Below are 57,671 nucleotides of genomic sequence, written 5' to 3'. Positions count from 1 at the left end.
GTCAACCATAAATTGTCAAAGTTTTTAAAAAAACTCAGAATTTTATTTTGAAGTAATCCTGCCCCATCCTGCATTCCCATTAATCGTAAATCCTGCCATAATCGTAGCTCCCATAAAAATCCCTGATTGTCTCAAAATACCGGTCCACATTATCACGGGTCAGCCTGTGCTCCCCTGCTGCCATCCACTCCAGTATCCGGTCCCCCACCTGCTCGGAGTAATGGATGACATCCATATAATTATCCAGGTCGCAGATGATGTCAAACTGGTCATCAAACCCAAACAGCCGGATATTGTCACAGGTAAGGAGCATATCCGCCATCAGGCGGAGCGCCGTAAGCTGGCGTTCAAAATCCCCCTTTGCCACAAGCTCGCTGTCCCAGTACGCAATGCTGTAGGGAGGGATAAAGCAATAGAATGTAATATCCGGGTTAGCCCTTGCAACGGCCAGTATATTCTGTTCCACATTGCCTTCAACCATCTGCCTGTCTTCCATGGTAAACGGTACCGGCTCCATGTTCCCTTCCAGGCGCACGAAGGTCTTAAGCACAGCCTCCCTGCCCCACTCCTTATCAGGCGCCCAGTGCATATATCCGTCAAAGGTGGTCATATCTGCCCCTGCCTTTGTCCGGTTCAATATGCTGCGTATATTGCCGAAAATCACTTCTTTATTCCATATGTAATCCACATCGTTCCACGGATTCCTGTCAAACAGGTAATCCGGCGCCGGCGCCGTGGGATTCCACTCATCCTTGTCATACATGAGGAAGCTTTTATCCAGGCTCCTGAACACCATCTTAATCTGCGGATGATAGGAAATGGCCCGCCACACCGCTTCATCCACTTCCTTATAATATCCCCCGCCGTACGGGATCTTGATTGCATCCACCCCGAACAGCTGATTAAACAGGGATACCTTGAAGTTCTCCGTCATGGATGTGCCTGTGAGCACCGCATCGTATGTAAAATGCCGGCTGATGCCATCGTTCTGGTAACGCTCGCTGTCCAATGTATATGCCAGCCCTTTCACTGGCCCATGATAATGGAAAAAGGGGTCCACCACTGCCACAAGCCCTCCCAGGGCAGCCAGCCCCAAAACGGTAAGCCCCAGCGTAAGGCCCAGCCATCTTCCCCAGTATTTCTTCTGTCCATCCCTGCTATCTGTCTGTATATCCAATGCTGTATCTCCTGTCAATACCGATAAAATTAAACATCCTTAAAATTGGAAATAAATAAAAGTGGTAATCCCGGCCAGCGATATGATTGACCACACAAGCATAACCGCTGTCCCGGCGGCCCTTTGCACCGTGGGCTTAAGCCCTGCCTCCGCCATGTTCCTGGTGTTCATCACCAGATGGATTGCAATGCCGTAAATCAGGAATATGGTCATGATCCTGTGATTTAAGAAAACCTGGGGCAGCTCCACCATCTTAAAACTTTCTATGAACCCCGGATTTATCTGCATGTTCCCAAAGCACACCAGTCTCTTAAAAAACTGTTTTGCCTGGGAAATGCTGTCAGCCCTGAATATGACCCAGCCCAGGTTCACGAACAGGAAGGTGGCCATCCACTGGAACGCAATGTGAAGCCTGTTCCACTGCCTGTCAAACATACGGTTAAGGCATTGTGCCGCCCCGTGGATCATACCCCACAGGATAAATGTCCAGTTGGCCCCATGCCACAGGCCGCTGGCCAGGAATACAGCCATCACATTCACATAAGTGCGCACCTTTCCCTTCCTGCTTCCGCCCAGGGGAAAATATATGTAATTGCGCAGGAACCGTGTCAAAGTCATATGCCACCGTTTCCAAAAATCCACCGGGGAAAGCGCCTTGTAGGGAGAATTGAAATTCTGGGGCAGTTCCAGATTGAACATCTGTGAAATCCCTACCGCCATGTCGCAGTACCCGCTGAAGTCAAAATACAGCTGGAAGGTATAGGCCAGCATCACAAGGAATGCATCGGCAGCGCTCAACAGTCCCACCTGTGAAAATCCCCAGGCCACCGGGCCTGCAAAAAACTCCGCAAGTATTACCTTCTTAAAAAGACCTGCGGCAAACACCATGAGTCCCTTGGACATATTCTCCGAATCCATCCTCCGGCGCGCCTCTTCCGTTAGCTGCGGAATGAACTCCCTGTGCAAAAGAATCGGGCCCATGGCAATCTTGGGGAAATACACCGTGAAAATGGCGTAATCAAGGAAACCGTACCCTCCTGTTTCACCTCTATAGGAATCCACCAGCCATGCAACCTGCTGGAACGTAAAAAAGCTGATGCCCACAGGCAGGAGGATCCTTGTCAGCAATAAATCCTGTTTCAGGAACAGGTTCAGGTTCTCCAAGAAAAAGTTGAAGTATTTATAATAGAAAAGAAGTCCCAGGTTGGCTCCGATGCCCAGTATGAGGATGGCCTTCCTTTTGCCTCCATCCCGGCCCGGGGAGGGGGCGGAACCGGCCTCCTTTACATTTTCCAGAAGCATCCGTGAAATTCCCCAGTTGAACCCGGTGCTGGCTAAGAGCAGAAGCAGGTACCATGGATTGCCATAAGCAAAAAACAGAAGGGACATGGCGGCCAGGAACAGCCTGGCCCCTGTCTTCCTTCCCAAGTGCTGCAATCCGAAATACCCTCCAATACAGGACGGGAGAAATAACATTATGAACAGATATGAATTAAACTGCATGATCCTTGTATCCTTTTTCATTTGTGATTTTTATGATCAGAGCGTCAGATTCCTGAGCCTGAGCGCGTTGCCCACCACACATACGGAACTTAGGGACATGGCCAACCCTCCCAGCATGGGACTTAAAAGCGGGCCGCCTAACAGATACAGGGCGCCTGCCGCCACAGGGATTCCCAGCGTGTTGTAGAAGAATGCCCAGAACAGATTCTGTTTAATATTGCGTATGGTTGCTTTGCTGAGTCTGATGGCACGGTACACATCCATCAGATCGGATTTCATCAGCACCACATCCCCGGATTCCAGGGCAATGTCACTGCCGCTGCCAATGGCGCAGCCCACATCCGCCTGGACAAGGGCTGGCGCATCGTTGATTCCATCACCTACCATCATAACTGTTTTTCCCTGTTTCTGCAACCGGTTTACCACATCTGCCTTATCTTCCGGCAATACCTCCGCCACCACCTTGTCCACATGGGCCAGGCGTCCAATATACTGGGCCGTCTTCTCATTATCTCCTGTTACCATATAGACCTGCACACCCAGTTTTTTAATCTTCCCCACCGCCTCCACGCTGGTCTCTTTGATGGTGTCCGCAACGCAGATCAGTCCGGCCAGACGGCCGTCCACCACAACATACATGGGGGTCTTGCCAATGCCTGCATATTCCGACGCCTGCTTTTTTGTTTCATCCGATACAGGGACATTCAGATGCTTCAGAAGGCGGCGGTTGCCAACAGCCACCTTCCAGCCGTTTAAGGAGGTCAGGATACCTGCGCCGGTCACGCTCTCAAACGACTCCGGCATGACCAGTTCCATCTGCTTCTCCCTGGCCGCCTGGACAATGGCCTGGCCCAGGGGATGTTCTGACATCTGTTCACAGGATGCTGCCAGGAATAGAAGGTGTTCTTTTTTCTCCGCATCGGAAGGCGCTGCTGCCTTTGTACTGTCTTTGAGGGTTCCGTCCTCCGTCTCATTGGGCGGTGTGACACCTGGCAGGGCCGCACTCTCCAGTTTCCACACCTGCTCCACCACCGAATCGCTGATTACGCTTACATCCGTCACCTTGGGCCGGCCCTCCGTGATGGTTCCTGTCTTATCCAGGATTACGGCGTCCACCTTATGACAGACCTCCAGGGCCTCCCCGCTTTTTATGAGGATGCCGTGTCCGGCCCCCACCCCGGTCCCCACCATGATGGCCGTCGGCGTGGCAAGCCCCAGCGCACAGGGACAGGCAATCACAAGGACAGCCACGAATATGGTAAGCACAAAGGACAGGTCCCTGCCTCCCACTATCCACCACATAAGGGCGGCTGCCAGGGCGATAACCATCACAGCCGGCACAAAATACCCGGCCACCGTGTCAGCCAGTTTGGATATGGGGGCTTTCCTGCCCTGGGCATCCTCTATCATCCGGATGATTTTAGACAGTGTGGTATCGCTGCCCACATGGGTGACCTCCACTTCCATTGCTCCGTTGTAATTCATGCTGCCCCCAATCACACGGTCCCCTGTCTGTTTCTCTACCGGAATACTCTCGCCCGTCAGCATGGATTCATCCACGGTACTGCTTCCCTGTACCAGGACCCCGTCCAGAGGAATCCTGCTGCCAGGCTTGATTAGTATATGCTGCCCCGCCTCCACCTGCCCGGTTTCCACCTCACGCTCCACACCATTTTCGTAAAGAAGGGCTGTGTCAGGCGCCAGTTCCATCAGCTTGCGGATGGCCTCCGAGGTCTTTCCCTTACTCCGGCTCTCCATGTACTTGCCAAGCATCACCAGGGTTACGACCACGGCGGCCGACTCATAGTACAGCTGGTGCGCCTTCATATGGTCGGCCGGGATTCCCAGGGTCATCACAAGGCTGTAGGCAAATGCGCTTCCCGTGCCGATGGCCACCAGGGAATCCATGTTGGGGCTTCCCTTTATGAGGGAACGGATGCCCACCACATAGAACCGGTAACCGCAGACCAGGATTGGCACGGTAAGGATCAGCTGCGCCAGGGCAAAGTTCAGCGGATTCCTGTCCATTTCCAAGAATGCAGGCAGGGGAAGGGAAAACGGAAGCATATGTCCCATGGAAATGTAGAGCAGCGGGATGGAAAAGCAGACAGCCGTAATCACACGGTTCCTGGCAGACTGCAGATGTTCCTCCTGCTGCTGCCATTCCTCTTCCTCCATTTTCCTGTCCGGCTCCTCCGCCACAAGGCTGGCGCCGTATCCGGCTTTGGATATGGCCTCACGTATCATGCCGGAAGTCACCTGATCCTCATCATAGGTTATCACCATCCGGCTGGTGGTCAGGTTCACATGGCTGTCCTCCACCCCTCCCAGTTTTTTCGTCACACGCTCCACCGCGCTGCTGCAGGCCGCGCAGGACATGCCATCTATGCGGTACTGTTCTGTCCTCATATCTTCTGCTCCTCTCATACCAGGATGTGTTTGGATTTTCCAACACGCTCCCGTATCAGTATGCCCTGCATGAAGCCGGTTTATCAATTTATAAATAAAAGGAACCTGCTGTTAAAAGCCATGTGTCATCTGGCTTTCCAGCAGGTTTCCCTTATTACCCTGTTGTTTTTATGGCATCAGCAGGATATTCTGCGTATGATAATCGTATCCTTCAATCAGATACTTAAAATTCTCATCCAGCCTTGCCATATAGCTGTCAAAATAAATGTCCCATTCATTGTATGAGGTATGGTCATTTAACAGGACCCGGATCCTCATATGGGAAGCCCCCAGCCAGGCATAGGAACCATAGGCTGACGGGGCATGGCTCCTGGGCTTTGCTGTCTGCATATAGCTTCCGTAGCGCATCAGATACTGGTCCAGGTCGGTTGCCCCGGCCCTGTATTCCTGTTTTCCCAGACAGCAGGAAAAGGTGCGGTCCCCTTCCCCGATTTCAAAACTGCAGTCATCTGAAAGAAAGGTAAGACGTATGTACTTATCCGCATCCCGGAAACGTATCTTCCTGCCATTGATGGAATCCTGGTAAGCAGGAATGGCGTTGCCCGTAACCGGCTGTGCGTCCAGGATATGGCTCAGCTCCAGGATTCTTTGCACATTTTCAGGACACTCTTTTAGCGGTTCATTCCCGATACACGGATATACGGTTTCAAAAAATGTATCCAGAAGAGGCTGCGAGCCTGCCGTGGATGAATTCATCACAAACGTGGTGTCACAATCCGGCAGCACCACGCACATCTGCCCAAATAATCCGGACGCACGGTATCCGTTGTGCGTACACCGCCACATCTGAAAACCATATCCCTGGGTGCTTTCTGTTTTATAGGCCGGATAACCGGGCGCGGTGTCTATCTGCTTAGAGGCTGCAAGCGCACACCATTCCTCTGACAGGATCCGGTGTCCATTCAGTACACCCCTGTTCAGGAACAGCTGCCCCAGCTTAATCAAGTCCGTTCCCTTCATGTAAAGGCCAACCCCGCCGATGGAATATCCGGAAGGGTCTTCCAGCCAGTCATAATCCTGAATCCCGCACAAATCAAAAAAGTTTTCTTTCAGGAATCCACATTGGCTTTTGCCTGTTATCTTTGTCACGATTGCCGACAGCATATGGGAGGCCATGGAATTATAGTAAAAACGGCTTCCGGGCAGATCCGTTACGCGTCGGTCAAATATACTTTCACACCAGTCCCTGCTGTCATCCCCTGCCGCAAACATATCAGGCCCATCCTGTCCCATGGCCATGGTCAGCAGATGCCGGATGGTAAGGGTTCCCAATCCATTTTCTGCATAAGAAGGATTGGAAAAATAGGGATGCACCGGTTCATCCAGGCGTAACAGCCCTCTGTCATGAAGGATGCCCACAGCCACGCATGTGAATGTCTTGGTAACCGAATTCTCCACATGCCTGCATGTATTCTTATATGGAAATGCATTAACCTGGGCAATCAGCTTCCCATGCCGTGCCATTGTGAACGTATGTAAATGGATATCACGTTCTTTTAATCTGCGAATAAAGGCTAGTATCCCCCGCGAATCCACCCCTTCCTTTTCACAGGTAGATTGCTCTAATTCATATGTTGGCACCGTACCCCCTCCTATTTCCTGACAACAGAGAAAATGGGTTCTCCTGCTGTCACTTCTTTTCCCAGCTGTTTGTTGACAACTGAAAACTTATCGGAGTCCAAAACCAGTATCGGGGATGTCAGGTCAACGCCCTGTTTTTTGAAATAGTCCATATCAGCATGGCATAACAGGTCCCCAACCTGGACCTGCTGTCCCACGGCTGCCTTCATATCAAATCCTTCTCCTCCATATTTTACGGTATCAATGCCATAGTGGATCATAAGCTCAAGCCCTTCATCCGTCTTCAGGCATATGGCGTGCCGTGTCCCTGCAATCAGTTCCACCCGTCCCGGCACAGGCGCGAACACATCTCCCGATGCCGGTATGATGGCGCATCCATCCCCCATCATAAGCTGTGCAAAGACAGGATCCCTGACCTCGGTCATATCCATGGTCCTTCCGTCAAAAGGAGCGCAGACACTGATTTTCTTTTTAAATATCCCCAACACCTTATCACCTTCCTACTTCATCCTCATTATTTCAGTTCCGGCCAGTATTCCTTGTTGGCTTCAATATAATCGTCCAGAAGCGCCTTGGCAACCGTGGCGCTGGGCACGCATCTGGACAGCGTGTATGCCTGCCACATCTTATGGTAAGAGCCTTCCTCCCATGCATCCACCACCAGCTTTTCCACTGCCACCTGCTGTTCCATCAATCCCTTTTGGAACGTGGGTATCCTTCCGATGGATAACGGCTCATAGCCATCCTTTCCCACCAGGCATGGTATCTCCACCATGGCATCATCATCAAAGTTAACAATAGCACCATTATTGGGAACAATCAACAGCATTCTTTCATGGGTGTTAAGGGCCAGGGCAATGCACAGGTCAACGATAAATGTCGCATGATTCGTCACCTCCAGATAGCTGCCCTTTGCAGTGCCCTTTTCGGCAATTTCCTTACAGGCCGTGAAAACCTCTGTCTCCCTTCCTTCCATGACCTCATTGGCCCGTGTATGGCCGGGGTCTGAGTGCGCAACCACGTAATCCGGGAAAAGGTAATACTTGAAATAACTGTTGGGAATCATGGTGGGGTCCAGGCTCAGGACATCCTTTGCCTTGTAATAGGTATCCTTCCAGCTGTATTCCTGCTGGTTGGATGTCATGGCCGGTGACACAAATCCCTTTTCCAGCATGTAATCCCTGACCTTTGGCAGCAAATCATTGCCGGCCTTGTCCCTGATATCACACCACCATCCAAAGTGGTTCAGCCCAAAATAGCGCACATCCATTTCCTTGCGGTCATTAAGCCCTGCAATGCTGGCTATGCTGTCCTCCAGGCCAATGGGCATGTCACAGATGTTGATGACCTTTGAATCAGGACGGAACCGCCTGGTGGCCTCTGCCACAATGGCCGCTGGATTGGAATAGTTGAGCATCCAGGCATCCGGGGAATATTTTTCCATATAATCAATGTTTTCCAGCACACCTGCAATGGATCGCATCCCATATGTAATCCCGCCAGGACCGCATGTCTCCTGTCCCACGCATCCATGCTTTAATGCAATCTTCTCATCTTTTTCACGCATGGGCAGTTTCCCTACCCGGATATGTGCCAGGCAGAAATCGATGTCCGTGTAAGCCTCTTCCGGGTCCACGGTTGCCAGGAACTCAATCTCAGGGTCCTTTTCCATGACCAGGATCCTGCATGCCTCTGCCAGCTGGCTCTGTCTTTCCTCATCATTATCATACAGTTTAATCTTCCTTAACGGGAACCTGTCAAGATGTGCAAGCAATGTGCATACAATCTCAGGTGTGTAAGTGCTTCCGCCGCCCGCAATCACTACTGAATACTTTTTCATTTTACATTCTCTCCTTAACTATTTTCCATTACCTTGTCAACCGTCTTCTTGATTAATGTCACGGTTGTCCCGTAAACAATCTGGATTTCATTGCCGCTTACTTTTACAATCCCGTTGCATCCCGTCTTCTTGAGGATTGCTTCATCAATCAGGGAATAGTCCTTCACAACCACGCGGAGCCGTGACATACATGCTTCCGTCTCCATGATATTATCTTTACCGCCAAGGCCCCTTACGATTAGCTGTGCCTTCAACATCTCGGGATTCCTGGTATCCAGTCCGGCCGGTTCCCCTGTTTTTGCTGCCGGCATTTCAATATTGGCAATCTCAGCTGCAAATGCCAGTGAATCGTCATAATCTCCCCCTCGCCCCGGTGTCTTTACATCAAAATGTATGATCCACCACCGGAAGGTGACATAGCAGAGTATGAATTCCAGAACGGTAACCACGCAGACCACCCAAACATTGGAGCCGGGCCGCAAGAATCCATTGGTAAACAACCCGATGATGCTGGAATTAGCGCCGCCCACACCGCTGCCCAGGATAAAGCACAGAAACCAGCTTAATCCGGTATAGAGGCTGTAAACCACATAGAGAAGCGGTGCCGCAAACAGGAAGATGAACTCAATCGGCTCTGAGATGGCTGCGAATATGGCTGTCAGCGCCCCGGCTACCACCAGAGGCTTGATGCTCTCCCTCTTATCCGCATCCGCACATTTGTAGATAGCCAGTGCGATTGCCGGAAGCCCGCCCAACATCATGGGAATCTGCGGCCCGAAATAATAGGAAACCAGCTGTGCCAGCGATGCGTTGGTGGGCACTCCTTCCACCAGATACTGTGCATATCCGGCAACCGTGCCTTCAGCCACTGCCCCGGAAGCAAAGGTATATACACCTGACACGGAGGTATTCCTTACAATCGTATTCCATATCTGATGCAGGCCCGTGGGAATCAGCGCCCTCTCCCCAAGCGCATAGACAAAGGGACCGAAGATGCCCAGACTGCCTAACACCTTTGCGAATGCATCAATCGCCCTCTGCACATATACCCAGAGGAACGGCAGCAGCTGTCCGACAAGACTGAGTACGATTAAAGATATGATTGGAACAAATCTTGTACCCTGATAAAAGGAAAATGCCATTGGCAGCTTGATATCCTTAAATTTGTTATGCAGGTTTGCAACGATAACACCTACCAGGATGCCTCCCATGATTCCTACATTGACGGTTTCCACCCCCAGAACCGTCGTGATGCCCGTCTCAGGGAACATGGCCCTTACGGTGGGGAAGGTCGTGATTAACAGGTTCATTGATTTAAGCAGGGCGAAATAACCGATAAACGCGCCCAGCGCCGCATACTCTTTCTTTTCCGCCGCCAGGCCGAAGGCCAGCGCCATGGCGTAAACCAATGCCAGGTTATGAAGGACCTGCACGCCTGTGGTTACCATCCAGTTCCCCAGATATTGAATGGGTGTACTGGCAAAAAACGGGACCATCTTAATAATCGCCGCATCGGTGAAAATACAGCCAATGGCCATGATAAGCGATGCTACACCTATCAGGGATACTGGAATTAAAAATGCTCTTGCTAGCTTTTGGAAAAAAGCTTTCATACCATTAGACATGAATGATACCCCTCCTTATACATTACAACGTGTAAATACCTTTACCTGCGCAGGCTGTATTTTTGTATTTTCAGTATAATGACCCGGACTTTTAAATGCAATACTTCCAGGGCATCCGTGAAACTCTTCATACTGAGTAAAATAGTTCACGGTTTCAGATAATTCACGGCAAAAAACCGTTTATCCATTCAATATCATGAATAAACGGTTTCCAACAGTCCATACAGCCACACCTGTATTATATTTCAAACCTTTATAATTTGGAAAACAATAATTGGAATGCAATGATGGTATTGGATACAAAGGTATTGATCTGCAGCTCATCCTCCCACTCCTCTTTGGGGATGATGACCGGAAGGTCCACCATCTTCCTCAGACGGCTGTTCCCGTTGCGCAGGAATGCAATGGTAAAATACCCGTGCTGCCTGCACTTTTCCGCTTCGTCTATCACCAGCTGGGTTTCCCCTGACTCTGACACCATAATGCCCACGTTATCCTTGAACTCAGACAATTCCCCCAGGCTTTCCGTATATATCAGCCGGTAGCCGTCCCTGACACACTTACGGCTGATATAATCAATGGCCACCATGGAGTATCCAACCCCCATGGCATATACGTATTTTTCCTTAGCCCCCTTCATGTGCCGGATAAAGGTATCCACCAGTTCTTCCGAATAGTTGCTGATGATGGTGTTCCTGATTCCGGCCAAATCGCGGTCCTGGGCAGCGGGCGGGGATTTGTGGTCGGATTTGATGGAGAATATCAATTCCCTGTAACCGGAATACCCGAGCTTTTTTGACAGGTTCACCAGGAATGCCGGGGATATATAGTGTCTCTTCGCAAAATCCTTAATGGACATATCGCTGTTTTTCTTGATGTCTTCTTTTATTTCGTCTAAAATCTGCCGCTGCAGACCATTCAGCTCATTCATCTGACCTACTCTCCCCTCAACACGGTTTGAGTCTATTATAGCATAAACTTTTAATTACAAAAGAAAAAAGTACGATTTCCCGGACAGGGGATGCCTATCCCCGGAAACCGTACTTCCCAAATGCCTGCAGGGCCTGTCTTAATGCTTCCGGGCGTTTATCGCCGGGCAGCCCTGAACACCCCCTAACCGTTCACCAGGCAGTCAAGCCTTTCCCCCGCCGTCACTTTCCCGTATTCCTTTAAAGCCACCGCTTCACCGGAAGTAAACAGCACGATGGTAGTCAGGTCCTTGCCTTTTCCCTTCACATAATCCATATCCACTTCCACCATCAGGTCCCCGCGTTTTACGTTCTGTCCCTGCTCCACACAGAGGCGGAACCCCTGGCCGCCCAGTTCAACGGTATCGATTCCGATATGGACCAGGATTTCCTGTCCTTCCTCTGTACGGATTCCCACTGCATGCCCCGTATCAAATGCCGCGGCAACGGTTCCGTCCACAGGGGCCAGGATCCTTCCATCCGTAATATCAACAGCAAAACCATCGCCCAGGACTTTATTGGCAAACACCTCGTCCCTGACCTCATTGAGGGGAACCAGGGTGCCTGTGGCCGGAGAGGTTATTTCAGGCATTTCCCTTTGCATTGACTTCTGCATTGTCTCCTGCATTGTCTCCTGTACTGGTTTTCCAGAATCCGATTCCACAGGAATGCCCCCCTTAACGTCCTCATCCTCCTGAAGCACTTCCTTCGGAATCCCAAAAAGGCAGGTCAGTACAAAACAGCACGCCACGGAGCACACGGAAATGACGAAATACCACAGCAGCTGGCTCCCTTTATAAATATACATGAGATAGGATGGCAGCACTGCCAGCCCATAGGAATTGGACTGGATTCCGAGCACGGACAGCAGCGCGGCCCCCATTCCTGAGGTGAACAGCATAATGAGCAGCGGCCTTAAATTATAACGCAGCTGGATACCGAACAGGACAGGTTCACTGATACCAAACAGCTGTGAAAGCATTGCGCCGATACTTGTTGACCGCACACTCTGCTTTTTGGACTTCACAAAAAATGCAAGACAGGTGCCCACATTGGCAAACCCGTACATGGCACAGAGGGTGATGACAGGATTAAACCCTGTATTAGCCAAAAGGGATGTTTCTATCATGGTGTACGTATGGTGAAGCCCTGTAATCACAAGCAGGGGATACGTGGCGCCAATGAGGAACCCGCCGATTCCAAAGGGCAGATGGACCAGGTGCTCCACCACGGTCACCAGATTCAGTTCCACCACATGCATGACAGGGCCGATTCCCAGCATGACCACCAGGAAGGTCCCCAGCATGACCAGGAATGGGGTCATGATTAAATCCAGGGCATTGGGCATTATCTTCCTCAGCTTCTTCTCCATGGAAGCGCCCACGAACGCTGCCAGGATTGCTGTCAGCACACTTCCCTGGCAGCCCACAATGGGAATGCGTGAAAATGCCATGACCGCGCTGACGCCGCTGCCAGGGTCAGCCACCGCGTAGGCATTGGGCAGGCTGGGTGATACCAACATCAGCCCGATGACCAGGCCGATGACCGGCATCCCTCCAAACACCTTGAACGCGGACCAGCAGATAAGTGCGGGCAGGAAGGCAAATGCTGTCTCCGTAAGGACATTTACCAGAATCACCACATAGTCCGGGATAATGGATGAGGACAGGCCAAAAAGCCCCAGCACATTGTCATTGAACACGCAGCCCTTTAATCCCAGGAACAGGCCGGTGGCCGCAATCACGGGAATGATAGGGATGAATATGTCCCCCAGCATACGCATCATGCGTTTTACGCCCTTTTGCTGGCTTTTGACAATTTCATCCTGTTCCTGTTTGGACAGTACGTTAAGCCCCATGTCCTGCATTTCCCCATAAACCTTATTGACAATGCCGGTACCCAGGATAATCTGATACTGTCCCGCGTTGAAAAACGTCCCTTTCACCAGCCCGATGGCTAAAAGGGCCTTTTCATCTATCCCATCCTTATCCTTCACAATCAGCCTGAGCCTGGTTGCACAGTGTGTTGCCGAAATAATGTTATCCTTCCCGACCGCATTTACGATTGCCCCGGCCGCCTGCCGGTACTGATTCCCTTCCATCCTGATTCCCTCCCGATTATATGAAAATGACTTCGCGTATATGTGAAAATGGTACTGGCCTGTTTGAAAACCGCTTTCCGTCAGCAGTGCATCCCATTTCTATCAGCTGTGCGTCCCGCTTTGTGGAACATCCTGCTTCAGCAATATGGCCTGGAACGGTTTCAGGCATAGCATGCCGTCCCTTATCTCAGCATCCGTATCATTTCCCCAGATGCCCACCGCCCCTGCCGCGTCATCCGGCAGCCTCTCCTGTGTCCCTGTATGACTGAAATTGTAATAACACCAGATGGTCACATCATCCATCTGCCTCTCATAGGCGATTACATTCCCGCTGCTTTCGATGGGCCGTATGCTGCCGTATATGAGGCAGTCCCTGTACGGACCGTGCTGGCGGAATTGTATCATGGACTTGTAAAATTCCAGCACACTGTCCTGTACGCCTGACTGTGCCTCAGCATGGATGACAGGATATTCCATGGTCATCGGCAGCCAGGGCTGGGACTGGGAAAAACCTCCGTACCGGCTTCCATCCCATGGAAAGGGCGTCCTTGCATTGTCCCGGCTTCTCAGGTTCACGATCCTCAGCGCCTCATCCGGGTCCAGCCCTTCCTCAAGCGAACGCTGGTACTGGTCAATACTGGAAATATCGTTAAACAGCTCCGGAGACTGCCGCTCAAAGTTCACCATCCCCAGTTCCTGGCCCTGATAGATAAAAGGTGTTCCCCTCAGGAAGAAATACATGGCGGCCAGCATCTTCACTGCCTGCGGATCATCCTGTGCCTCCTTAAGATACTTTGTGGCTGCACGGGGCTGGTCGTGATTTTCTATGAAATTGGCGCTCCAGCCGTATTTCTGCACCGCCATCTGGCTGTCCATGATCTTCCCGCCCAGTTCCCTTACGTTCCAGCTGCGCCGTTTAAACCACTCGCTGCCTGACGCGATATCCAGGTCCGCATACCGGAAATCAAATATCATGGAAAAATAGCCGTCCGGTCCAATGAACTCATCCAGATCCTCATAAGGCACCCCCGGCGCCTCAGCCACGGTCACACAGCCGTGTTTATCAAAGGTTTCCTGTTTCAGTTCCTTGAGGAATGCCCCAATCCCGGGCTGGTTCCTGGAACCCTTGGTACATTTAGCCAGTCCGTCCACCCCGTCCGGCTCCCGGTCTGCAAAGGACAGGTCTTTTTTTATGAACGTGATGGCGTCAATCCTGAATCCCGCAATTCCTTTTTCAAGCCACCCGTTGACCATATTGTAAAGCTGTCTGCGCAGTTTTTCATTTTCCCAGTTCAGGTCCGGCTGCTTTTTGCCAAAGGCGTGGAAATAGTACTCATCCCTTCCCTCCACCTTTTCCCAGACGCTTCCACCGAATATGGAGCGCCAGTTGCAGGGCGGTTTACTGCCTTCCCTGAAAATATAGTAATCATGGAACCCGCTGTCCGGGTGTTCGAGGGCTTCCCTGAACCACTGGTGTTCGTCAGACGTATGGTTGATGACCAGGTCCAGGATGATTTTAATCCCTTTCCTTCCTGCTTCTGCAATCAGTTCATCCAAATCCTCCATGGTTCCGAATTCCGGCGCCAGCGCACAGTAATCGGATATGTCGTAACCATTGTCATCCATGGGCGACTGATAGATGGGACAGATCCAGAGCATGGTTATCCCCAGTTCCTTCAGATAATCCAGCTTTTCCGTGATACCCCGTATGTCGCCGATCCCGTCATTGTTGCTGTCCTTGAAGCTTCTGGGATAAATCTGGTATACTACTTCTTCCTTCCACCAAGTTCCTGAACCTGCCATTATTTTTCCCTCCTAAAATTTTCCTGATACTGCGTCCTACGCTGGTATTGTTTTTCCATATCTGCCCTGCGTTCCATACTGGCTCCACGCCTCATGCCGGCCCTGTTTTCCACACCGTACGGTTCCATGGAAATGACGCCTCTCCTCACCAGCTCCCGGCATATCCCATCCTCCATGGCCGTCCCGCACACAGCGTCTGCACGCTTCCTCAGTTCGGGATCCCCATCTGCCATTGCCACGCCGATGCCCGTGGACAGGATCATTTCGATATCATTCCTGCCATCCCCAAAGCTGATGGTGTCAGACGGGCTGACCGCCTTCATCCTGCACCATTCACGGATGGCCTCCCCCTTTGTGCATCCTGGGGGAAGGACCTCCAGATACCACCGCCCGTCCAGTCCTCCCTGCTGGACAATGGTTCCTGCCCGGGACGCCATACCCTCCATTTCCTCACGCTCATCCATGGGACTCCAGATACAGACCTTGTGGATGGCATCATGCCCTGGCCGGTACCATGCCATGTTGTCCTCATAGCGGATTCCATTTTCCTCCCTTCGTCTCTGCCTTTCCCATGGCTCCAGCCCTTCCAGCTTCCTCTCAAAATCCTTCCTGAACCACAGGCTGGCGGCTTTATTCATGAATATCCCCTGCTGGCTTTCCAGTGCAAAGGGTACTTCTTTCCGGACCAGGACGTGAATCATTTCCTTTATTTCCTCATATTGAAAAAACAGATTCTTCCGCACCCGGCCTTCCTCCAGTATAAGGCATCCGCCGCCTGCAATGATTCCGTCCACGGTCAGGGCCTTTACATCGGGCTGGATGGAAGCCAGGTTCCGTCCGGTGCAGATGACAACCTGGATTCCCGACTCTCTGCACATCCCAATGGCCTGTACCGCACTTGCCGGAATCCCATGCCGTTCATCCCGCAGCGTCCCGTCTATGTCTAAAAAGACTGCCTTTATCATCCTTCCCTCCAATCAGTCCTGACTCCTTCCTTTGTTCTGAACCCATTCTATCACACAAAAAAAGCCCCATCAATAGGATGGGACCTCTTAAAACTTTTGTACACTTATAGTACATATTTTCTATAAATGAATATTTGTACACATCAATATGGCTGTTATGGCAGTTTCATGCAGAGGTAATCCTGATAGGCCAGGTACAGATACTCAATCAGGATGAAGTATGGGGTGGATATCTCATACTCAATGCCGTAACTGGCCGGGAGGGTAATGGAGTGGATATACAGGTTCTCATCACAGACAGATGCCAGCGTATTGTTCCCCATCCTTGTGATGGACAGCATGGGAACCTGTCTGAGCCTCAGTTCCTCTGCCAGGCCCACCGTTGCCCCGGATTCCCCGGACAGGGAGATGATTACCGCCATGTCCCTTGCCGTCACCACCCTGGAAAGGGCGCCCCGCATGTCATGTCCGTTAATATGGAACATCTCCTTCACCGGAAGGAAGATGCGTTTCATTTCACTGGCAGCCCTGGTCTGCGCGGAACCGCTGCCATACAGGAATACACGTCTGGCCCTGTGCAGCTTTTCAAACAGGGAGGTCATATCCCTGCGCATCAGTTCATCCATCATCTTGTGATAACTGTCCGTCACAAGATCAAGCAGTTCCCCTTCCCGCCTGTCCCCGGTATCCTGCTCAAGCCTGAACCTGGCCTTTAATTCCCCGTATCCGGAGAGCCCGTTCTTCTTGGCAAAACGGACCAGCATGGACTCCGACACATGGCACATTCCCGCAAACTCCGTTATGCTGAGCCTGATGCAGCTGTCCTTATGCTCCAGCAGATACCTGCATATATATTGTTCATTTTCCGTAAACCTGTGATAATTCTCATTAAACCGTTCTTCCAGTCCCATGGCTTTCCCTCATATATTCCAGATAATTAACAGACAGGATGTCCAAGAGGATGTAAAATGCCGCCACCATCTCATATCCGGCGCCTTGCTTAACGCCCTCTCCCCCGCCTATCATCTTTGTCCCTGCATACAGGTTATACCGGCACATCCTGGCCATGGTGTTATTGGTCCAGCGGGTGATGGACAGGGTGCGTATATCCCTGCACTGGACAAACCGCAGCACATCAATGCCATTTTGTGATTCCCCTGACAGTGAAACCGCTATGAACAGGTCCTTCGCCTTAAAATTCCTGGAGGCATACTCCACCTCGCCGTAATCAAACAGGTCAATGCAGCATTTCCCAAACATCAGGAATATCCGCTTAAATTCCTCTCCAATCGCCTTCTGCTCATTGCCCGTGCCAAAGAGGTATATGGTGTCCGCCTCGTGGATTACCTGACACACCGCATCATAATCATATGCCTTCAGGTCATCCACCATCCTGTGATAGCCGGATAGGATTTCCTGCATATCCAGCCGGGATGCCGGGCCGCCGCCGGACTTCTCCTGTAAAAGCAGCCTGAACTCCGCAAACGTGGCAATTCCCAGCTTCTTAAACAGCCTTACCAGGGTGGTCCTGGATACATGGCAGTGGGCGGCCAGTTCCGGGCTGTTCATCTGTGTGGTCCTGTCCTTATCCCTCAGGATCAGGTTCAGCACTTCACGGTCATTGGCCGTCAGACGGTCATAATTCTCATTTATCCTTTTCTCCAGATCCATATCCGAGGGTTCCTCCTACATGGCCTTCTGAAGCAGCCGCCTGAACACAAACAGCACAACCGCGTAAAAGGCCGTCACTATCATAAGTGTCTTGGATACGGTCAGGCTGATGAACCCGCTGACCAGGATACCGATATAAAGGGTAAGCATCATGGTATATCCCGTATATGCCCAGCATCGCAGCCCCAGCATCCGGTTCCTCTCATCCGTCTCATAAATCTTCTGCTTCTTCCCCAGTTCCGGATCCTTCAGGTACTTCACATTCCTGATGATGGAAATGACGCCCGCCGCCACAAGCCCGGCCCCTGTCCCTCCGTAAAACCCCGGGATATAATCCGTATATCCCGGTTCCAGGTACATTACCATCACCCGGTCCCTGGCCACAAAGGACAGCACCAGGGCCACCGCCCCCAATACCAGGAACATGACACCAATCCACACCCGGTTCCTGCATCTCTTCTCAAAATCAATAGGACTCTCAATAAATAACCGGTTCAGCCACATAATCATTCCTCCTCATATAAAAATATTTCCTCTATGCTTCGTTCAAAAAACCTGGCAATCTTAAACGCCAGCTGCAGTGATGCATTATACTTGCCGTTCTCCAGGGAAATGATGGTCTGCCGGGTCACTCCCAGCGCGGCCGCCAGCTCCTCCTGGGTTACCTTGTTCTGTTTGCGCAGTTCCTGTATTTTAGTCTTCAATCCCACCACCCTTTCATCCCTAAAACCTGGATACAAAAAATGTAAAGTAACTTTTACTTTTTAAGTATAGTTTACTTTACATCAAATGTCAAGCTTATTTTACATCCTTGTTTAAAAAAGGAACTGCCGCTGCTTTCAATATATTAAACAAACCCGATTCATTTTCCTGTTCCCGAATATATCCGATTTTATTTATGAGCCATTCCATATCTTATGAGCTAATAATTTTCTCCTTGAATTAAAATATCATTTAAAGTAATGATTTTACTGCCCTTACTTTCATAATAGCGCAGCATTTCGTCAATTTTTCTTTTGTCATAACTGGTAATGCAATCTGATAAGACATTAACCTTATAATTGGCTTTACATAAGTTATAACAGGTTGATTTTACACATGCGGCAGCGTCTGCTCCCGCTATATAAAAATCACATATATCATTTTTACTAATAAAGGCTGCAAATCCTTCACTGGTTAATGCATTCCCTTTGCATTTCGTAAAAACATTTTTTGACACTATTTTCAGGTCTGAAACCAATTCAGTTCCCGGTGTGCCGGGCTTAAAAGTCCTTGTTCCGGCTGATAAGTTTTCATGCCTTATATAAATAACATGAATCTTATTATCGACCGCCCAATCAACCGCCTGATTGATATTGCCAATCACATCTTTGTAATTCTTTGTTATGTCGTTTTGAATATCTATTATTACTAAAGCTTTTTTCTGCATACTGTTTCCTCCTAATGGCAGATTGATTTGTTTTCTTTTTTATTATACAATGTAATCGTTGACAACAGTATGGCAACAATTAAAAAATCAAACGGCGGTGGGTAGATGAAAATAGACAGACTTGTCAGCATTATCATGATACTCCTTGATAAAAGGCGTATCGGCGCACAGGAGTTAGCAGATATGTTTGAAGTTTCACCCCGCACGATTTACCGCGATATAGACGCCATCAACATGGCGGGTATTCCTGTCCGCGGGGCATCAGGAGCAGGCGGCGGCTTTGAAATCATGCCGGAATACAAGATTGATAAAAAGGTATTTTCGGCTGCCGACCTTTCCGTTCTCTTGATGGGTCTTTCCAGTCTTTCTAACATGATACGGGGCGATGAACTGGTATGCGCTCTTGCCAAAGTTAAAAGTTTCATCCCCGCCGACAGGGCAAAAGACATTGAACTAAAGGTAAATCAGATATGCATAGATTTAAGTCCGTGGACAGGCAACAGAAACATACAACCATATTTGGAAATCATCAAAGCAGCTTTGCAGGAAAGCCGGCTGCTAGCCTTTGAATATATAGCCCACCATGGGAATAAAACCGAGCGGACAGCCGAGCCATATCAGCTTGTATTGAAAAGCAGTCATTGGTATTTGCAAGGATATTGCCATAAAAGGAATGCTTTCCGCTTATTCAGACTATCCCGTATGTCAAACCTGCAAATACAGGAGGAAACTTTTACACCCCGGGATTATCAAAAACCAACTTTAAACTTTGCGGAAATGTGGGAAACAATGCAGACAAAAATCAAAATCCGTATCCATAAATCTGTCATGGACAGGGTGCTCGACTACTGTACTTATGATGATTTTTCACCAGATGGGAATGAGCATTATATTGTCAGCTTTCCTTTCATTGAAAACGGATACCACTATGATATCCTTTTAAGTTTTGGAAATAAATGTGAATGTTTGGAACCGTTACATATCCGTACGGAAATGAAGCGCAGAATCCATGATATAGCTGCCATGTATGAAAGTTGATACACGGAGAAACGGCATAGCCGAAGCTACGCCGTTTCCCGAACATATTCCAATGCTGTTTTATCAGTGCCGCCTTTGTGACGGCGCCTTTTTACACATACTAGCCCATAAATTTGGAAGCATATCCCTGGATGAAGATACCCAGTACAATCAGAGGCAGGATATAACTCACATAAATCCTTGCCCAGGCAGGGAAATGGATTCCTTCCCCTTCATTGGCCTCCGCCATGAACTTCTTAAATCCCCAACCATACCGGCTGGTGCAGAATAAAAGATACAGCATGCTTCCGATGGGAAGCAGGTTATTGCTGAGGATGAAATCCTCCAGGTCCAGGACCGTGCTTCCTTCGCCCAGCGGAGTAAAACCGCTCCACAGGTTGAATCCCAGCACACACGGGATGGACAGGATGATGATTACCACGATGTTCCATACAACCGCCTTTTTGATGGAACAGCCGGTCAGGTCCGTTGCAAAGGATATGATATTCTGGAACACCGCGATGATGGTTGAAAATGCCGCAAAGGACATGAACAGGAAAAACATGGTCCCCCATATCCTCCCGCCTGCCATATGGTTGAATACATTGGGCAGGGTGATGAAAATCAAGGCAGGCCCTGATTTGGACTCAATGTTATAGGCAAAGCAGGCAGGGAAGATAATGAGTCCCGCCATAAATGCAACCATGGTGTCTAAAAGCGCAACACTGACCGCCTCCCCTGTCAGGGACCGTTCCTTGCCGATATAGCTTCCAAAGATAGCCAGGGCGCCGATTCCAATACTCAGCGTAAAAAAGGATTGTCCCAGGGCAGCGAACACGGCTTCCCCCACTCCGGCTTCCTTCATCTTGCCGAAATCAGGCTTTAGGTAAAACTCCAGCCCCGGACCTCCGCCCGGGAGAATCATGGAATGGACAGCCAGCACGATCATCAGCCCCAAAAGGCACACCATCATGACCTTGGTAATGCGCTCCACCCCCTGCTGAAGGCCCATGGCACACACGCCGAAACACAGCAATACCACGACCACCATAAAGCTTCCCATCAATGCGGGGTTTCCCAGCATGGTGTTAAATTCCCCTGCCACGGCCTCTGCCTCAAGGCCGGCAAAGTCACCCATGAGCATTTTGAAAAAATAAAGGACCATCCAACCGCCAACCGTGGTGTAAAACATCATCAGGATATAGTTGCCTGCCATGGCAGGATACTTTGTCAGATGCCATTTACTCCCTTTTGGTTCCAGCACATCAAAGGACAGGGCCGCGCTTTTCCTGCTGGCCCGTCCAACCGCAAACTCCATTACTACAATCGGCAGTCCCAATATCAGAAGGAATGCAAGGTAGACCAGCACGAATGCCGCGCCTCCGTATTCACCTACGATATATGGGAAACGCCATACATTGCCAAGGCCAATGGCACATCCTGCGGATATAAGGATGAAGCCAAGCCTGGACGAAAATTTTTCACGTTCCATGATTATATATCCCCCATCTCGTAATAAAAGCGCCTTCTACCAGAGCAGCTTCTAAACATGCTCTCAGGGCGCTTTCATATATTACCATATTATCACATAAATAGCAATACCAACGGTTTACACCAATAAAGTGCCGGTATACCCCTGCAAAGGAATATACCGGCACTATAAACCGCTTCGGCTATCTCTGTCCCTTATCATACGGCACGCCGGATGCCCGCGGCGCCTGGGAATTCCTGGAGGTGAATACAAGTACGATCAGGGTAGCCAGATAGGGAATCATCTTATACACATAACTCGGTATCCCTGTGGCTGCAAGGAAGGGGATACCGGAATAAGCCGCCGCCACCGCCTTCATAAGGCCGAAGAACAGGGATGCCCACATGATCCTCACCGGCTTCCATTGCCCGAATATAAGCACGGCCAATGCCAGGAAACCATATCCGGCCACGTCCGCATTAAAGTTGGTGGAGGTCGGAACCACGAACACCAGGCCGCCCAGGCCGCCCAGCACACCGGATATCAGGACTCCCGCATACTGCATCCTGTACACATTGATTCCCGCCGCGTCCGCTGCCTGGGGGTGTTCACCGCAGGAACGCAGGCGCAGGCCGAACCTGGTGCGGTACAGCACAAGGGTCGAAACAATCAGAATCAGGATGCCCAGATAGGTAGTGATATACGTATTCTGGAACAGCAGCGGTCCTAAGAATGGAATCCTTCCAAGCACCGGAACCGACTCAATACGGAATGTATTACTGAACTGTATCTGCTGGACTCCCTGGATGACCCTTGCCACAAAGATGGCGAATGCAGGCGCGAACATGTTAAGCGCCGTTCCGCTGATGGTCTGGTTGGCCTTCATATTGATGGAGGCATATGCGTGGAAAAACGCAAAAGCCGCGCCTGTGGCCGTTGAAATCAGGATGGCCAGGAACAGCTGGAGCTGCCCGCCCATCTTTCCTCCGGTCATGTTCAGGAACAGGATTCCCGTAAATGCCCCCATGGTCATGATACCTTCCAGGGCAATGTTCACAACGCCGCTGCGCTCGGAAAACATGCCGCCCAGCGCCACAATCATCAGGGGAATCGTAAACAGCATGGTCTGCTGGAAAATAAAGTATACAACACTCATGACTGCCCGCCTCCTTTCTCCCTGTTCTTGTTGACACGGGTCAGGATGGTCTTCACAATCAGTGCAAATGCGCTGAAATAAATGATGACTGCAACGATGATATCAATGATTTCCGTGGAAAATTCAAAAAGCTGCAGATAGAACCCGCCCGCCGTCAGGTAGGCGATAAAAATACCCGAGAACAGTACGCCGATGGGATGGCTCAGTCCCAGAAGGGCCACGGAGATTCCCGTAAAGCCTTCGGACGCCAGCACATCCTTTATCTCAATGTGCTTCCCTGTCCCGGCCAGGTACAAAAGCCCGCCCGCCATACCGGCTATGGCGCCTGCAATCACCATGCTCATGATGATGCTTTTCTTCTCATTAATGCCCGCATACTTACTGGCATCCCGGTTAAAACCAACCGCCTTCAGTTCATATCCGAAGGTGGTCCTGTTCAGGATGACCCAGATAAGGATCACGGTTGCAATGGCAATCAGGATTCCCCCGTTCACACTGGATTCCGGGAACAGGCGGTCCATGCCCATCTTGGGAATCTGGGCCGTGGAAGCCACGTTCCTGGATTCATTCCTCAAGTTATTAAACAGGGGTTTATAGCTCTTCACAATCCAGTTAACCATATACATGCCGATGTAATTCATCATGATGGAGGCAATTACCTCATTTACATTAAAGTATGCCTTCAAAAGCCCCGGAACCATGCCCCACAGCGCGCCGCCAAGGACCGCCGCCAGAAGGGCCGCTGCCCAGTGGACAGGTCCCAGCCCTTTCCACATGATGCCCACATAGACCGCCGCAAATGCGCCCACAATGAACTGCCCCGGCGTACCGATATTGAACAGCCCTGTCTTAAACGCAAATCCCACGGAAAGACCGGTAAGGATAATGGGCGTTGCATAATAGAACACCTGCCCCACGCCCTTTAAGCCGTGGGTCAATGCGCCTGTAAGTATGGTAATGAATCCCGGCACTGCCTGGGAAGGATTACTGAAAAGCAGTATGGCAAATCCCACCAGCAGTCCGATGATGATTGCAAATACGGAGGATAATACCCCAACATAATCGCGCTTTTTCCGTGTCTTAGGCCTGCTCATCATGCATCACCTGCCTTTCCTGGAGTATCGCTGCCTTCTGCATCTTCTCCCTGTACATCCTGGCTCTCCGCGCCATTTCCCTGTACATCCCGGCCTTCCGCGCCATTTCCCTGTATATCCCGGCCTTCTGCGCCATTTCCCTGTATATCCCGGCCTTCTGCGCCATTTCCCTGTACATCCTGGCCTTCTTCATCCCGCCCGGCCGTCATATCCTGCCGCTTGGAACCAGCCATGTAAAGCCCCAGTTCCTGGACCGTGACCTCGCCCGGGTCAAGGTCCGCCACAATCCCGCCTTCAAACATCACAAGGATACGGTCGCTTAAGTTCATGACCTCATCCAGTTCCAGGGATATGAGAAGGATGGCAGCGCCCTCATCCCGCTGCTTCACAAGCATCTGGTGGATATATTCGATGGCGCCCACATCCAGGCCCCTGGTCGGCTGCACTGCCAGAAGGATATCGTGGTCCCTGGAAATCTCCCTTGCCACGATTGCCTTCTGCTGGTTGCCGCCGGACATGCTCCGCGTGACCGTTTCCGCGCCTTCACCGCTCCGGATATCAAAGTCGGCAATCAGCCGGTCCGCATATCTGTATATCTCATCATCCTGCAGGAAACCGGCCTTCTGGAATCCCGGTTCAAAATACTGCTGCAGGACCAGGTTATATGCCAGATTATAATCCAGCACCAGGCCGTGTTTGTGCCTGTCCTCAGGGATATGGCTCAGGCCGGACGTGTTCCTGTGCCGTATGCTCTTCTTCGTCACATCCTCGCCGTTTAACAGGATCCGGCCCCGGGCAGCTTCCCCAAGCCCGGTGATGGCATGGACCAGCTCGGTCTGCCCATTGCCGTCGATTCCCGCAATACAGACAATCTCACCGCTGCGCACCTCAAAGCTTACATCGTTGACCAGGAGCTTGGTATGTCCCTCTATGTGGGACTGCACCGATACATGCTCCACTTCCAGTATGGTCCTGCCGGGGGACGCCGGGGTCTTCTCAACCGTAAGGCTTACCTTGCGGCCCACCATCATCTCCGACATTTCCTCCTTGGAAATGGAGGCCACATCAACGGTACCTATGTATTTACCGCGGCGCAGCACGGAACACCGGTCCGCCACCGCCTTGATTTCATCCAGCTTATGGGTGATGAACAGGATGGACTTGCCTTCGGCCACTAAGCTTTGCATAATCTCCATGAGCTCGTCAATCTCCTGTGGCGTAAGAACGGCAGTGGGTTCGTCAAAAATCATGATTTCATTGTCCCGGTAAAGCATTTTCAGGATTTCCACCCTCTGCTGCATCCCCACCGTGATATCCTGGATCAGGGCGTCCGGGTCAATGTACAGGCCGTACCGCTCACTGAGTCCCACTACCTTTTTCCTTGCATCATCCATTTTCAAAAATCCATGCCTGACCGTCTCCATGCCCAGGACGATATTCTGCAGGACCGTAAAATTATGCACCAGCTTAAAATGCTGGTGTACCATGCCGATGCCCAGGGCATTGGCATCCAGGGGGCCTTTGATTTTCACTTCCTGTCCCCTGACCTTAATCACACCCTTTTCTGGCTGGTAAAGCCCGAACAGCACGCTCATCAGCGTGGACTTACCCGCTCCGTTCTCACCCAGCAGGGCGTGGATTTCCCCCTTCTTAAGCTGAAGGGTGATATTGTCATTCGCTATAATACCGGGAAATTCCTTTGTGATGCCCAGCATCTCAATAATATAATCGTCCATGCGGTTCCCCCTCGCAACAAACCAGCCTGTGCGGCCTTGCCTTCACCGCCCGGCGGGATGAAGGCCTGAAAATACCACAGGGCGCCGTTGTTATCCGGCACCCTGTGTGTCAATGAAGCTTCAGCCGCCTCTCCTACTCTACATATGTGACTTTGGTGTTGGTCAATCCCGTCAGATCCTTTGTCGGGTCATTGTTGTCCTCTGAGAACTGTACCAGCGTTATATCGCCGTCAGCCAGCTTCTTATATATGGCATCATACTGCTCCTGTGAGAACTTCTCAAACTTGGAGGTTTCCATGGGAAGTCCGACGCCGTTATTCCCAACCGTGAACACGGAGGTCTTGCCGCCCGGGAACCTGCCATCGTAGAAATCCTTTACCCCGTCATATACGGAGTTGGAAAGCAGCTTCATGGCAGAGGTGATGACCGTGTCGGATTCACTGCTCTGGTCAACGTCCACGCCAATGGTTTTGGCATTCTTCTCCTGGGCCGCCGCCATCACGGAATTACCCACGGCGCCTCCGCAGCCGAATATGACCTCGGTGCCGTTCTGATACCAGGAAGCAGCCATGGACTGAGCCTCCGGGGTAGCTGCAAATCCGCCGGTATAATTGTACATGACCTCAACGCCTGTGATGCCGTCTTCCTCGGCAGCAAACTCAGCGCCCTGGACAAATCCGTAGCCGAAACGGATGACGGCCGGAACCGCCATGCCGCCCATGAAGCCCAGCTTTGTATAGCCGTCCTTCACAGCTGCATAACCGGCCAGGAAGCCTGCCTGGTCCTCCTGGAACAGGATGGGCATGACATTATCGCCTGTCTTGTAATTATATTCCGCATCATGAGGCTCCCCGTCCAGCAGGATGAAGTGGACGTCCGGATACTTATCCTGGGCAATGTAAATCGGCTCCTCAAACAGGAAACCAGGGCATACCACCAGCTTCGCGCCGCCCTCTATGGCCAGTCCGATGGTTTCCAGGTAGGCGTCCGTGGTGCCTTCCTGGGGCTGGTAATACTTATATGTGATACTGTTCTCTTCCGCATACTTCTTAAGGCCTTCCCAGGCACCCTGGTTAAAGGACTTATCGTCAATGGTGCCAAGGTCGGTGACCAGGGCCAGCTCATAGCCGCCTGACTGGGATGCAGCTGCCTCCGTGGCCGCCTCACCCTCCGTCTTGCCCTCGTCCTTGCTCTCAGCAGCCGGTGCTTCTGTCCCGGCAGGCGCCTGTGTCGGCTCTGTCTTCGGTGAACCGCCGCATGCTGCCAGGGAACCGGCCATCACTGCCGCCAGCGCCATTGCCAATATTCTTTTTTTCATAAGCTTGATTCCTCCTCTTCGATTCCAGATGAATAGTGTCCAAGTACATTTCTAATTTACCATAAATTACAAATTATTGCAATATTTTAAGGAATTATTTGTAAATTATGCCGAACATGTTGAAAAATGCACATACACATCCCAATGTCCATTACAAATCAAACAGGGACAGCTGGTTGGAACGGGGCAGGTCCTTCAGCAGCCCCATATCCGCCATCAGGGTGCACAGGGTGCCATTTACCTTGGCCCTGCTGCTGAAATCCTCAATGGACAGGAAGATGCCGTCCTTTACCGCATCCACCACTGCGTCCGCAGCTTTCTCGCCCAGTCCGTCAATACTGCTGAGGGAAGGCATCAGCTTGCCGTCTATGATCTGGAAATGCCTTGCCTTGGCCCTGTAGATATCCAGGGGCATGAAGTCATACCCCCTTGCATACATTTCCTGGACAATACGCATGTCCCTGAGGGTGTCCTGCTCCTTTTTAGAAAGGGTATCCGCCCGCTTCTTATAGTCAGCCAGATAATATTCCAGCTTATCCCTGCCCTGGCACATGATTTCATAGGAAAATGCGCTGGCGCGGATACTGAAGAACGCGGCATAATAGGCCAATGGATAAAATATCTTACAGTACGCAATACGCCACGCCATCATTACGTAGGCAGCCGCATGGGCCTTGGGGAACATATATTTGATTTTCTTACAGGACCAGATATACCAGTCCGGCACACCGTGGGCCGTCATCTCCTCCTCCCACTCAGGCTTCAGCCCCTTGCCCTTACGCACGCTCTCCATGATGGTGAAGGACAGGCCCTCCTCCAGGCCCTGGGCAATCAGGTAAACCATGATGTCATCACGCGTACAGATGGCTGTCTGGATGGTGGCCTTTCCTTCCTGGATCAGGGTCTGGGCATTGCCCAGCCATACGTCCGTACCATGGGCAAGCCCGGCAATACGCACCAGGTCCGAAAAGTACTTGGGCTTGGTGTCCAGAAGCATCTGCATGGCAAAATCCGTGCCGAACTCAGGCACCCCAAGGGCGCCCAGGGGACACCCGCCGATGTCATCGGGCAGTATCCCAAGGGCCGAGGTGTCCTGGAACAGGCTCATGACCTCCCGGCTGTCCAAAGGAATATCCTTAACCGGGTCAATGCCGATCAGGTCCTGAAGCATACGTATCATGGTAGGATCATCGTGTCCCAGGATATCCAGCTTCAGCAGGTTATGGTCAATGGAGTGATAGTCAAAGTGTGTGGTCACCGTGGAGGTGGTCATATCATTGGCCGGGTGCTGGACCGGGGTAAAGGAATAAATCTCCTCCCCCAGGGGAAGCACGATAATGCCCCCGGGGTGCTGTCCCGTGGTACGGCGCACGCCCACGCAGCCCTGCACGATCCGGTTAATCTCACAGTTGCGCTTGCGTGTGCCCCGCTCCTCGTAGTACTTCTTCACGTAACCGAAGGCCGTCTTATCCGCCAGGGTGCCAATGGTGCCAGCGCGGAAGGTCTGCCCTTTTCCAAAGATGACCTCGGTGTAATCATGGGCCTTACTCTGGTACTCACCGGAGAAGTTAAGGTCGATATCCGGCTCCTTATCCCCCTTAAACCCAAGGAATGTCTCAAAGGGGATGTCAAATCCGTCCTTCTCAAGAGGGGTCCCGCACACGGGACAGGACTTATCCGGCATATCGCAGCCCGCCATACCGGAGAACTTCCTTACCTCCTCGGAATCAAAATCATAATAACGGCAGTTGGGACAGTGGTAATGGGGGCTTAAGGGATTCACCTCCGTGATACCGGACATGGTCGCCACGAAGGAGGAACCGACCGAACCTCGTGAACCGACCAGGTAACCGTCCTCATTGGACTTCCACACCAGCTTCTGGGCAATGATGTACATAACCGCGAACCCGTTGGTGATGATGGAGTGAAGCTCCCGTTCCAGACGGTCCACAACAATCTTTGGCAGGTTCTCGCCGTACATCTCATGGGCCCTGTCATAGCAGATCTTGGTCAGGGTCTTATCTGAATCCTCAATCACGGGCGGGCACTTGTCCGGGCGCACAGGCGCGATTTTCTCACACATGTCCGCAACCTTCCTGGTATTGGTCACAACCACCTCATGTGCCTTATCCGGTCCCAGATAGGAAAATTCCTTTATCATCTCCTCTGTGGTCCGCAGATACAGGGGCGCCTGGTCATCGGAATCCTTAAAGCCCTGTCCCGCCATGATGATCCTGCGGTACACCTCGTCCTGGGGATCCAGGAAATGCACGTCGCAGGTAGCGCATACCAGCTTATTGAACTGCATGCCAAGTTCCACGATTTTCTTATTGATTTCAATCAGGTCGGCTTCCGATTTCACCGTGCTCTTCTCATCCCGGAGCATGAAGGAGTTGTTGCCAAGAGGCTGTATCTCCAGATAATCGTAGAAATTCACAAGCCTTGCAATCTCCGCGTCCGGCGCGCCGCGCAGCAGCGCCTGGTACAGTTCCCCGGCCTCGCAGGCAGAACCGATGATCAGGCCTTCCCGGTACTTATCCAGGATACTCTTTGGTATCCTGGGCCTTCTGGCATAATACTCCAGGTGGGACCAGCTCACCAGACGGTACAGGTTGACACGGCCGATATCATTCTTGGCAAGGATGATTACGTGGTATGTAGGCAGCTTGCGGATGGTATTCGTATCCATGGTGCTCATTCCGTTGAGGGCTTCCAAATCAGTCACCCCCCGGTCCCTGAGCATCCTGACAAACGCTGCAAATATCTCAGCCGTTGCCCCTGCATCGTCCACCGCCCGGTGATGGTTGGCCAGGGAGATATTCAGCGCCTTTGCCACCGTATCCAGCTTAAAGCGGTTCAGGTTGGGAAGGAGCAGCCTTGCAATGGTCACGGTATCCAATACCGTAGGATTAAAATGCAGACCCTGTTCCTCCGCAAAATGGCTGATGAACCCTACGTCAAAGCTGGCGTTATGGGCCACCAGGACGGCATCCCCCACAAAGTCCAGGAACTGCGGCAGGATCACATCGATTTTGGGGTACGGAAGCACCATGGAATCGTTGATGCCCGTCAGCTTCTCTATGTCAAAGGGGATGGGCACATCCGGATTGACGAAGGAGGAAAAACGGTCTGTTATCTTTCCGTCCACCACCTTCACGGCGCCTATCTCGATAATCCTGTTCTTCTTGGGGCTGAAACCCGTGGTTTCTATATCAAACACCACAAAGGTATCCTCAAAGCCCTGTCCCCCCGGATTCTCCACCAGCTGTTTCGTATCATCCACCAGGTAGCCTTCCACCCCGTATATGATTTTAAACGTGTCCCCCTTATCCAGGGCATGGTTGGCATCCGGGAAGGCCTGGACACATCCGTGGTCCGTCACCGCAATGGCCGGCATGCCCCACTGTTTGGCCCTCTTGATGATGCTCTTGACCTCGGACACGCCATCCATATCGCTCATCTTGGTATGGCAGTGAAGCTCAATCCTCTTATCCAGGCTGTTGTCCATGCGCTTGCTGGTAAAATCATCTGTTTTCTTGATTCCCACAATGGATCCCAGGGTCAGTTCGCCGTCAAACTTGTCAATGGTGGTCACCCCCTTGACCTTGATGAAGATGCCGGGACTGATAACCGCCTTGACCTCGTCAAAAAGCTCGGGACGGATGAACATCTTCACGGTTATGGTATCCGTAAAGTCGCTGACATCAAAGGTCAGGATGAACTTGCCGCTGCGCAGCTCCCTGTTCTCACAGGTAAGCACCTTGCCCCTTAAGGTAACCTCCCCAATCTCCCCGTCAATCTTCTCAATCTCCATGGGTTCGTCCTCAAAGTCACGGCCATAGAGCACATCCGGGTTATTGGAACGTTTGACCGAATACTTCTTATCCTCGCCAAACCCATTATCCCTGTCCTTGCCCCAGCCCTTCCGGCCCTTGTTAAGCTGCGGCTTGTCCTTTTGCCCGCCTGCCTGTTTCAGGCCGGACGCCTGGGCAGCGCCCTTTGATGAGGTCCCGTCAAAGCCTGCTGCATTTCCCTGTCCTGTATCTCCATCGCTTCCCACGTCGCCTGCCGAGGCCTGGGCCATGAGCATGTCCCAGGGCGCGCTTTCAGGCACACCTGCGCCTGGATTCATGAAGCCATTGCCTGCATTTCCCTGTCCTCCGGTTCCCTGGACCAGCTCCTGCCCCTCCAGGCCTTCCGTTGAAAAGGAACCGCCCATGGCAGCCAGTTCCTCCTTGTGGTTCTGCCAGTAGATGGCCTGGGCTTCCCGCTCCATCTTCAGTTCAATCTGCCTTCTGCGGTCATTGCCCTGGGGCGGCACAAAGGTAAATCCCACCTCAACTGGAAGGCCGCAGCGCTCCGTAAACACCTTCTCGATGACGCGCTTTAGCTCCCCTGTCCTGTCCCGGTTCACCATGGTGTCCTCCACGGACAGGACCATCAGGTCTTCCTTGTCAAAGTTAATCTGTGCCTTCCGGAACATGGTGTACTCAATGATGCTGTAGTTCTTAAGTTCCAGCAGCAGGCTCTCCTTATACATGTCCAGCAGCTTTTTAGGGGTATACTGGTCGGACAGCCTGTATTTTTCCTGAATCTTGATGGCCACCTGTTTGTCCGGGAACAGCTGGTCCTTAATCCCCTTTTCCAAATCATATATATTCTGTTTATGTATGAGCCTGGGGCTTTTCAGATAAATGCGGATAGAGCTTCTATCCCTGGTGGTGGTCACCTTTTCCACCTGCACCAGACCTAAAAGCTCTTTTAAGGGTTCCGCAATCTTTAAAGTTGGAAATACTTCCAGAAAACATTTTGCCATATATCCCTGCTTCTTTCTATAACTTAAACCTGTTTTTGCATAGCTTCCAGTTCCGCGCGCAGCACGGCCAGCAGATGTTCCTCCGGCACCTTGCGTATGATTTCGCCTTTTTTTATCAGAAGGCCCTCTCCCACGCCGCCTGCAATCCCGATATCCGCTTCCTTTGCCTCACCCGGGCCATTGACCACACAGCCCATGACAGCCACCTTCACATCCAGGTCATCAAACTCCGATACCATGGTTTCCACCTGGTTTGCAAGCCCAATCAAATCAATGCGGGTCCTTCCGCAGGTCGGACAGGATACCACCTCAATACCGCCTTTCCTCAGACCCAGCGTACGCAGAATCAGCTTTACCGTCTTAACCTCCTCCACCGGGTCGCCGGTCAGGGATACCCTGATGGTGTCCCCAATGCCCTGGTGCAGGATGATTCCCAGTCCCACCGAGGACTTGATATTGCCCGAATAAAGGGTTCCGGCCTCCGTGATACCCACGTGAAGGGGATATCCGGTCCTGGCTGCAATCAGTTCATGGGCTTTGACACACATCATCACATCCGAGGACTTGATGCTGATGACCAGGTTGTCATACCCCATGTCCTCTATTAATTTCACCTTGTCAAGGGCGCTTTCCACAATACCATCCGCTGTCACGCCTCCGTACTTTTCCAGCAGCGGTTTCTCCAGTGAACCGCTGTTCACCCCCACGCGGATGGGGATATCCCGCGCCTTAGCCGCATCCACCACTGCCTTCACCTTATGATGGTCACCGATATTGCCCGGGTTGATGCGGATCTTGTCAGCCCCATGCTCCATGGCCCCGATGGCCAGGCGGTAATCAAAATGGATATCCGCCACCAGCGGTATGTGTATCTCCTTTTTTATGCCGGAAAGGGCAATGGCGGCTTCCATGGTGGGCACCGCCACCCGGATGATGTCGCAGCCCGCCTGTTCCAGACGGTGGATCTGCTCCACCGTCGCCCTTACATCTTCTGTTTTTGTATTGCACATGGACTGGATCAGGATGGGATTCCCGCCGCCAATGACACGGCTTCCAATCCGTATTGTCTTTGTATGGTTCCTGTACATGTTTCTCCCTCCCTTTTGCATCTTGCTGCCGGTCAGAACAGCTTCCTCACATCGTTAAACAGGATAAGCACCATAAGGGCCAGCAACAGCATCATTCCGGCCATATGGACCATGCCTTCCTTTTCCTTGTCAATGGGTTTACCTCTCAGGGCTTCTATGATAAGGAACACAAGGCGCCCGCCATCCAGCGCAGGTATGGGTAGAAGGTTCATCACCCCCAGGTTGGCGCTGAGCAGTACGGTCAGCTGCACCACCATGAGGATAATGGCCATGGCACCTGCAGGCGCCACCGCATCCACCGTCTTGTCAATCTCCACCACGATTCCCACAGGACCGCTGATATCATTGAGGCTTACCATGCCCCGGACCATCATGGACAGGGTGTCAAATACATATTGTATCTGGAACCGCACCTGATACAGTCCCTGTACCAGCAGTTCGCCCGGATTCTGCACAGCCCTCGGCATTGCATCAAATCCCACGCCTATGACGTAGCTGCCGCTGTCCTTAACGTAGATTGGCGTAACCCTGGCGCTGTGGGATTCCTCCTTGCCTGACGGGTCCGTCCTGTGCCAGGTCAGGTCAAGGTCCTTCTGAGGATGGGTAAACAGATACGCCTTGAACTCATCAAAGGAATGGACCTTCCTGCCATTGACGGATGTTATCACATCCCCTGCCTGGAGTCCCGCCAGCTGGGCCGGATACCCCTCGGTCACGCTGAGGAGCTTCGTGGTATTGTAACCCAGCGCGCCTACCAGGACCAGGGACAGGAGAAATGCGAGAATGAAATTAAAAACAGGCCCTGCTGCCACCACGGATATCCTGGCCCACACGGACTTGTTGTTAAATGCATGTTCATCCGAATCATTTTCATCCTCTCCCAGCATCATACAGGAGCCGCCGAAGGGCAGCGCCTTAAACGAATACCTGGTGCCGCCTTTTTCACAGCTCCATATCCTGGGGCCCATCCCCAGTGAAAATTCAATCACACCAATTCCGTTCAGCTTTGCAAATAAAAAATGGCCAAATTCGTGAATCATTATAATGATTCCCAGCATCAGCACCGCTATAATCAGACTCATCCGGCAATAACCTTTCTGTCTTAATCACTGTTTTTACATTCTATGCGTTCCATCTGTCCTTTATAAACCCATATGTCTCCTGTTCCGCTTTAAGGATTCCCTCCACATCCGGATCAGCCTGCACCTTATGGACGGCCATGGCTTCCCCGATTATGTCCACGATGTCCAGATAACCAATCCTGCCATCTAAAAACAGGGAGACCGCCATCTCATTGGCGGCATTGAATACCGTGGGCATGGAGCCGCCCTTCCGTCCGGCCTCATAGGCCAGTTTAAGCCCGCGGAAATTCTCCATGTCCGGGACTGAGAATTCAATCTGCCTGAGTTTTGTAAAATCCAGCCTGCCGCCAGGAAGATGGCGCCGCTGGGGATAATAGAGTGCGTACTGGATGGGAAGCTTCATATCCGGGGTCCCGAGCTGGGCAATCACTGCCCCGTCCTCAAACTCCACCATGGAATGGATGACGCTGGTGGGCTGTACCACCACCTGCACCTGGTCAAGGTCCACATCAAAGAGCCAGCGGGCCTCCATGACCTCCAGCCCCTTATTCACCATGGTTGAGGAATCAATGGTAATCTTATGGCCCATGGACCAGTTGGGGTGCTTTAAGGCATCCTCCACCTTAACTCCAGCCATCTGCTCCCTGGTCCATCCCCGGAACGGGCCGCCGGAAGCAGTCAGAAGGATCTTATGGACAGGATTGCCCGCCGCCCCCTGAAGGCATTGGAAAATGGCGGAATGCTCAGAATCCACCGGAAGTATCCTGACACCGGCCTTCTCTGCCAGGGGCATGATGATATGGCCCGCTGTCACCAGTGTTTCCTTGTTGGCCAGGGCAATGTCCTTGCCTGCTTCCATGGCCGCGATGGTCGGACGGATGCCAATCATGCCCACCACTGCAGTGACCACCATCTCAGCAGAGTCCTCCACCGCTGCCTCAATCAGGCCTTCCATCCCGCTTACCACCTTCACATCCAGATCCGCCACCAGGGTCCTGAGAAGTGATGCCTTTTCCTCTTCCCACAGACAGGCCAGCCTTGGCCTGAACTCCCGTATCTGCTGTTCCATCAGACGTACATTACTGCCCGCTGCCAGGGCTGTGACGCGCAGGTCCTGATTGTATCTCACAATATCCAATGTCTGGGTGCCGATGGAACCAGTGGAACCCAGGATTGCAATGTTCTTCATCATAACTTATATTCTCCCTATCCTGAAGAAATACTCTTCTTATTCATTTATTTTAAGAATGTAAGGGCAAAATAAATGGCAGGCGCAGTGAATATCATGCTGTCAAACCGGTCCAGGATACCTCCGTGCCCCGGAATCAGCCGTCCATAATCCTTGATTCCATGGTTCCTCTTAATGGCGGACGCAGCCAGGTCCCCAATCTGGGATATGACGGCCGCAATGGCGCATGCAACGGCACAGACAAGCTGGGGGTTATCCACCCCGGACATGTTCCTGCCGAAAAAAGCCGCATAGATGAACCCAAGAAGCGCGGCGCCCGCTGCTCCCCCCACGGCCCCCTCAATGGATTTCTTCGGACTCAGGACAGGGGCCAGCTTATGGCGGCCCAGCAGCATGCCGCTGCAGTAGGCGCATGTGTCACATCCCCATGAGCTTAAGAAAATCAGCCAGACCAGATAGGCCCCGTCATTCATGACCCTTGTCTGGTAGAGGAAGGACAGCATCACAGGCACATAACACACGCCGAAAAAGGCGGCTGTCACTTCTTCTGTCTTATACTTTGGAAATGTAAACACGTAAAGCGCCATCATCACCATCAGTGATGCAATGATCATTAATGTGATGTACTTCTGTCCCTCAAACCACAGGATCCCGTAATAGGAACACGCCGTGGCGTACCCCACGGCCGCCAGGGATTTCCGCTCAATGCCAAGCACCCGGTATAGTTCAAACAGGCCTATGGCGGAAATCAATGCTGTGACGCCGAACAGAAGGGCGCCGCCCTGTCCGACAACCACAACGGACAGAAGCACCAGTATGATTCCGCTTATCAATCGGGTCGTAAACATGGCCCTCTCCTTTCCCACATCCCAACACATCTTTGCTCAGGACCTTCCGCTAATACATACGGAAAATCAGCGCCTGCGCAAACATGGACTGGTTATTTTACCGTACCGAACCGCCGGTCTCTTTTATTATACTGCACGATGGCTTTTTCTAATTCCTCCTGATTGAAATCAGGCCACAGGCAGTCGGTAACAACAATCTCCGTATAGGCCAGCTGCCACAGCAGGTAATTGGAAAGCCTGAGTTCCCCGCTGGTCCGGATTAAAAGATCCGGGTCCGGCATACCGGCCGTGTCCAGATAAGATGAAAAGAGGGACTCGTCAATCTGGTCCGTATCCACTTTCCCATCCGCACAGTCCTTTGCCAGCCTGGCCGCCGCCCTGCGTATCTCGTCGCGCCCGCCGTAGTTAACCGCAATCACAAAGGTCAGTCCCGTATTATCCTTTGTCTGGCTTTCCAGACGGTTGATACCCTCTATGATGTCCGCCGCAAACCTGCTCCTGTCGCCAATCATCCTGACACGCACATTATTGGCAGATGCAATCTTCAGAAGACGCACCATATAATACCGGAAAAGCTGCATCAATGCCCCCACCTCTTCGGCGGAACGCTTCCAGTTCTCTGTGGAAAAACCATATACGGTCAAATAGCGGATTCCCATCCTCGCAGCTATCTCCACCGTCTTCTCCACCGTGACGCAGCCTTCCTTGTGGCCCATGGTCCGGGGAAGCCCCCGCCTTTTCGCCCATCTTCCATTGCCGTCCAGTATGAGGGCCACATGCCCCGGTATCACCATATTTTCATCTAATGCCATACTTATCCGCCTTTCCTGTGTACTTTCCCGGCAGGTCCTTCCCTACTTCCCAACCGTTCCTGCCATACTTCCCGACAGGTCCTTCTGTACTCCTCAACCGTTCCTGCCGCACTTCCCGGCAAGTCCTGCCACATTTTCATGAAACATCCTGCCATTCATGTGAAGCTGCCGCCAACCAGCTGTGCCGCGGCCCATTACATAGAACAGGAGGCAGGAGTCCCTCCTGCCCCCTGTATTCACTTATATGGATTAAACTGTCATGATTTCCTTTGTCTTCTCTTCAACAGCCTTGTCTACTTTCTCCACCATCTTATCAGTCAGCTTCTGCATCTTCTCAGTTGCCTCCTTCAGGTCGTCCTCCGACATATCCCCTGCCTTCTCTGCTTTCTTAAAAGCTTCATTGGCATCACGGCGGATATTGCGCAGCGCTACCTTGGCGCCCTCACCCTTTTTCTTTACGTCCTTGGAAACTTCTTTTCTGCGGTCCTCTGTCATCTCAGGGAATACAAGTCGGATGCAGTTACCGTCATTGGTTGGGTTGATTCCAAGTTCAGAGGTCAGGATAGCCTTCTCAATGGGTTTTAAGAGGCTCTTCTCCCATGGCTGGATTACAATCATGCGGGCCTCAGGAACAGAGACATTGCCCACCTGCTGGAGAGGGGTCGGCGTCCCGTAATAGTCCACCTTAAGCTTATCCAACACATGGGGATTGGCACGTCCTGCCCGGATGGTTCCGAAGTCAGATAACAGCACATCCAGCGTCTTATTCATCTTGTCCTCATAAATTTTCAGTTCTTCCATAAGTTCCTCCTGTTAATGCAGTCTTGCCTGCTGCTTAATATTGTTCCTTCCCACTTTCAAATACGCCCTAAGCCGTCACAATGGTGCCGTTGATACGCCCCTGCATTGCATTGGCAATTCCATCCTGCTCATTGAGACTGAATACCGCCATCGGCATCCTGTGCTCCATACACATGATGGATGCAGTAAGGTCCACCACGGCCAGCTGCCTGTCAATCACTTCCTGTATGGAGATGGTATCGTACTTCTTAGCCTGAGGATTAATCTTCGGGTCACTGTCATATACCCCGTCAATGGCCTTGGCCAGAAGGATACAATCCGCGTCCATCTCAATGGCCCTCAGGGCAATTCCGGTATCCGTTGAAAAATACGGATGGCCTGTCCCGCCTGCAAAGAACACCACCATGCCCTTCTCAAAGTACTTATTGGCCCTGTCCTTGGAAAACAGTTTAGTCATGGAGCCGCACTCAAAGGGGGTCAGTATCTGTGTCATCATCCCTGCGCCCCGGAATATTTCCGACACATAGATGCAGTTCATTACCGTGGCCAGCATTCCAATCTGATCTGCCTTTGTCCGGTCAATGGCCTCGCTGGTACGTCCCCTCCAGAAATTACCTCCGCCAATCACAATACCTACCTGTATACCTGCGTCTACAGAGAGCTTTACCTGCCTGGCCACTTCCTTAACCGTCTCTTCATCAAAACCGGTTTTTTTAGGTCCTGCCAGGGCCTCTCCGCTTAATTTTAAAAACACGCGATTCATCTTCATAAAGCCTTTTCTCCTTGTTGCAATATCTGTCGCTATTATAACATAGTTAGGTCAATTTGCAAAGAAAAAGAAATTATTTCTGTTTTTTTCCTTTTCGTCTCACATTTCATAAATAAAAATTGAGATTTTCTGGCTTTTATATTATAATGGAGGAAATGCAATTGCAGGCAGTCTGCTGTCTGTGAATTAAAAAGGAGGAAACAATCATGGGTTTGTTTCAGCACAAAAAAGATAAAACCACGGCAGAACTGCCGCCCACACCACCTGCATTCACTCCTGCGGAGCCAGCTGGGGAAGGAAGGGCCCTCTGTCTGCAAAGGCTGGAGGAAGTCTTGGGAGCCCCCTCTTCCAAGGGCGTTGTCCTGAAACTTTATTTGGAAAACTTTAAAAGCCTGAACAAGACCTTCGGTTATGACTACTGTGAAGAACTTCTTTCACAGATAAAGGGATACCTGGGTGAGATGGCCGAGGGTAACATATACCGCTACATAGGCGTTGAGTTCATCATCATCCTGGAACAATACAGCGAAGGCCAGGCTTCTGATTTGGCGGATGAGATACTGGAACGTTTTGAGAATGTATGGAAGATACGCGGCGTGGACTGCCTGTGCTCTGCACAGATAGGTCTCTGTTCCTATCCGGGCCATGCGGCTAACGTGGACGAGCTTCTTAAGCGGCTGGACCTTGCCGTTGCTTCTGCCGCCGAATGCGGCCCCAACCAGATGTCCGTGTATGACAGCAACATGCATACGCAGTTTGTGCGCCGCCAGTCCATTGCCATGTATCTGCAGACCGCACTGGAGAAGCACGAACTGGAAGTCCGCTACCGTCCCACCTACTGTCTGAAGGAAGGCCGGTTCACAAGGGCTGATTCCTACATGCGGATATTCATCCAGGGAATCGGTCTTGTGGGCGCTGCTGAATTCCTGCCGATTGCAGAAGACTCAGGACAGATCCGTGCCATTGGATACTATGCCCTGGACCACGCGGGAAAGAGCATTGCAGAACTGCTGGCCTCGGGCAGTGAATTTGATTCCATCTGCATCCCGGTCTCCCCTATCCTTCTGGTACAGGAGGATTTCATAGACCAGGTAAAGCGGGTAATCGAGACCTACCGGATTCCGGAAGGCAAGCTGGCGCTGGAGGTGGATGACACCGCCCTGTCCAGTGTATACCTGAATGTGAACATCACCATGCAGGAGCTGTACGATATGGGCGTGGAACTGGTCATGAACAACTTCGGTTCAGGCTGCGCACCTGTGACCAGTATCCTGGACCTTCCGGTCAACACAGTCAAGCTGGAGCGCATGTTCGTATGGCAGCTGGAAACCAATCCAAAGTCCGCGTCCATTGCAGGCGGCTTGATTCAGATTGCAAAGGAGCTGGGCATACATATCATTGCCGAGGGCGTGGAGACAGAGAACCAGCTGAATGCGCTCAACAGCTACGAATGTGAATACCAGCAGGGCTTCTACTACGCTCCTACCATGGAATTCGATGTACTTAAAAAGGTACTTGGAACCACACTGGATGAGTCACGGGTAACGATTGAGGAAGAAAAGCTGAAGATGAAGAGATAAGCAGGATTGACGGTTGATATGTAAAATGAATATATGATTATATAATGCAGGCTGCCCGGTAAATGAGTACCGGACAGCCTGTGTCTGTGTCTGAATCTGCAGTTCTGGATCTGTGTCTTCGGCCCTGCATCTGTGTCTTCGGCCCTGCATCTATGTCTTCGGCCCTGCATCTATGTCTTCGGCCCTGCATCTATGTCTTCGGCCCTGCATCTATGTCTTCGGCCCTGCACCTGTGTCTTCGGTTTTGTATCTGTATCTTCGGTTTTGCACCTGTGTCTTCGGTTTTGTATCTGTGTCTTCGGTTTTGTATCAGCTTCATCAATTCCCATCTTCCGTATCCGTCACGACATGTACATGCCGGTACGGGATGGAAATGCCTTTTGCATCAAAATTCTTCTTAATCAGCCTCCTGATATCGCTGCAGGCCGCGAAATTATCGTCAAGATTCCTGGTCCATACCGTGGCCTTCAGGATGATTCCATCATCTCCCAGCTCCTTGACAGCCACGTTCACCTTATTCCCTTCGGTCTGGTCCGTCCGGATATCCGTCACCAGGGGATGGGATGCAATGGTATCACGCATGACTTCCATGGCTAGTTCCAGGTTACTTTCATAGCTGACCGCTATTTCCATATAATTACCGATATAATCATTGTTATAATTACTGTTTTCTATGATTGCCTTGTTAATCACACTGTTGGGTATGATCATCCGGCTGTTGTGATATGTGCGGATGACCGTATGGCGCACCGTCATGTCCTCCACAATCCCCGATATCCCCAGGCTGCTGATATTGACCTTCTCCCCCAGGTTAAAGGGCCTGGACCAGCTGAGCATGATGCCGCTGATCACATCGGCCAATACCTGCTGGGCCGCAAAACCCACGATGGCGACCAGGAGGGAAGAACTGGTCAGCAGGGTTGCGCTCAGCGCCTTTGTGGTGGTAAACAGGCCGCTGATACAGATACATGCCACAATGGACAATAAGACCTTTGACATGCTTCTTAAGAATTTGATGTGGATCTGTTCCTTGCGTTTCAGGATAATCCCGAATATTTTGTTAATAGCAAACATGCCGGCGCTCCAAAGTCCGCCGATGACTGCTATCTTAATGAGAAGTATTTCCATTCAGACATCCTTTCCTTTTATGACTGCCGCCTATCAGTCTATCATAAAGACCGGGAATTGACAATCCTGGCTTTCTTTAAGCCGGCATCCATATTCTTCCATCCCTCACCGTCTCAATCCAATTTTTCCCATTAATCCCCGTGCTAAACCACAAAGCTTTCCACCCCTTTTATCAGGATGGGGAATTACAACCATCTGCCCTGTCTTAACCTCTTCCCCGCAGAGCAGTTTATATTCATCCAGCCAGCCATCATGCCATAAATGGAACATCTGTCCGCCAAATCTGTCATAAAGCGCGCCCCTCCGCTGTTCCCTGGAAGCATAATACTTAAAATGCAGTCCGGCCCCATGCTCCAGAAAAGCGGCCAGTCCCCTGTCCGCCGTATGGCTTATGAGCATTTCCTCTTTGGTAAAATAGGTGAACAGCTCCATTCCCCGGATGTCAGTGAGAACCCATACCACATCATTGCCGGATACATTCGGTAAAAAATGTCCGCTCAGCATGACCGACATAAATCCTCCCCAGTCCAGCGTCCCGTCCAACATGAAATCCCGGCTGTTGTCAAAGCAGTCATCCCCCATGCATACGCTGTCGCGTGTCACATGAACCGATACCATAGATACCATACCAGCCATCACCCCCATACACATCTAATCAATCCCATCACCGATATCCATACAGTACACGCCGGTATCCCCGGCCGTGTCCAGCCACTCCATACATGCTTCATGCCATCCCCTGAATGCTTCCTCATACTGTCCGGCAAGTTCCTGGTAGAGTCCCATCTCAGGCCAGTCCCCTCCTGCCCAGAAGGCCTCTGAATCCAGCCAGCGCCCATATAATTCCTGCATCCGTATCTGCGCCGCTTCTGCCTTTTCCCCTGCCGCGGCAAGACATTCCAGGGCCAGGTTCATTTTCCAGTCCGCATAAGCTGACTCAGTGGAAATTTCCCGGAGACGGTGGCGCTCTGCCTTTGGCACCGCACGCATACCGGCAATCAGGGCCTGCTCCTCGGCCTTAATCTGGGCCCCGATGGAGGCTCCCTCCTCCTGCTTCTTCTTCCGTTCCAGATAATGTTCGTATCCAAACGGATAATACATCACGGCCTGGTTTTCAAATATCAGCACGGCATCCGCTATCTGCCGTATGAAGTACCGGTCATGGGACACAAAAAGTATGGTTCCTTTATAAGCACGGAATGCGGATTCCAGGTTCTCCTTTGCCCGTATATCCATGTGGTTGGTAGGCTCGTCCAGGACCAGGAAATTCGGGCGGCTTTGCAGCAGTTCAGCCAGGACCAGCCTTGCCTTTTCCCCGCCGGACAGGGAAGACACCTTCTTCTCCGCCTCCCGGCCTCCGAACAGATAGGCGCCCAGGATGCTCCTGGCGTCCTTCTGCGTAAGGGAAGGAAATACACCTGTAAAATGTTCAAATACGGTTTTCTCTGACTGAAGTCCCGCGCTGTGCTGGTCAAAATATCCGATAGTGGTATGGTTCCCCAGTGAGAATTCCCCATCCACAGGCGGAAGGAAGCCTGCCACGGTCTTTAAGAACGTTGTCTTCCCTGCCCCGTTGGAACCAAGAATTGCTATTTTCTGCCCCTTGCGTATGCGCATTGTGATTTCCAGCAACGCCTTGTCATAACCGACCTTCAGATGTTCAGAAGTGAACACCCACTTGCTCCCTGGAACCTCCGGTATTATCTCTCCAGTGAAGATATGGCTGTCATCCTCCTGGGGCCTGTCCACCCGCTCCATACGCTCCATGGCCTTGCGCTTTGCCCGTGCAAAGGATGCCTTATTGGGCTTATGTTTAAAACGCTCCACCAGGCCGCCCAGACGCTCCAGTTCCTCCTGCTGCCGCTCATAAGCCTTTTTCTGGATTTGTATCTTCTTAAGCTTCTCTTCCCTGTAATGCGTGTAATTTCCCGGATACCTTGTAAGCCTGCCCTCCGACAGTTCATAGACCACATCCGCCGTGCGGTCCAGAAAAAAGCGGTCGTGGGAAACCATCACAACCGCCCTGCCGTACTGTCCCATATAACCCTCCAGCCATTCACAGGTCTCCGTGTCCAGATGGTTGGTAGGTTCATCCAGCAGAAGGATATCCGGTTTTTCAAGCAGGAGGCGGATTAAGGCAATCTTGGTCTGTTCCCCTCCTGAAAACCGGGATATGGGCTTTTTCTTGTCCTCTTTTGCAAATCCAAGGCCGGTAAACAGCCTGTCATATTCCCGTTCATACTCAAACCGCTCCCGGTCAAAGCTGTCCCTAAAGGGGCAGGACCACAAAAGCAGTTCCTCCACGGTCCGGTGTTCATCCGCAAACGCCTGCTGGGACAGCATTCCGGTCATCACCTTCCTGGAACACAAAATCCCCGGCCCCATCCTTTTATCATCACGGTCCAGAGGGATTGCCCCTGCAATCACATTCAATAAGGTAGTCTTACCCGCCCCATTTTTCCCAACCACTGCAATCTTCTCTGTTCCGTGTATCTCAAAATCAATGTGGGACAGGATGACCTTTCCCCCTGCCGACACAGTTCCGTCCTTTATCTGGTATAACATATCGTTATCCTGCTCTTTCTTATACGCCGTCTGCCGGCATGATGCTTTCAATAAAATGCATGACCTTTTCTTCAGACTCCGGTCTGTCAGGATAGGAAAATGTCATATCCATAACCATATCATCCACTTTTCTTTTAAATTGGATATGACCATAACCCCAGCCGTAAAACCTGGTTGCGCTGAATCCATGTCCTCCTACCGTCAGTTCCATCTCCACAAACGGTTCCGGGTAATTGTACCGGTGTATCAAATCATAATTGTGTTTCCTCATCTGACTGGCTGCCGGTATCCCGGGTTCACTATCCTTATAATACCAGATGAACATGGAAAAACTGCCCTGCTCATCCGTTGTAAGCATATTGAGGTCATAATGCTCCGGGTCCGCCTCCGTGGCCTCCATGTATGCCACCGTATCCTTCATATCACTGCCCTGAGGGATGACAATGCGGTAATCCGACCATTCATTGGAAAGGACGCTGCCATTTAAGGATGCCATGCCAAATGGCCTGCCTGTCCCATCCCGCTGGATTGTCCGGGTCTGCAGGACGCCATCCTCAACCCATGCCCCGGAGGAATCCACTGTATATCCATCGGGTGTAACCGTGTTCTGGTACATGCTGCCCTGTGCATCAAAACAATAGCATTCAGCCGTCCCATCCAGATTCCCGTCAATCCAGTACCAGTTGTCCTTTAACAAATCCCCGTCATGATACCTGTAACTCCAGATTCCCAGATTATCCTGCTCCCACTGCCCTGCCAGGGAAACCATCCCTGTCAAAAGAAGCATGATACATACAAGCAATGACATGATAACATTTTTAATTGCATTCCTCAAAACAATACACCTCCCTTTAAGGGGAATTATACCATAAATGATTATATTTCCACATCATATTTCATTTACAAACTTCTTACAATCTGTTCATATTTCATCTATAATCTGCTCATATTTGATGGATATACTAGAAAACATAAAGAACATTGCTTTATATGACATTGCTTATAAGACTTTTTTTCATAATACAGCCGGAGGGAGTAATCCCTGCCGGCTCCTCCCTTTTTATGGAGGCTTTCAAGTACATGGTATCCGCTAACCTGCCGGACTGCCTTTCCGCCGGACTTCTGTTCCGCCAGACCGCTTTTCCGCCAGACCGCTAAGCCTCATCAAAACAGATATTGCCTTTCATACATTGGCGTGGTAAAATAATCCCATCACACCAGTTCCGGGAGGAGTGCGGTTCTGCCCGTATCGCAGGTGTCCGGTCTCACACTGAAAATCCCGGGAACACGCTGCGGCTGGTGTGTTTTTTGTCCGCGCAGGCTGCTCAAAAAGTGTCTTTAATATGTTTTTCTATGAACCCATCCAAATCCCTGACAGGAATCCCCAATGCCTCAGATAGTTGACCATACAGCAGTTCCCTGGCCCTGCCCGCCGATTCCATTTCCGCTTCATCCGGATATCGCCTTGCCGCCCTGTCGTTCTGCCGGATGTAGTTGGTTTTTATCACTTTAATCCATTCTACCGGGTCATTGGATGCCAAGGCACCCTGATACAGTTCCAGACGCAGTTTGTCATTTGCCACCATGATTGTCCTTATATATGGCATCCTCTCCACTAATTCCAATGCTTCTTCCCTGGTCATATCCTACCTCCATTATCCATTGCTTCAACTGACAGATACAAAAAACGGGCAGCCTGACAACTGGACTTACGCTGTCAGGCTACTCGCTGTGTTTATATTATAGTGGAGATTTCTGGATTTTTCCAGTCTTTTCTCAATTCAGCCATGCATTCCATAGTGCTTTACAGCAGGATCTGAAAATTTTCATATAATGGACAAGCTATGGTTGCATTGATAACTCCAAGCACTTCCATTCCTCATTCATCACACAGTATGTTTCCACATGATTGGAAATCATATCCTGGAAGCCTACCGCTTTGTAACAATGATAGGCTGACGGATTATTCTCGAACACCCCCAGCGAAACCCTTCTGGCACCATATATCTGAAATGCAAACTTTAATCCCTGCCGTATCATTGCCTTTCCGTATCCCTTGCCGCGCTTTTGCGGGTCTACAATCACAAACCCAAACCGCAGTTCATTTACTGATTTACCGGGATTCCGCAAAGTAAAAAAGCCGACTATACCAGACTCATCAAATGCTGTAAAGGGTATCAATGATTTAACAAAATCAAATTCCTTCCTCGTAATAGGATAAGTTCCAAGCACCCCGGCTGTCCATTTATAAAAATCCTCTTCATTATTGCACCAGGATAGGATTATATCAGCGTCTTCATCTTTATAAGGTCTTAATCGAACCATATGCACTCCTCCCAATTCCGCTTCTTTATAACCACTTTCCTTGACGCTGCAAAAACTTCTCTTTCTCTTCGCATTTTTCATTCTTAACCTGTCATGTACAGACAGTTTATCCCTATGCCAATCATAAAGCGGTATAAAACAAGCCAATCACACAAGCCTCTCCTGTCTCAACCCTAATTAAGCAAAGTATAACAAATACGCCATTAAAAGTGAAGCATTTCATTTTTTGCAGGCTGGAAGCCAAGGTAAATGCCATGGTTTGACATTTTCCACATCTTTGTCATCCCGCTTGTCCATATCAGCAGAGACCATGGGCAGCCTGATTATCCATACTCCCCCACCCTGTAACAGAAGGATAAAAAGAACATAGAAAGATAGAACGAAAATGTGGATGGCAACATGGACGGTTTTTCCGCATTATGGTAAAATAGAAACGGAATGCCCATGGAAGAACCGGAAGGCTTACCGTGACAAGATAGATGAATTAGATAAAATGGCGCGGATCAGAGACATCCATCTGTTCCGTCCATATTATCCAATAGGAATTGCAGATAGTTGGGACCGTTCAAATCCATTGGCAATCCGATTGCTGGAATTATCCGGGCTATATCGGAACCTGTAATCGTATCAAGGCATCTTATAGCTTATACGGATATTGAACAGGACATAAAATCAATATTTACGTATAACCATATTCTTTATCTTAAAGGAGGAATTCATATATGCAGGATTTTTTTGAAGCCCTGGGGAGTGAAGGAAAAAATACAGCGCTGCCCGAAGCGTTTGATTATTTTGGAAAACTGATTGGCAGTTGGCAGATTGACTATGTTGAGAGTAACAGTTCCCGCACAATCAGAGGCGAATGGCATTTTTCATGGGTTCTTGAAGGAATGGCCATACAGGACGTCATCATCCTGCCTGATTATGAATACGGAACATCACTGCGGATCTTCAATCCTGAGACACAGGCATGGGATGTCGCTTATGGTTATACGGGGAAGATAATACGGCTTGAAGCAAGAAAACAGGGAGAAATGATAGTCCTTACATATATCAGTGACCAAAATAGAAAGTGGGTTTTTGTCAAGATTGATGAGGATAAATTCCATTGGCAGAATGTTACTGTCAAAGATGATGGAGAATGGCATATAAATGCAGATATATACGCCGAACGTATCAAATAAGCATGCCTGAGCATGGGTAATCCTCATGCGGCCAACAATATTACCATCCCACTCATTTTTACTTTCTGTTATATCATTTCCGCAAAAATAAAAGGCCCTTCCTCCCCTTAACCATATGCCGGATATCATATATGGAATCCTCATGGCTGATTCCCATATCCTCCACAATGGCAAAGGGGCAGGTATGCGGGCATCCGCCTCCAGCTAATTTTGTAAGGCTGGCTGACCCGTCATTGCCTTCCAGGCCTGTCTGTATGGCCTTGACAGGTAAAAACTGCCATATACACCTGGAAAGTCCCAGAAGCTCCCCAATCTTATCTTCTTTAAATCCAGCTGATTCCCCTTCTTCCAACACATCTGATTCCGGTATGATGATTTCATAAGTAAACGCCCCATCCTCCGGGTAATTGTTCATCCAGAAGCCCCGCACCTCAGAATAACCGCCGAACCCATATATCACCTGTTTATAATCATGTGAATGATGTTCCGTGAACCCAAGGTTAAAATCGCCTTCCAGCTTCCTTTGGTTCCATTCAATGTTTTCCTCCAGGGTATCATTTTCAAAACCCCAGTAACCTGATTGGAAGGCCATACCGGCCTTGTCGAGCATTGCATAAAAATCCCTGACAAATGAAGGATAAAGGTCCTCCCTTCTGAACTGGACGGATAGATTGAAATATGCAGGCATACCATCACCTCCCTTTTTTATACTGCAGATTATACCATACAGAGGTATTTACGGCAACAGCCGGACAGAAGCGGAAATTGTTGTGGGAACATGAGGATGTCATAGAAACTAATTATGATAGCCGTCCTTACAGTATCCGCCGCTGCAATTTTATCCATGCTGCTGGTTGTGATGAGAAACCGGGCTGCGGCGCAAAGGAAGCTTGAGTTCGCGGAGGACGGTTTACTGGCGGAAATGCGTTCTTCTCCCCTTTGGGATGGCGGACAGGGGGAATGGGTGTTTTATGACACCGTCTATCAGGTGTATAATGACATTCTGCTCCATACTTAATCCCATCTATTCTTTTAGTTTTTTCCGTATAAAGAGCGCCGTTAAAAGGTCTAACCCAATAACTACAGAGAAAATCATGCCGAAAATTGTCCCCGATAATCCTAGTTTCTGTGTTTTCCTCAAATGAAGGATTAACGGTATTGCATAAAATGCACCTGATAGATTTAGGGCGGGCAGGGAAAGTAAGATTGAAAGAAATATATGCTCATTCCTGCTTGGCCCCAATAAAAAGAATATTCCCAGAATCATCCCCCAGAATAATGCAGGATAAAGCAGAAGGGACATGAAACGGATTCTGTAAAATGCGGATTGTAAATCCGCAATTCTTTTTTTGAGGGACAGGGAGACAGCATTCCCAAGATTTACAAGCACTGCCATCACAAGCATACTATAAAGCAGGAAAGGTATGTCCTCAAGAATCAGATCCATCAAATCATCATATAAAGCTATCTGGAAAAATGCCTCAATCCAAGCAAGAGGCAACATTATCAGGGTAAAAGGCGGGATAAAGAGAACCAAAAAAAGCATTGGACAGATGATGACCAAATCAGGAAATAACAGGTTCCATTTTTCTGTGTTAGTATTCATCATCATTTCCCTCTTCACACATGCAGGACACCTCTCCGTATTTAAATATGGCTTTTATGGAATCCTCATCTTATATACTGTAGTCAAAATAGTTTAGAAAAATCCATTCAAACAAAGTATAACAAAGAAGGGTTTAAAAGTGAAGCATTACCTTTGCCATATATGCAGCTTATCCTTCCTCCCCTCTCCCATTGACAAATCTCCTTTCCTGCAGAAGGTAAAAAGCGCGGGCGGCATAGACGGATTTACCGTATTATGGTAAAATATTTATGATAGAAACAGCTTCGTGACAAAGTATCTGGCCCTTTGGGGCTATCTTCTTAAACTTGAATAAGTGGATCAGTTGATTCAGATATGCGAAAGGAGGCCCCCTTGGATACACATAATACATTGGAACAAAGAAAATGTCTATACCGGTTAAGGGGGATTCATGCTATATCAGCTCATATTGACAGACCTGGAATTATCTTATGACAATTTCTCAGAAGATTTTCATATCGGTTTATTCGAAACTGAAAGACAGGCTGAGGATACGGCCCTGTATTATCTTAAAAACATAAAAGGCTTTTGCGATTTTCCCTGTACATACCGCATTGTAAAAAAGGAGGTGGTTGGCGGCTTCAACAATCGTAACCCTGATTTTATATGGATGGTGCAAGGATGGAACCTGAATGAAAATCTCGATGAAATAGATATAATAGAAAGTCCATGTTTTCTGACAGAAGAGCAGGCTGGTTCTGAACTCCAGGTTTTAAAGGGAAAATATCAACGGGCGGAATGGTCTATAGACAAATACAGAATAGGCGCATTGGAATGGTGTGACGGTTTTGTCAGGATGGCTGGTGGTGTGCCCGCCAATTAGGTTTTAGTTTATAGGGATATTAAAGGATATGCCCTGGGGATGCCATGCCACCAGAGAACATCCTAAAGACGATTGGATTATCAGGAAACGGTAATTCCCTGTTTACGGAAATATTGGACAGGGAGCAGCATAGACAATTTAACTCAGAAGGAGGATCTGAATATGACTACATACAATGTAAAGACTATGATTCAATGTGATATTCATAAAGTCTGGGAAACCGTATCGGCAGTAGGGCGTTATCATGAATGGCGGAGTGATGTAAGCAAAACAGAATTGACAGATGGGAAACAGTTTATAGAATATACCCAAAATGGCTATTCAACTATGTTTACAATTACCAAGGCTGAACCGCCCAGACGTTGGGAGCTTGATGTGGAAAACAGCCATGCAAAGGGACACTGGAGTATCGAATTTACGTCCAAAGGCAGTGAAACACAAATCGACTTTACAGCGTCCGTGGAAGCGAAACAGCTTTCTACGAGACCGGTTGGTAAAAGTGTATTTGAACAAACGTATTTGAAAAAGGCGCAGACACAATTTGTAACGGATTTAAAGAAGGCTCTTGCTTAACAACTTCCAGGAGCCATATTGATTTGCCATAAAAGGAAATTTGATTCCAGCTTAATTTTCAAGTATTGAATCGAGCGTGACATCGGGATTTCAAGGAGGATAACAACATGAGCATTACTGTAAACATATATTATACAGGTGTAAATGGAAATGCGCATAAATTTGCTGAAGAAATGCGGACAAGCGGAACCGTTTCTAAAATCCGCAGGGAAGATGGAAACCTACGATATGAATATTTCTTCCCCATGGATGACGCAGAGACGGTGTTGTTAATTGATTCCTGGGAAAACCAACAGGCACTCGACAGGCACCACGCCTCTCCCATGATGGAAACAATCACCGGACTTAGAATGAAATACGATTTGCATATGAAGGTTGAACGATATTTATCAGACACGGACAAGATACCTGAAACAGACAGGAAATTCATAAAAGAATAGCACCAACACGCCCTACGGCGGAATTAACAGTAAAAAAACAGTCCTGTTTAATTGAATATGCATGGGAGTGTCGGAAAAAGTAATGTAGTATTCTGCATTGGGATAATCCGCATAGTCTGTCCCGGCACGACCAGCTGCCATGACCAGCTGCCACGGCCGGCTGCCACAGTCAGGACCATCACATTGTCACGGGGATGGATTTTATGGATTACGGTGCCAACCAGCTTTACCTTGTTGATGGTCTCTTCTTCTGCTTGTTTTGCTACAATAACATCCTGATGATTCATCATGATAGGGTAACCGGAATTGTAAGTGCTCCTTATCCCAATGGAGTATTCATTAGATAGCGTTTAACACCTTATTTATTTGATAAACCTATTTAACCTATACCTTATTTACAAAATCCAAATTATATTGCATAGCACCGTGGTTTCTAAATATCGTTGCACTTGTAATACGGATTGCCAAAATAACGCAGTTTTCATCCTGTTCATTATTTGCATCGTCATACCAGTCTGCAAATACTTCACGAAGTTTTGTTCTTAGCGCAGCGTTTTTGGGGTCTAAAACCCAGCCCAGGTTTTCTCCAATGCCATGTCCGTATATCCCCTCAAAGTTAACTGAAAAAGCAACTTCTTTATTTTGGGCTATCTGCTGTATTTTATTTGATTTTGCTGACGTTGTAACATAAAACACGCCATCTTCATAATAAGCGCTCACATCACGGACACTAGGACGAGGAAAACCATCAGCACCCGGTTCCGTAGCAATAGTTGAGAGCGCGATGACATTATCTTTCTTGTTGCCACAACTTTCTTCGATTAATTTCATTCCTTCTTCATACCTGTTCATTGTCCATTCCTCCATCAATTCCGATTTTGCAGACTGATAAATAAAATTAATGCTTATTACTGCCTATCCAATAGCATCCGGCTGCCAATACAGAAGCCAATAACTCCGTTGCACGGGCATTGATATCATAAACCCCGGAACCCATAAGATAGGGCGAACCCCAGAATACAATAGCAAAAAGCATGAGTGCAATAACAATCCGCTTAATTTCTTCCTTCGTCGCAAAACACCTCCATTCAATTCCAATTAAACAAAGTATAGCAAAGAAGCCTTTGAAAGTGAAGTAAAACCCTCCAGGTAAGCGATAAGTCTGGTATCAGCCGTGGCTTTTTGTATCTTCTAATCTTGACTATGATTTCCAGCGTTTATATACTTATCCATATATGAAAAAATGGAGGGGTTAAATGTATCGCAAAAAGAAAAGAATTGACCAGCTTTTAGACGAATACAATCAGGAGCAGGAATGGGGGTCCTGCCTTGATTGTGGCGATGATGCATTCTGCGTATACGATGAATATGACAAAGGCTATTCATTTAGCTGTCACAATGAAGACTGTCCGCACCATTGGCCCCCAAAAATTGCAAAGAACAAAGAGGATGTACCTGATTGGTTTGCATGGCCGTTACCATAAATATAGTATAAGACAGAATGCCCCGGCATCAGCCAGGGCTTCCATGAAAATCAGAATGTAATAATCTTCGCCTCGCCGCTCACGGCAGATGCCTTTGCCGCCCGTTCCAGGCTTTCATTGGCGCTGGCGGCAGTTTCCTGGACGAAATATCCGCATTATGGTAGAATGAAATTAATATAAGAATCGGAATTTGACAGGGAGAACGTATATGAGAGAGATTTTAAATTATCCACCTATTGAGAAGACGGAACTTGAAACAGTTAAGGCTTTGATGAATAGGATTGCAGAAGCAACATCTGATGAAAATTGCAGCAGGGAATTAAGTGAATTAAACCGTATTACTGGAAAGCTGCATGAAGCGATAGAGTTTGCAGAGTATTGGGGATGGACAGACTTAGATACATTAGCAGAAAAAGTCCTGACAGCAGAGCCACCCTATATCAATGACTTAACGAAAGATGATATTGCTGAAATTGTATCAATGACAAAAACATGCTTATTGTCAGGAGAGGACAATAAGGCAGACTATTATATGGAACTGCTTCATAAATCTTTGCCATTAACAGATGTAATGCGTTATATCATGTCAGAAAAGGATGAGGAAACAATAGTAAATGACATGATTAAAGCCGCTTCAAATTCAGTCATTGCTTTATAAATGGAGGAAAAATGATTTTATACAGGCCTGTAGGCACAAAAGAATTGGAATTAATAAAGAAAAGCAATTATCGTAGCTTTCCACCCAGATTACCGGAACAGCCTATTTTTTATCCTGTCCTGAATGAACAGTACGCAACAGAGATTGCTTCCGGCTGGAATGTGAAATATAATGATGACCATAAAGGTTACGTCACAAAGTTTGAAGTTGACGATAGTTATTGTGGACAGTTTGAGGTCCATCAGGTTGGGGGCGCACATCATAAGGAACTATGGGTCCCGGCAGAAAAGTTAGAGGAATTTAATGAACATATTGTTGGAGAAATACAAATCATCAGCGAATTTTCAGAGTGAGGGATTTTTTTGGATACACATGATGCCTTGGAACAAATCCAATTGCTGGATACGGAAAGCCAGGACAGGCGCAAGCTCCTGCTGGGAAAACCGGATAAACAACAGGCTGCTCTCCTACCAACCAAAGGGCAGCCTGTTGTTTTTCTTCATACCCTGCCCTGCGGCAGGTAAAAAGTATGGATGACAACATGGACTGATTTTCCGTATTATGGTAGAATATTTGACATAATGATTGGTTTGGCTATTTAGACAAGGCGCAAAAACTGGAATTGAAAGATGATTTTGAAATCATGTTACAGTTTTCTAATGGAGTATTATCAAAACAACGTATTGAGCTGTTAAAACATGTATTACAATATTATGAAAATTACACATCCATAGCAATTAAACCATTGAAATCATTCAATATTGATATGGGAGATGATTACTTTTCCTATTGTGTTTATATTGGAGAATATAGTTTTGGAACTCACGTCTTTCATATATTTGATGGCTTCACAGTTAGCTTAAAAAGGGAAATGGGGGAAGCCGATGATTATCTTAATATGAGAGTGTATACGGTTCAGTTCAAAAATGATGGTCGGCCGCTAGGTATTGATTTGTGGTTTGAATGATAATTTATTGGACGGTTAAACAGAACATAAAATCGGAATTGATTGAGTAAAATAAAGATTGATGGTGTAGATTATGAAAGAGATTATTAAGAATAGAGTTGAAGAATTACTGGAAAAGGAATATTATTGTAGTTCAAAAGAACTGAACGCTGACGATATTGTTTATTCTATTAACACAACAGCGACTAAACCGTATATAAAAATAATGGCATATAGGAATAGTGTGGTTATATGTACATCAAAAGATATATCTGCAAAAATACAATCACTTTTATTTAACAAAAACAGGGATGAAATTTTTGAATTACCATTTGTTTATGGTCAGACAATCCATTATGTGCCAGATAACGATTATAAGGATATTAAAGCCACATTTTTAGGCTACGAATTTCAATTTCTTTTCGATAAGGACATTTTAACACTTAAAGGATTAAAGGGATTTGAAAATTCTTTAGCATTTAATGATAATGGTTTTACGCCAACAAGAGCCATTTGCATTGCAAGAAATCGAAAACAGATTGTCGGAATTTCAGGTGCAGCTTTGTCATCAGTAGATGGTCTATGGGAAATAGGGGTAGATGTTTTTCCAGTATACAGAAACTCAGGAATTGCGACATACTTAGTAAAGAGATTGACGCAAGAATTGTTGACACAAAATATAGTTCCATTTTATTCGGCCTCTGTTACAAACATTGGTTCTCAGATGGTGGCAAGCAGATGCGGCTATATTCCTACATGGATTGATACATTTGGAACTGTTTTGGATGGAAGCAGCGCGTATAGCGATATTACAAATGCTTTAGTTAGGGGATTTTAAAACAACAAATCCCAGTTTATCAGACTGGCAAATCGGAAGTTGAGGTGAATATAATGATTTTTCAAATGGCAAGCACATCAGCTTATGATGAGAATGAAGTTCAAGTATCTATTGTTGCTGAAAAAGGAGAAACAATTAGAAGTGGAGACATTATTACAATCCCAATGAATGACCATACTTTTGAACAACGTAAGATTACGACTATGTATAGAGATAGAAAAAAGTGGGAAAAAGGCAAATGCTTATTCTCCGAAATAAAGGAAGGTGAATGGGCGGTATGTATAATTCATAATATTCATTCAGGAAATATTCATACAATCAGTTCTCCTTATGATGAAGAACTGTTAAAAGATGGTTGGGTATGTGGTTAATGCCAACAATTCAAGTTTATTGGACTGTTATCTTGCCAATTTCATGGCCTACCAGCGTTTCATAGCGCTGCGTCTTCCCGTCGGGTCCCTCCCTGCGCGTAGTCTGGACCATCCCATTATCGCGGGGACGGAATTTACGGATTACGCTGCCAACCAGCTTTACCTTGCTGATGGTCTCTTCTCCTGCTTGTTTGAAAATTGAAAAGGCCCCGGATTACACCGAAGCCATGTTATTACTTATATTAAATTTCACACGCTAAAGAATGGCATGATTACCATTTGAAACTTGATATCCTGTCCAAATCATCATCGTAGTATCGTTTGCTTTTAATTTTTCCATCCACTTTGATTGCATAAAAACAGCAATTTCGCTTAAAATGCCAGCCAATGCCACAAACAACGCCTATCATATCGGGATGATTACTGGGAGAAACCTGTTCCCCATAAATATGTTTGGGCGGCTCTGATAATTCCCGGATATGTTTAATGTCCGGACTGCAGGCAGTTTTAGGCAACGTAATTACCACTTTACCGTTTTCATCTGTTTCGTATTGGATAACCTTTTGAAATAATCCATCTTGTATGACTTCACTGTCAAGGCATATCCCCCACATACAGGCTTCCTCCTGAATACTTTTCCTCTGTAAAAATCCAACTAAACAAAGTATAGCAAAGAAGCCTTTGAAAATGAAGTAAAATTCTCCAGTTAAGCAGAAAGCCCCAGCATCAGTCAAGGCTTCCATGAAAATCAGAATGTAATAATCTTTGCCTCGCCGCTCGCGGCCGACGCCTTTGCCGTCCAGATTATCCAGCATGAGGATGAGGAACATCTGGTGGACCTGGTGGAAGCCATCTGCGAGGGTGACTGGGATTCCGTGGGGAACATGCTCATGGACAGCTACTTTGACAAAATCGAAGCCCAGCTCTCCCCTATTGAACATGTGGCGGATTATCTGAACGACAGGTTCGACCCTGAATGGCAGGCGGATTCGGAAGCCATCAAGGAATCCAACTGCGAACGCCTGGAGGGAATATCCAATGTTTCCTTTATAGACCGTGTCTGCGACATCGCGGAAACCCTGAGCGACATCTTCCATGGGTTTGACGTCACCCTTGCCCAAATCGGTAAATCCTATGCTGGCCAGGATGTTGACCGCTTTGAGGCGGAACTCCAGGACATTGAGGTTCCTGAAGCAGACACTGCGGTTGACCGGCATATCAGCGATGCGGCGCCGGACATCCCAACCAGCCTGGATATGGAAACGGATGATTTTGATATGGATATGGAGCTTTCCTCCCAGGTTGAGAGCCTGCGGGACTTCTTCACAGACGTGGAAGGCATCACAGCCGAGGCAGAATCCGCCACCTCGGCCGAAGAGCTGGAAGCCTCCTGGGGTCATCAAACGCCGTTCGCGCAAAGAGCCCAAACCTAAGCGCCCCAGGAAAACCGGCAGGAAGCTGCACAGCAAAATCCACAGGCAGGAAGGAGCATCCTTTTCCGAGTTCCGCTGCCATGAGACCTCCCAGGACCATACGGATACGGCTGCAAAGGCTATGGGCAGCCAGGACGACTCCTACAGCTATATAGCCAACCATACACAAACATAAAGCTACAGGCTGCTCTCCTATCGACCAGAGGGCAGCCTGTAGTTATTTACATCGCCACTGTCAAAGTCTTTGTCCTGTGATGGGATGACATGGACGAAATATCTGTATTATGGTAAAATGATATTGCTATAAGAACCGGTTTCTGATGGTTCAAAACGAAATCGACATCATTATGTTGGATACACACCAGCACGAATCGGAAGTTGATGGAGGGAAAACAATGTTTACAAATGAAATACTGTCTACCTGCGAAAAAGCTTGCGCAGACGATTTGTCAGAACTTGAAGAGGTATACGGTTTCAAATTCCCTAATGAAATGAAATTATTTTATCTTCAATATAATGGCGGTAATCTGAAGCGAAGGGAAGTTTGCCTGCAAAAGGAGGATTGGAAAAGCAGCACAAGTTTCCATAAATTCTATACGGTAAAGGGCGAATTTGAAAACATATTAAAAGAAGTCTATTTTGAAGATTGGTGGATAAAATGGTTGATTCCATTTGGACACGATGATGGCGGAGAACACTTCTGCTTTAGCACCAGGGATTGTGATTATGGCAGTATCTACTATTTTGTAAGCGAGTGTATTGATGATGAAAACCCAGAGAATGCATTAGTAAAAGTGGGCGGGAATCTCATCGAATTTATTAACAATATGAAATAGAAAATATAAGCAATCGGAATTTGACGGAGGCTTCATTATGTTAGAAACTTTTGATAAAATGGGTTATGAAGAATGGGACAAACAAGGATTTGTAACACCTAAAGACTTTTTACTTGATGAGAAAAACAAATTACACGAAGCGATAGAAGTATTTTACATTGCCGGAGGGTACGACTTCTTTAAGGTTATAAATCCGGCAAAATATGCTTCAAACTGGTTGGACTTTGTTGGAAACCTATATTCTGAAATTGTAGATGGAAAATACAAACCAGATGGTAAATATCATAAAAATCCACTAACAGAAAAACAGAGAAATTCACTTATCGAACAAGGCGTGCCGGAAATATTTACAACTGATATAGAATAAATTCCGGTTTGTATCGGTGGGTTAAACAGAGCGAAGAAATCAGGATTTGTTTAATAGAAAATGGAGTGATAGTGTGAAAGAAAGTAGAGGAAAACCATAAATGGACGCACTTAAATAAGCTGTCTAAGGCAGGCAACTTTTTGAAG

At 49.1% G+C, this 57,671-nt stretch carries 56 protein-coding genes; 16 read left to right on the top strand and 40 right to left on the bottom strand.

Features of this window, described 5'->3' with window-relative positions:
- Positions 1-79: 79 nt before the first annotated feature.
- The 16 genes from LK536_RS56315 to LK536_RS56240 form a co-directional block, all read right to left on the bottom strand.
- A complete protein-coding gene (locus LK536_RS56315) occupies positions 80-1,177 on the bottom strand; it encodes a hypothetical protein (protein WP_227797145.1) in 1,098 nt (365 codons plus the stop codon).
- Positions 1,178-1,216: 39 nt separating this feature from the next.
- Complete coding sequence (locus LK536_RS56310; protein WP_331472308.1) at positions 1,217-2,614, bottom strand: MBOAT family O-acyltransferase; 1,398 nt, start codon at positions 2,612-2,614, stop codon at positions 1,217-1,219.
- 102 nt (positions 2,615-2,716) lie between these two features.
- Positions 2,717-5,089, bottom strand: coding sequence for a heavy metal translocating P-type ATPase (locus tag LK536_RS56305; protein ID WP_227797147.1), 2,373 nt, complete (start codon positions 5,087-5,089; stop codon positions 2,717-2,719).
- 168 nt (positions 5,090-5,257) lie between these two features.
- Positions 5,258-6,730: a serine hydrolase domain-containing protein gene (locus LK536_RS56300; RefSeq protein ID WP_025487212.1), complete on the bottom strand. Its 1,473-nt coding sequence runs from the start codon at positions 6,728-6,730 to the stop codon at positions 5,258-5,260.
- Positions 6,731-6,741: 11 nt separating this feature from the next.
- Positions 6,742-7,215 carry a PTS sugar transporter subunit IIA gene (locus LK536_RS56295; RefSeq protein WP_155858524.1) on the bottom strand — a complete coding sequence of 158 codons (474 nt, stop codon included), beginning with the start codon at positions 7,213-7,215 and terminating at the stop codon, positions 6,742-6,744.
- Between the two features lie 29 nt (positions 7,216-7,244).
- On the bottom strand, positions 7,245-8,570 hold the full coding sequence (locus LK536_RS56290; protein ID WP_025487210.1) for a 6-phospho-alpha-glucosidase: 1,326 nt from the start codon (positions 8,568-8,570) through the stop codon (positions 7,245-7,247).
- Between the two features lie 14 nt (positions 8,571-8,584).
- The gene (locus tag LK536_RS56285; RefSeq protein WP_227797172.1) at positions 8,585-10,183 is read right to left on the bottom strand and encodes a PTS transporter subunit EIIC; all 1,599 of its coding nucleotides are present in this window, start codon (positions 10,181-10,183) and stop codon (positions 8,585-8,587) included.
- 265 nt (positions 10,184-10,448) lie between these two features.
- Complete coding sequence (locus LK536_RS56280) at positions 10,449-11,126, bottom strand: MurR/RpiR family transcriptional regulator (RefSeq protein ID WP_227797148.1); 678 nt, start codon at positions 11,124-11,126, stop codon at positions 10,449-10,451.
- Positions 11,127-11,308: 182 nt separating this feature from the next.
- The gene (locus LK536_RS56275) at positions 11,309-13,264 is read right to left on the bottom strand and encodes a PTS sucrose transporter subunit IIABC (RefSeq protein ID WP_227797149.1); all 1,956 of its coding nucleotides are present in this window, start codon (positions 13,262-13,264) and stop codon (positions 11,309-11,311) included.
- A gap of 102 nt (positions 13,265-13,366) precedes the next feature.
- Entirely contained in the window at positions 13,367-15,067 is a 1,701-nt protein-coding gene (locus tag LK536_RS56270; protein ID WP_025487207.1) for an alpha-glucosidase, read from the bottom strand.
- Complete coding sequence (locus tag LK536_RS56265) at positions 15,067-16,032, bottom strand: HAD-IIB family hydrolase (protein WP_227797150.1); 966 nt, start codon at positions 16,030-16,032, stop codon at positions 15,067-15,069. Before LK536_RS56265 ends, LK536_RS56270 begins: the two co-directional genes overlap by 1 nt.
- 155 nt (positions 16,033-16,187) lie before the next feature.
- Positions 16,188-16,943: a MurR/RpiR family transcriptional regulator gene (locus LK536_RS56260; protein WP_025487205.1), complete on the bottom strand. Its 756-nt coding sequence runs from the start codon at positions 16,941-16,943 to the stop codon at positions 16,188-16,190.
- Positions 16,921-17,703 carry a MurR/RpiR family transcriptional regulator gene (locus LK536_RS56255; RefSeq protein ID WP_227797151.1) on the bottom strand — a complete coding sequence of 261 codons (783 nt, stop codon included), beginning with the start codon at positions 17,701-17,703 and terminating at the stop codon, positions 16,921-16,923. Before LK536_RS56255 ends, LK536_RS56260 begins: the two co-directional genes overlap by 23 nt.
- Before the next feature lie 15 nt (positions 17,704-17,718).
- Entirely contained in the window at positions 17,719-18,207 is a 489-nt protein-coding gene (locus LK536_RS56250) for a hypothetical protein (RefSeq protein ID WP_227797152.1), read from the bottom strand.
- Positions 18,208-18,209: 2 nt separating this feature from the next.
- Positions 18,210-18,407, bottom strand: a complete 198-nt coding sequence (locus LK536_RS56245; RefSeq protein ID WP_008716207.1) for a helix-turn-helix transcriptional regulator — start codon at positions 18,405-18,407, stop codon at positions 18,210-18,212.
- A gap of 218 nt (positions 18,408-18,625) precedes the next feature.
- Complete coding sequence (locus LK536_RS56240; RefSeq protein WP_227797153.1) at positions 18,626-19,132, bottom strand: cysteine hydrolase family protein; 507 nt, start codon at positions 19,130-19,132, stop codon at positions 18,626-18,628.
- Positions 19,133-19,237: 105 nt separating this feature from the next.
- Between LK536_RS56240 and LK536_RS56235 the strand changes: the two genes are divergently transcribed.
- Positions 19,238-20,170: a helix-turn-helix transcriptional regulator gene (locus LK536_RS56235; RefSeq protein ID WP_227797154.1), complete on the top strand. Its 933-nt coding sequence runs from the start codon at positions 19,238-19,240 to the stop codon at positions 20,168-20,170.
- 100 nt (positions 20,171-20,270) lie between these two features.
- Here LK536_RS56235 and LK536_RS56230 read toward each other — a convergent pair whose 3' ends face one another.
- The 13 genes from LK536_RS56230 to pyrH form a co-directional block, all read right to left on the bottom strand.
- A complete protein-coding gene (locus LK536_RS56230) occupies positions 20,271-21,641 on the bottom strand; it encodes a sodium-dependent transporter (RefSeq protein ID WP_227797155.1) in 1,371 nt (456 codons plus the stop codon).
- Between the two features lie 181 nt (positions 21,642-21,822).
- Positions 21,823-22,776 carry an ABC transporter permease gene (locus tag LK536_RS56225; RefSeq protein WP_008716215.1) on the bottom strand — a complete coding sequence of 318 codons (954 nt, stop codon included), beginning with the start codon at positions 22,774-22,776 and terminating at the stop codon, positions 21,823-21,825.
- Positions 22,773-23,870, bottom strand: coding sequence for an ABC transporter permease (locus LK536_RS56220; RefSeq protein WP_488473318.1), 1,098 nt, complete (start codon positions 23,868-23,870; stop codon positions 22,773-22,775). Before LK536_RS56220 ends, LK536_RS56225 begins: the two co-directional genes overlap by 4 nt.
- On the bottom strand, positions 23,870-25,606 hold the full coding sequence (locus LK536_RS56215) for an ABC transporter ATP-binding protein (RefSeq protein ID WP_227797156.1): 1,737 nt from the start codon (positions 25,604-25,606) through the stop codon (positions 23,870-23,872). Before LK536_RS56215 ends, LK536_RS56220 begins: the two co-directional genes overlap by 1 nt.
- Before the next feature lie 133 nt (positions 25,607-25,739).
- The gene (locus LK536_RS56210) at positions 25,740-26,924 is read right to left on the bottom strand and encodes a BMP family lipoprotein (RefSeq protein WP_025487194.1); all 1,185 of its coding nucleotides are present in this window, start codon (positions 26,922-26,924) and stop codon (positions 25,740-25,742) included.
- Positions 26,925-27,075: 151 nt separating this feature from the next.
- Positions 27,076-31,740 carry a PolC-type DNA polymerase III gene (locus LK536_RS56205; protein WP_227797157.1) on the bottom strand — a complete coding sequence of 1,555 codons (4,665 nt, stop codon included), beginning with the start codon at positions 31,738-31,740 and terminating at the stop codon, positions 27,076-27,078.
- A gap of 23 nt (positions 31,741-31,763) precedes the next feature.
- Complete coding sequence (gene ispG, locus LK536_RS56200; protein WP_227797158.1) at positions 31,764-32,828, bottom strand: flavodoxin-dependent (E)-4-hydroxy-3-methylbut-2-enyl-diphosphate synthase; 1,065 nt, start codon at positions 32,826-32,828, stop codon at positions 31,764-31,766.
- A 32-nt stretch (positions 32,829-32,860) separates the two neighbouring features.
- Positions 32,861-33,910, bottom strand: a complete 1,050-nt coding sequence (gene rseP / locus LK536_RS56195; protein WP_227797159.1) for an RIP metalloprotease RseP — start codon at positions 33,908-33,910, stop codon at positions 32,861-32,863.
- Positions 33,911-33,950: 40 nt separating this feature from the next.
- Positions 33,951-35,099, bottom strand: a complete 1,149-nt coding sequence (gene dxr, locus LK536_RS56190) for a 1-deoxy-D-xylulose-5-phosphate reductoisomerase (RefSeq protein ID WP_008716229.1) — start codon at positions 35,097-35,099, stop codon at positions 33,951-33,953.
- Between the two features lie 47 nt (positions 35,100-35,146).
- Positions 35,147-35,947 carry a phosphatidate cytidylyltransferase gene (locus LK536_RS56185; RefSeq protein WP_025487190.1) on the bottom strand — a complete coding sequence of 267 codons (801 nt, stop codon included), beginning with the start codon at positions 35,945-35,947 and terminating at the stop codon, positions 35,147-35,149.
- A gap of 92 nt (positions 35,948-36,039) precedes the next feature.
- Positions 36,040-36,759, bottom strand: coding sequence for an undecaprenyl pyrophosphate synthase (gene uppS, locus LK536_RS56180; RefSeq protein WP_008716234.1), 720 nt, complete (start codon positions 36,757-36,759; stop codon positions 36,040-36,042).
- Positions 36,760-37,008: 249 nt separating this feature from the next.
- A complete protein-coding gene (frr, locus tag LK536_RS56175; protein WP_008716239.1) occupies positions 37,009-37,560 on the bottom strand; it encodes a ribosome recycling factor in 552 nt (183 codons plus the stop codon).
- A 67-nt stretch (positions 37,561-37,627) separates the two neighbouring features.
- Positions 37,628-38,329 (bottom strand): UMP kinase, encoded by a 702-nt coding sequence (gene pyrH / locus LK536_RS56170; protein WP_008716242.1) that lies wholly within the window; start codon positions 38,327-38,329, stop codon positions 37,628-37,630.
- A 206-nt stretch (positions 38,330-38,535) separates the two neighbouring features.
- On the opposite strand from pyrH, the gene LK536_RS56165 reads away from it, so the two are divergent.
- Positions 38,536-39,909 (top strand): bifunctional diguanylate cyclase/phosphodiesterase, encoded by a 1,374-nt coding sequence (locus LK536_RS56165; RefSeq protein ID WP_130790169.1) that lies wholly within the window; start codon positions 38,536-38,538, stop codon positions 39,907-39,909.
- Between the two features lie 318 nt (positions 39,910-40,227).
- Here LK536_RS56165 and LK536_RS56160 read toward each other — a convergent pair whose 3' ends face one another.
- The 6 genes from LK536_RS56160 to LK536_RS56135 all read right to left on the bottom strand — a co-directional run bounded on the left by LK536_RS56160 (position 40,228) and on the right by LK536_RS56135 (position 46,008).
- Complete coding sequence (locus LK536_RS56160; protein WP_025487187.1) at positions 40,228-41,037, bottom strand: mechanosensitive ion channel family protein; 810 nt, start codon at positions 41,035-41,037, stop codon at positions 40,228-40,230.
- A 105-nt stretch (positions 41,038-41,142) separates the two neighbouring features.
- Positions 41,143-41,664 carry a hypothetical protein gene (locus tag LK536_RS56155; protein WP_130790167.1) on the bottom strand — a complete coding sequence of 174 codons (522 nt, stop codon included), beginning with the start codon at positions 41,662-41,664 and terminating at the stop codon, positions 41,143-41,145.
- A 24-nt stretch (positions 41,665-41,688) separates the two neighbouring features.
- Positions 41,689-43,602 (bottom strand): ABC-F family ATP-binding cassette domain-containing protein, encoded by a 1,914-nt coding sequence (locus tag LK536_RS56150; protein WP_227797160.1) that lies wholly within the window; start codon positions 43,600-43,602, stop codon positions 41,689-41,691.
- A gap of 19 nt (positions 43,603-43,621) precedes the next feature.
- On the bottom strand, positions 43,622-44,437 hold the full coding sequence (locus tag LK536_RS56145; RefSeq protein ID WP_227797161.1) for a hypothetical protein: 816 nt from the start codon (positions 44,435-44,437) through the stop codon (positions 43,622-43,624).
- 490 nt (positions 44,438-44,927) lie between these two features.
- Entirely contained in the window at positions 44,928-45,245 is a 318-nt protein-coding gene (locus LK536_RS56140; protein ID WP_025487182.1) for a hypothetical protein, read from the bottom strand.
- A gap of 199 nt (positions 45,246-45,444) precedes the next feature.
- On the bottom strand, positions 45,445-46,008 hold the full coding sequence (locus LK536_RS56135; RefSeq protein WP_331472312.1) for a GNAT family N-acetyltransferase: 564 nt from the start codon (positions 46,006-46,008) through the stop codon (positions 45,445-45,447).
- 641 nt (positions 46,009-46,649) lie between these two features.
- Between LK536_RS56135 and LK536_RS56130 the strand changes: the two genes are divergently transcribed.
- Positions 46,650-47,111: a hypothetical protein gene (locus LK536_RS56130; RefSeq protein WP_227797162.1), complete on the top strand. Its 462-nt coding sequence runs from the start codon at positions 46,650-46,652 to the stop codon at positions 47,109-47,111.
- Between the two features lie 73 nt (positions 47,112-47,184).
- Here the strand turns inward: LK536_RS56130 and LK536_RS56125 are convergent, their stop codons facing one another.
- Positions 47,185-47,799 (bottom strand): hypothetical protein, encoded by a 615-nt coding sequence (locus LK536_RS56125; RefSeq protein ID WP_227797163.1) that lies wholly within the window; start codon positions 47,797-47,799, stop codon positions 47,185-47,187.
- 156 nt (positions 47,800-47,955) lie between these two features.
- On the opposite strand from LK536_RS56125, the gene LK536_RS56120 reads away from it, so the two are divergent.
- Positions 47,956-48,129 (top strand): hypothetical protein, encoded by a 174-nt coding sequence (locus tag LK536_RS56120; RefSeq protein WP_506092259.1) that lies wholly within the window; start codon positions 47,956-47,958, stop codon positions 48,127-48,129.
- Between the two features lie 6 nt (positions 48,130-48,135).
- Here LK536_RS56120 and LK536_RS56115 read toward each other — a convergent pair whose 3' ends face one another.
- Positions 48,136-48,735, bottom strand: coding sequence for a hypothetical protein (locus tag LK536_RS56115; protein ID WP_227797164.1), 600 nt, complete (start codon positions 48,733-48,735; stop codon positions 48,136-48,138).
- Between the two features lie 412 nt (positions 48,736-49,147).
- On the opposite strand from LK536_RS56115, the gene LK536_RS56110 reads away from it, so the two are divergent.
- From LK536_RS56110 to LK536_RS56100, 3 genes are all read left to right on the top strand, one after another.
- Complete coding sequence (locus LK536_RS56110) at positions 49,148-49,579, top strand: hypothetical protein (RefSeq protein WP_120055873.1); 432 nt, start codon at positions 49,148-49,150, stop codon at positions 49,577-49,579.
- A gap of 162 nt (positions 49,580-49,741) precedes the next feature.
- Positions 49,742-50,152, top strand: a complete 411-nt coding sequence (locus LK536_RS56105) for an SRPBCC family protein (protein WP_120055871.1) — start codon at positions 49,742-49,744, stop codon at positions 50,150-50,152.
- A 107-nt stretch (positions 50,153-50,259) separates the two neighbouring features.
- Positions 50,260-50,592 carry an antibiotic biosynthesis monooxygenase family protein gene (locus LK536_RS56100; protein WP_025487175.1) on the top strand — a complete coding sequence of 111 codons (333 nt, stop codon included), beginning with the start codon at positions 50,260-50,262 and terminating at the stop codon, positions 50,590-50,592.
- Between the two features lie 47 nt (positions 50,593-50,639).
- Here LK536_RS56100 and LK536_RS56095 read toward each other — a convergent pair whose 3' ends face one another.
- Positions 50,640-50,879: a hypothetical protein gene (locus tag LK536_RS56095; protein WP_506092258.1), complete on the bottom strand. Its 240-nt coding sequence runs from the start codon at positions 50,877-50,879 to the stop codon at positions 50,640-50,642.
- A gap of 97 nt (positions 50,880-50,976) precedes the next feature.
- On the bottom strand, positions 50,977-51,444 hold the full coding sequence (locus LK536_RS56090; RefSeq protein WP_130790148.1) for a pyridoxamine 5'-phosphate oxidase family protein: 468 nt from the start codon (positions 51,442-51,444) through the stop codon (positions 50,977-50,979).
- Between the two features lie 404 nt (positions 51,445-51,848).
- Here LK536_RS56090 and LK536_RS56085 point away from each other — a divergent pair, with 404 nt between their 5' ends.
- The 6 genes from LK536_RS56085 (at position 51,849) to LK536_RS56060 (ending at position 54,889) form a co-directional block, all read left to right on the top strand.
- Positions 51,849-52,076, top strand: coding sequence for a hypothetical protein (locus LK536_RS56085; RefSeq protein ID WP_227797165.1), 228 nt, complete (start codon positions 51,849-51,851; stop codon positions 52,074-52,076).
- Positions 52,077-52,284: 208 nt separating this feature from the next.
- Positions 52,285-52,734 (top strand): hypothetical protein, encoded by a 450-nt coding sequence (locus LK536_RS56080; protein WP_227797166.1) that lies wholly within the window; start codon positions 52,285-52,287, stop codon positions 52,732-52,734.
- An 11-nt stretch (positions 52,735-52,745) separates the two neighbouring features.
- Positions 52,746-53,087: a hypothetical protein gene (locus tag LK536_RS56075; RefSeq protein ID WP_008716268.1), complete on the top strand. Its 342-nt coding sequence runs from the start codon at positions 52,746-52,748 to the stop codon at positions 53,085-53,087.
- A 269-nt stretch (positions 53,088-53,356) separates the two neighbouring features.
- Complete coding sequence (locus LK536_RS56070; RefSeq protein ID WP_025487172.1) at positions 53,357-53,701, top strand: hypothetical protein; 345 nt, start codon at positions 53,357-53,359, stop codon at positions 53,699-53,701.
- 73 nt (positions 53,702-53,774) lie between these two features.
- Positions 53,775-54,518: a GNAT family N-acetyltransferase gene (locus LK536_RS56065; RefSeq protein ID WP_227797167.1), complete on the top strand. Its 744-nt coding sequence runs from the start codon at positions 53,775-53,777 to the stop codon at positions 54,516-54,518.
- A 53-nt stretch (positions 54,519-54,571) separates the two neighbouring features.
- Positions 54,572-54,889, top strand: coding sequence for a hypothetical protein (locus LK536_RS56060; protein WP_227797168.1), 318 nt, complete (start codon positions 54,572-54,574; stop codon positions 54,887-54,889).
- A 272-nt stretch (positions 54,890-55,161) separates the two neighbouring features.
- Here LK536_RS56060 and LK536_RS56055 read toward each other — a convergent pair whose 3' ends face one another.
- Entirely contained in the window at positions 55,162-55,704 is a 543-nt protein-coding gene (locus tag LK536_RS56055; RefSeq protein WP_227797169.1) for a hypothetical protein, read from the bottom strand.
- Positions 55,705-55,722: 18 nt separating this feature from the next.
- On the opposite strand from LK536_RS56055, the gene LK536_RS56050 reads away from it, so the two are divergent.
- The 3 genes from LK536_RS56050 to LK536_RS56040 all read left to right on the top strand — a co-directional run bounded on the left by LK536_RS56050 (position 55,723) and on the right by LK536_RS56040 (position 57,525).
- Positions 55,723-56,322 (top strand): hypothetical protein, encoded by a 600-nt coding sequence (locus tag LK536_RS56050; RefSeq protein WP_227797170.1) that lies wholly within the window; start codon positions 55,723-55,725, stop codon positions 56,320-56,322.
- A gap of 395 nt (positions 56,323-56,717) precedes the next feature.
- Positions 56,718-57,158, top strand: coding sequence for an SMI1/KNR4 family protein (locus tag LK536_RS56045; protein WP_008716286.1), 441 nt, complete (start codon positions 56,718-56,720; stop codon positions 57,156-57,158).
- A gap of 37 nt (positions 57,159-57,195) precedes the next feature.
- On the top strand, positions 57,196-57,525 hold the full coding sequence (locus tag LK536_RS56040) for a hypothetical protein (RefSeq protein WP_130790142.1): 330 nt from the start codon (positions 57,196-57,198) through the stop codon (positions 57,523-57,525).
- Positions 57,526-57,671: the final 146 nt, after the last annotated feature.

This window comes from Clostridium pacaense (genome assembly GCF_020709765.2).
Taxonomy (GTDB): Bacteria; Bacillota; Clostridia; order Lachnospirales; family Lachnospiraceae; genus Enterocloster; species Enterocloster hominis.
The sequence above is the reverse complement of the archived record's forward strand: the minus strand, read 5'-3'. Positions and strand labels throughout refer to the sequence as shown.

Bases quoted from the DNA above. Each gene is read 5' to 3' on its own strand.
- LK536_RS56305 (WP_227797147.1), bottom strand. From the start codon at position 5,089: ATGAGGACAGAACAGTACCGCATAGATGGCATGTCCTGCGCGGCCTGC.
- LK536_RS56290 (WP_025487210.1), bottom strand. From the start codon at position 8,570: ATGAAAAAGTATTCAGTAGTGATTGCGGGCGGCGGAAGCACTTACACA.
- LK536_RS56285 (WP_227797172.1), bottom strand. From the start codon at position 10,183: ATGAAAGCTTTTTTCCAAAAGCTAGCAAGAGCATTTTTAATTCCAGTA.
- LK536_RS56280 (WP_227797148.1), bottom strand. From the start codon at position 11,126: ATGAATGAGCTGAATGGTCTGCAGCGGCAGATTTTAGACGAAATAAAA.
- LK536_RS56275 (WP_227797149.1), bottom strand. From the start codon at position 13,264: ATGGAAGGGAATCAGTACCGGCAGGCGGCCGGGGCAATCGTAAATGCG.
- LK536_RS56270 (WP_025487207.1), bottom strand. From the start codon at position 15,067: ATGGCAGGTTCAGGAACTTGGTGGAAGGAAGAAGTAGTATACCAGATT.
- LK536_RS56265 (WP_227797150.1), bottom strand. From the start codon at position 16,032: ATGATAAAGGCAGTCTTTTTAGACATAGACGGGACGCTGCGGGATGAA.
- LK536_RS56260 (WP_025487205.1), bottom strand. From the start codon at position 16,943: ATGGGACTGGAAGAACGGTTTAATGAGAATTATCACAGGTTTACGGAA.
- LK536_RS56255 (WP_227797151.1), bottom strand. From the start codon at position 17,703: ATGGATCTGGAGAAAAGGATAAATGAGAATTATGACCGTCTGACGGCC.
- LK536_RS56250 (WP_227797152.1), bottom strand. From the start codon at position 18,207: ATGTGGCTGAACCGGTTATTTATTGAGAGTCCTATTGATTTTGAGAAG.
- LK536_RS56240 (WP_227797153.1), bottom strand. From the start codon at position 19,132: ATGCAGAAAAAAGCTTTAGTAATAATAGATATTCAAAACGACATAACA.
- LK536_RS56235 (WP_227797154.1), top strand. From the start codon at position 19,238: ATGAAAATAGACAGACTTGTCAGCATTATCATGATACTCCTTGATAAA.
- LK536_RS56230 (WP_227797155.1), bottom strand. From the start codon at position 21,641: ATGGAACGTGAAAAATTTTCGTCCAGGCTTGGCTTCATCCTTATATCC.
- LK536_RS56225 (WP_008716215.1), bottom strand. From the start codon at position 22,776: ATGAGTGTTGTATACTTTATTTTCCAGCAGACCATGCTGTTTACGATT.
- LK536_RS56220 (WP_488473318.1), bottom strand. From the start codon at position 23,870: ATGAGCAGGCCTAAGACACGGAAAAAGCGCGATTATGTTGGGGTATTA.
- LK536_RS56215 (WP_227797156.1), bottom strand. From the start codon at position 25,606: ATGGACGATTATATTATTGAGATGCTGGGCATCACAAAGGAATTTCCC.
- LK536_RS56210 (WP_025487194.1), bottom strand. From the start codon at position 26,924: ATGAAAAAAAGAATATTGGCAATGGCGCTGGCGGCAGTGATGGCCGGT.
- LK536_RS56205 (WP_227797157.1), bottom strand. From the start codon at position 31,740: ATGGCAAAATGTTTTCTGGAAGTATTTCCAACTTTAAAGATTGCGGAA.
- ispG (WP_227797158.1), bottom strand. From the start codon at position 32,828: ATGTACAGGAACCATACAAAGACAATACGGATTGGAAGCCGTGTCATT.
- rseP (WP_227797159.1), bottom strand. From the start codon at position 33,910: ATGAGTCTGATTATAGCGGTGCTGATGCTGGGAATCATTATAATGATT.
- dxr (WP_008716229.1), bottom strand. From the start codon at position 35,099: ATGAAGAACATTGCAATCCTGGGTTCCACTGGTTCCATCGGCACCCAG.
- LK536_RS56185 (WP_025487190.1), bottom strand. From the start codon at position 35,947: ATGTTTACGACCCGATTGATAAGCGGAATCATACTGGTGCTTCTGTCC.
- uppS (WP_008716234.1), bottom strand. From the start codon at position 36,759: ATGGCATTAGATGAAAATATGGTGATACCGGGGCATGTGGCCCTCATA.
- frr (WP_008716239.1), bottom strand. From the start codon at position 37,560: ATGGAAGAACTGAAAATTTATGAGGACAAGATGAATAAGACGCTGGAT.
- pyrH (WP_008716242.1), bottom strand. From the start codon at position 38,329: ATGAAGATGAATCGCGTGTTTTTAAAATTAAGCGGAGAGGCCCTGGCA.
- LK536_RS56165 (WP_130790169.1), top strand. From the start codon at position 38,536: ATGGGTTTGTTTCAGCACAAAAAAGATAAAACCACGGCAGAACTGCCG.
- LK536_RS56160 (WP_025487187.1), bottom strand. From the start codon at position 41,037: ATGGAAATACTTCTCATTAAGATAGCAGTCATCGGCGGACTTTGGAGC.
- LK536_RS56155 (WP_130790167.1), bottom strand. From the start codon at position 41,664: ATGGTATCTATGGTATCGGTTCATGTGACACGCGACAGCGTATGCATG.
- LK536_RS56150 (WP_227797160.1), bottom strand. From the start codon at position 43,602: ATGTTATACCAGATAAAGGACGGAACTGTGTCGGCAGGGGGAAAGGTC.
- LK536_RS56140 (WP_025487182.1), bottom strand. From the start codon at position 45,245: ATGACCAGGGAAGAAGCATTGGAATTAGTGGAGAGGATGCCATATATA.
- LK536_RS56135 (WP_331472312.1), bottom strand. From the start codon at position 46,008: ATGAAAAATGCGAAGAGAAAGAGAAGTTTTTGCAGCGTCAAGGAAAGT.
- LK536_RS56130 (WP_227797162.1), top strand. From the start codon at position 46,650: ATGCAGGATTTTTTTGAAGCCCTGGGGAGTGAAGGAAAAAATACAGCG.
- LK536_RS56125 (WP_227797163.1), bottom strand. From the start codon at position 47,799: ATGCCTGCATATTTCAATCTATCCGTCCAGTTCAGAAGGGAGGACCTT.
- LK536_RS56120 (WP_506092259.1), top strand. From the start codon at position 47,956: ATGCTGCTGGTTGTGATGAGAAACCGGGCTGCGGCGCAAAGGAAGCTT.
- LK536_RS56110 (WP_120055873.1), top strand. From the start codon at position 49,148: ATGCTATATCAGCTCATATTGACAGACCTGGAATTATCTTATGACAAT.
- LK536_RS56105 (WP_120055871.1), top strand. From the start codon at position 49,742: ATGACTACATACAATGTAAAGACTATGATTCAATGTGATATTCATAAA.
- LK536_RS56100 (WP_025487175.1), top strand. From the start codon at position 50,260: ATGAGCATTACTGTAAACATATATTATACAGGTGTAAATGGAAATGCG.
- LK536_RS56095 (WP_506092258.1), bottom strand. From the start codon at position 50,879: ATGAATCATCAGGATGTTATTGTAGCAAAACAAGCAGAAGAAGAGACC.
- LK536_RS56090 (WP_130790148.1), bottom strand. From the start codon at position 51,444: ATGAACAGGTATGAAGAAGGAATGAAATTAATCGAAGAAAGTTGTGGC.
- LK536_RS56085 (WP_227797165.1), top strand. From the start codon at position 51,849: ATGTATCGCAAAAAGAAAAGAATTGACCAGCTTTTAGACGAATACAAT.
- LK536_RS56080 (WP_227797166.1), top strand. From the start codon at position 52,285: ATGAGAGAGATTTTAAATTATCCACCTATTGAGAAGACGGAACTTGAA.
- LK536_RS56075 (WP_008716268.1), top strand. From the start codon at position 52,746: ATGATTTTATACAGGCCTGTAGGCACAAAAGAATTGGAATTAATAAAG.
- LK536_RS56065 (WP_227797167.1), top strand. From the start codon at position 53,775: ATGAAAGAGATTATTAAGAATAGAGTTGAAGAATTACTGGAAAAGGAA.
- LK536_RS56060 (WP_227797168.1), top strand. From the start codon at position 54,572: ATGATTTTTCAAATGGCAAGCACATCAGCTTATGATGAGAATGAAGTT.
- LK536_RS56055 (WP_227797169.1), bottom strand. From the start codon at position 55,704: ATGCTGGATAATCTGGACGGCAAAGGCGTCGGCCGCGAGCGGCGAGGC.
- LK536_RS56045 (WP_008716286.1), top strand. From the start codon at position 56,718: ATGTTTACAAATGAAATACTGTCTACCTGCGAAAAAGCTTGCGCAGAC.
- LK536_RS56040 (WP_130790142.1), top strand. From the start codon at position 57,196: ATGTTAGAAACTTTTGATAAAATGGGTTATGAAGAATGGGACAAACAA.